Raw genomic sequence first — 53,226 nt, 5'->3', positions numbered from 1 at the left:
CCTGGGCGATGTCGGGGCTCTGCTTGTCGTAGGCCACCAGCACGGCGCAGGTCTTGTAGTCGAAGCCGATGTCGGAATGGTCGTAGCCGATGCGCTTGATGGTGTCGCGCGCGATCTGGATGTAATCAATGTTGGCGGCGGTGGTGATCTCGCCGGCCAGGACCACCAGCCCGGTATTCACCAGTGTTTCCGCGGCGACGCGCGCGTTTTTGTCCTGGGTGAGGATGGCGTCGAGAATGGAGTCGGAAATCTGGTCCGCCACCTTGTCGGGGTGGCCTTCGGATACCGATTCGGAGGTAAAGAGGAATTCTTTCATGGGTAAGGACATTCCTTCGGCGGGTTCTGATTCTGAAGCCCGCATCGTCATGCCACGCGGTTTCTCTACGGGAGGAATGGCGGGAAGCTGACGACGGACAGGCTCTTAGGGGTGTGGGCAGGGGGCAAAGCCGTTAAAATCCGGCTCTTCCCCAGCCCGAATCCATTCAATGCTCGTTGCGCTTTTCAAACCGCTGGCCTGGCTGCCGTTGCCGTTGTTTCATCTGCTCGGCTGTCTGCTGGGCTGGTTGACCTGGCTATGCTCGCCGACCTATCGCCGGCGCATGGCGGATAACCTGCGCCGCTCGGGGCTGGCGGAGCGCGAGGCCGATTATAGCCGATTGATCCGGTCAAGTATTGCCGCCCACGGCATGGGGGCGCTGGAGCTGATTCCCGCCTGGCTGCGCCCGCTACCGCGCGTGGCCGCGCTGGTGGTCGAGCGCGAGGGCTGGCAGGCGGTGGACGATGCGGTGGCACGCGCGGCACCCATCATTTTCGTTTCGCCGCACCTGGGGTCGATCGAGGTCTGCGGCGCCTATATGGCGGCCAGCCAGCCACGCCAGTTGACCGCGCTGTATCGTCCGCCGCGCATTGCGCTGCTGGAGCCGCTGATGCTGGCTTCGCGCACCCGTGGTGGCGCGCAGGCGGCACCCGCCAACGCGCAGGGCGTACGGCAATTGCTGCGCACGCTCAAGCATGGGCAGTCCGTCTACATGCTGCCGGATCAGGCGCCCGGTGGTGGCGATGGGGTGTGGGCGCCGTTCTTCGGTCGTCCCGCCTATACCATGACGTTATTGGCGCGCCTGGCACGCGCCAACGATGCCAGCGTGCTGTTCTGTTTTGCCGAGCGCCTGAGTTGGGGGCGCGGTTTCCGTGTGCATGTGCGGCCGTTGCAGGGCGCCTTCAGCGGTGACGCACAGGCCGACGCGGCGCTGCTCAATGCCAATATCGAGGCGCTGGTGCGGATCGCCCCCGCGCAGTATCTGTGGAGCTACAACCGCTACAAGCGCCCCTCGGGCGCGCCGGAGCCGACGCATGGCTGATGATGCCAATACGGCTCTGACCTGGAACGACCTGCCCTGGCGAGCCAAGCTGCTGGCCGTGCCGTTCTGGCTGCTGCGATTCCTGCCGTTTCCGGTGTTGCGCGTGCTGGGCGCGGCTCTGGGCCAGTTGCTGTACCTGGTGCCCGGCCGCCGCCGGGTAGGGCTGCGCAATCTGGAACTGTGCTTCCCGACGCTGCCGCTGGCTCAGCGCCGCCGTATGTTGCGCGAGCATTACCACACCTTCGGGGCCTGCGCGCTCAGCTACGGCATCCTGTGGTTTTCCAGCCCACGGCGGCTGAAGCGGCTGGTGGTGCGCGAGGGCTATGAACACTATCTGGCGATCAAGGATCGCCCGGTGATTGCGCTGGCGCCGCATTTCCTGGGGCTGGATTTCGGCGCTGTCCGCCATACGCTCGATCATTGGGGCGCCAGTATCTATACGTCCACCCACGATAATTCGTTCGATCTGTTGCTGCGTTTCGGCCGCAGCCGCTTCGGCCCGCCGCTGCTGTTCCGGCGCACCGACGGCATTCGCCAGGTGGTGCGGGCGCTGAAGCGGGGGGCATCGTTGTATTACCTGCCGGATCAGGACCTGGGCGCGTCCGAGTCGATTTTCGTGCCGTTCTTCGGGGTCGAGGCCGCGACGATTCCCGCGCTGTCGCGGCTGGCTCAACTGGGCAACGCCGCCGTGGTGCCGATGGTGACCACGCTGGAAGGCAATCGCTTCGTCACGCGGTTCTACCCCGCCTGGGAGCACTTTCCGTCGGACGACGTGATCGCCGATACCCGGCGTCTGAATGCCTTTATCGAGGCGCGGGTGCTGGAATGCCCGGCGCAGTATTTCTGGCTGCATCGTCGCTTCAAGACGCGCCCGCCGGGTGTGCCGGATCGCTACGGCCGCAAGGGCTGATTCGCGCTGCATGCCCCGATTTTGCTGAGGTTGTGCCCGGGGCCCCCACCCTTGGTAGTGGGGGAGCTTCAGTGCAGTCAATCCGTCTTTGGTGATCGTTTCCCGCCTGCCATAATGCCTGGGTACCACTTTTTCGCTGCGCCGCAACAAAGGAGACCCCATGCCCAAGGCCAAGACCGCGCTCATCATCGGCGGCGGCGCCCCCAACATGCCGCTGATGGCGGGTGCACTGTCGGCGATGATTCGCCAGCGGGTGCGTTTTGACGTGATTTCAACCTCGGGCGCTGGCGCGCTGGTGGGGTTGCTTTACGCCGCGCCCAAGGATGGCGACGCGATTGCTGCGCTGGCGAGCATGGTGCAGATGGGTGTGTCGGACCCGGTCTATCGGCTGATGCCGGTGAACTACAAGGTGTTCAGCAAGCCCGGCGTGCTGGCCGAGCAGTTCCGTGCCGAGCTGGCACGCTCGCCCTTCGCGGCGATGGTCGAGCAGTTGTCGCAGCAAAGCCCCGCCTGGCGCGCCTGGGCAGACTGGGTGCGGCTGATGTGGGCGGTGGCGACGCCCACCGATCTGACGCTGCGCAGCCTGGGCCTGTGCGCGCACGTGCCCTTCATCGAGGAAGTGGTCGATTTTGCAAAGCTGGCGGCATCGACCACGCCGATCTATCTCAATGCCTACAACCTGAATCGGCACGAAATGGTGCAATGGGAAGGCGCCGGGATCACTGTCGAGCGTTTCCGCGCCGCGCTGTCGTTCCCCTTTCTCTACCCGCCCACGGTGCTGCCGAACGAGGCGGGAGTCGGCGAGCACTATATCGAGGGCGCGGCGCTCGATACACTGAACTTCAAGGCACTGGTAGGGCCGGACGGTGTGCATCCGGAGATCGGTACCATGGTGGTGTTCGACGTACTGGGCGCCGATCTGCTGCTGCGCCCGCCGCGCGATCTGTACGACGCCTGGGTGATGTCGATCATCACGCCGCTGGTGGAAATCGCCAAGGATGACCTGAAGCTGTTCGACCTGGTCTACAACCGCAACCCGGATGGCAGCGAAAAGCGCCAGTTGCTGCGGGTGCCGTTGTTGTCGGACGAATTCCCGCCGGAGCGCTGGGCCGAGATGTTCGACTGGTCGTACTCCAACATGCACGACCTGTACCGCACCGGCTTCGACATCGGCCTCGCTTTCTGCAGTGAACACGCCGCCGCGCTGGACATCGTCTACGACGAATCGGTACGGTCGCTGCCGGAGGATTGGGTACTGGCGGATGTTGTGGGGTGAAGGCTTTGAACCCTGGATCTTGAACCACAGAGAACACTGAGGTTTCACAGGGGAAAATCGGGGGAATGGGGCCGCTACCTGGGCAGCTTTGGCGCGTTGTATGGCGACTCCTCGCCTTTCTCCGTCAAACCACTGTGTTCTCTGTGTCGATGCTCATGGCGCCAGGCCGCGCGCAATGCGTACCCGTTCCAGTTCCAGTTGATGTTCCAGGGCCTTGAGCCGGGCCGCGGTGCTTTTCGACAGCCGCACCGGGCTGCCCTGGCTGCGGTTGACGCGTCCGATTACCTCATGCATGCGTTTGTGGTGCGTCAGCGCCTCGCGATAGCGTCCGGTTTCCAGATAGGCCTGCGAGAGCAATTCCTCGGTTTGCAGCATCAGTGGCGAGAGGTTGGCCTGCTGGGCCAGTTGATCGGCTTTCAGCAGGTATTCCAGCGCTTCCTCGGTGCGACCTAACTTGCGGTAGGTGCGACCCAGGTTGAGCAGCACCTGCGTTTCACCCCAGCGGTTGCCATGTGAGCGATAGATTTCGTGCGCCTGGTTCAGATAATGCTCGGCCTGCCGGTATTCGCCACGCTCGAAATACACCAGACCGTAATAGGACACGATCTCCGCCTGCCAGATTTCGGTGTCGGGATCGAGTGCGTCCAGGCATTCGCTGGCGCGGTTCAGCGCTTCCAGCGCCTGGTCGTAGCTGTGCAGCTTGTAGGCGACGCTGGCGAGATTGATTTCGATCTGGCAGATCAGCCGGGAGCTGTTTTCCTTTTCGGCCAGTTGCAGCGCCACGCCGTGGAAGTAACGCGCGGTGGAATAGTCGTTCAGCGCGTCGTAGACCTTGCCGACACCGACATAGGCGCGCGCGCACCACAGCATGGCGTTCTGCTCGCTGGCGTACTCCAGGCATTTGAGCCAGGCATCCAGCGCGCGCAGGTACTCGGCCAGGTCGTAGCAGAACATCGCCTGCCGATCCTGGGCCGAGGGCTTGAGCGTATCCAGGTGATTGTGGGAGATATAGCGCTGTGCTTCGCGGATGGCTTCCAGCCCTTGCTGGCGGGCACCGGTGCGAAACAGTGCGGAGGAGCGCGCGATCATCATCCGGCCGACCAGCATCGGCTGGTTGTTGCTCCGCGCTTCGGCGAGCAGCGCGTTGGCACGCGCCACGACGTCCGGTTCGACCTGCAGATTGAGCAGGCAGAAGGCGTCGATGCGTTGCGCGAGCGACGGTTCGGTGGCGGCGGTGGGATTCATGCTTCCTCGCTTTGCATGAATATGCGGTTGCGGCCGCCCTGCTTGGCCTGGTACAGCGCGGCGTCGGCGCGGCCGACGATGTCCTCCACCTGTTCGTCCGGCCCCAGCAGCGCCATGCCGACGCTGATCGTGACGGACAGGCCGGCGACGATGGTGCTCCAATCATGCCCGGCAACGCGTGCACGCACACGTTCGGCCACGTGCAGCGCGCCGATGGCGTTGGTGTGCGGCAACACCAGGACGAATTCCTCGCCGCCGTAGCGGTACAGCAGGTCGCCTTCGCGCAGGGTTTCCTGAATGCGTGCGACGCCGGTTTGCAGCACTTTGTCGCCGATCAGGTGCGAGAACGTGTCGTTCACGCGCTTGAAGTGGTCGAAGTCGATCACCGCCACCGATAGCGGATAACCCTGTTCGTGTGCCTCCTGCACTTCCAGCGGCAGGCGCTCGTCCAGTGCGCGGCGGTTGAAGATGCCGGTGAGCGCATCGCGGTAGGCGGCGGCCTCCAGTTGCTTCATGCGCGATGCGCGCTCGCTGGTCTGCTGGCGCAACTGGGTCAGTTCGAGTTCGGAGGACAGTAGCTTGAGACGGATTTCGGCGGCGGCGAGGCGACGCGATGCCAGCGAATTCAGCTTGGCCGAAAGATCGCTCTTCATCATCAGCATGTAGTGCTCGTGGTAACCCACGTGGTGCATCATCGCGCGCACGAAATCGCCGCGCGCCTCGTAGAGCTGCGAGAGTTCCAGGTGGATCTGCTGCACCAGGTTGGGCGAATCGAACTTGGCGACCACTTCCGTGGCGCGCAGCAGGTATTGCTCGGCACTGGTATCGTCGTCCTGCCTGCGGGCCAGTTGGCCCAGCCCCAGCAGGTTGATGGTCTGGCCCCAGAGGAAGCCGGCGTCCAGGTTGATGGCGTAGGCGCGTTTCAGGTAATCCTGCGCGGCTGCCACATGGTTCTGGCGCATGTGGATGGCGCCGAGGTAGTTGTAGATTTCCGCCTGCCAGTCGCGCCGTAATGGCAGGATCAGTTCGGCCTCGGCGCAATGCAGTACGTTTTCCGCGAGCGAATAACGCTCCAGCTTGATCAACGCCGATGCGAGGTGGATGTTGCTCTTGGCCCGCAGATCACGGTCGCGCTGGGCCGCGGCGAAGTCGGCGGCGATGGCGAGATAGTGGAAGGCGGTGTGCAGATCCTCGTGCAACATGTAGAGGTTGCCGAGGCCCAGGTAGATCTCGGCGTACAGATCGACGGCGTTGATGTCCAGCGCCAGTTCCAGGCTCTTGAGCCAGTTCTGGATCGCGGAGGCATTGTTGCCGCTGCCGGTGTAACACTGGGCTAGCGACAGGTGGACATCGGCCAGCAGGCGCCGGTTTTCCACTTCCAGTGCCAGGCGCAGTGCCCGGCGCAGGATGGGCAGCGCGGCGGACGCGCCCATCATCACCAGCAGCGAGCGGCCCCACCACAGGCGGGCCTCGGCCTCCGCAGCGGTATTGCCTTGCCGTGCGGCGATTGTGGCCACCTGGGTGGCCAGCGTCAGGCACTCCTCGCATTTGGGGGCGAACATTGCCTTGGCTTCCGCCAGCCGCTGCGCGATATCCTCGTTGATGTCTTGTTCGTGTTCGACGGTCAAGATGACCACCTCACTGTATGGCGCTTCCATGGGAAGCGCAGCCGCGATGGGCGCCCGTTACAGATCCGCCAGCAATGTACGGACCGCATTCGCATCCTCCGCCAGCAACAGCGCCGGCACCGCCTGTTGCAGCCGCTCCAGGTCCGCATCGAGGATGCGGCGCTTCACCTTGAGCAACTGCGCCGGCAACATCGAGAAACGGCGCAGACCCAGCGCCAGCAGCAGCGTGGTTAGTTGCGGATCGCCCGCCATTTCGCCGCACATCGCCACCGGTTTGCCGATCCGGTCGGCGGTGGTGATGACGTGATGCAACAGGTGGATCACGGCGGGATGCAGCGGGTCGTGCAGGTAGGAGACCGCATCGTCGTTGCGATCCACCGCCAGCGTGTACTGGATCAGGTCGTTGGTGCCAATGGACACGAAGTCGAGCTGCTTGAGGAAAGCGCCCACCGTCAGCGCGGCGGCTGGCACTTCGATCATGCCCCCCAGCTCGATCTCAGCATCGAAGGGTAAGCCTTCGGCGGCCAGTTGTTCTTTGATCTCTTCCAGATGGCGTCGTGTTTGCCGCACTTCGTTCAGATTGGACAACATGGGCACCAGTAGTTTGATCTTGCCGTAAGCCGAAGCGCGCAACAGCGCGCGCAACTGCGTGCGGAACAACTGCGTCTCCGCCATGCACAGGCGGATGCCGGTCAGCCCCAATGCGGGGTTGGGCGAATCGCTTTCCTCCTGCCACTTGGGAATCTTGTCCTTGCCCAGGTCGATGGTGCGGATCACCACTGCGTGGCCCTGCATCGATTCGGCCACCTGGCGATAGGCGTCGAACTGCTCGTCTTCGGTGGGCAGGTCATCCTCGTCGCGCAGGAACAGGAATTCGGAGCGGAACAGACCGATGCCGGCCGCGCCTTGGGCCAATGCCAGCGCGGTGTCGTCCGGCAGCTCGATATTGGCCAGCAGTTCGATTTCCACGCCGTCGCGCGTGACCGGGTGCGCATAGCGGATGTCCTGCAAGGCGCGCTGGCTGGCCTGCCAGTCGCTCTGGCGGGCACGGTATTCCACCAGCACCTGCTCATCCGGATCGACGATGACCACGCCGTTGATGCCATCGACGATGATCAGTTCGTCCTCGCGGATCAGCGCCTGGGCATGGCGCAGCGCCAGCACGGCGGGCAGGTCCAGGCTGCGCGCCAGGATGGCGGTGTGCGAAGTGGGGCCGCCGACATCGGTGATGAAGGCGAAGTAATGGGTGTCCTTGAACAGCACCATGTCGGCGGGGGACAGATCGTGGGCCACCAGGATGCTGTCCGGCCGCGAGGGGGCGGGGGGCTGGATGTGATGGCCGGCGAGCGCCTTGAAGATGCGGTCGGTTACCTGGATCACGTCGGAGCGGCGCTCGCGCAGGTATTCCTCTTCGATCTCGTCGAACTGCGCCAGCAGGATATCGAGCTGTTGTTTGAGCGCCCATTCGGCATTGCAGCGCTGGGCTTCGATGATGAGGTGCGGCTCGGCGGTCAGCGTGTGATCGTTCAGCAGCATGATGTGCAGGCTGAGGAATGCGCCCAGCTCGGCGGGCGCGTGCTCGGGAATGCTGCCCCACAGCGTTTCCAGCTCCTGCCGCGCCAGGCGGATGGCGGCGTCGAAGCGGGAGATTTCCTGCGGGACGTCTTCTTCGGCGATGCCGTAGTGCGCGATCTCTATTTCGTTATGCGAGATCACATGGGCATGCCCGATGGCGACGCCTCCGCCGATGCCGATACCGTGCAGCGTGATTCCCATCCGCGTCTCCTCGCCCCGCTGAAAGTTATTCGCCTTCGCCGAAGCGATCCGCCACCAGCGCCACCAGCGCATTCATGGCTTCGTGCTCGTCCGGGCCGTTGTCGGTTTCGATGACGATACTGCTGCCTTTGCCTGCCGCCAGCATCATGACGCCCATGATGGATTTGGCATTGACGCGGCGTTGATTACGGGTGATCCAGACTTCGCACTTGAACTGGCTGGCCAACTGCGTGAATTTGCTCGAGGCCCGTGCATGCAGGCCAAGCTTATTGACGATTTCGACTTCCTGTTGCGTCATGGGTGATTTCCGATTGGCGTTACTCGAGCGGCGGCAGCATGTAGAGCACGCCTTCCAGGCCGCCAGTGATGGCCTTGCTGACCACCACTTCCAGCGATTGATGACTATAGGTCAGGGCGCGCACCAGCATCGGCAGGTTGACGCCGGCCACGGCCTCGATGCGATTGGGTTCGATCAGACGGTTGGCGACATTCGACGGGGTGCCGCCGTAGATGTCGGTCAGCAACAGCACGCCCGAACCATCGTCAAGCGACTGCACCAGTTCGCGCGCACGGCGGACGACGTCGTCCGGGTCGTCGGCCTTGCTGACGGCCAGTTGCGCCAGATTGTCGAGCGGACGACCCATGATGTGCTGGGCACACGAGATCAGCGCTTCGCCGAGGCTGACATGGGTAACGATGACGATTCCGACCATGCGGATGGCTTTCCTGAATGTGCGGTTTTCTGACGTTATAACTGAAAACCCCTCCGCGATGCACTCAGGGATATTGTCCTGGATCGTCCTGACGCATCGGCACGCCCCGGGTGCCTGGATCGGAGTGCGGGCCAGTGCATGCGCTAAGGCGCCGACGGGCCGGTAGGGGATAAATGGGCGTTGTCACCAGCTTAGGGCGTGTCATCAAATATCGCGACAGCGTTCGGCGTAGTTCGGGATGCGGCGCAAGGCGCTGGACGCGTCGCGGTATTTGATGACACGCCCTAACGCAGGCGGTAGAGATGGGGAGGGTTCACCAGCCACTGTAACCGGGGCTGCATGCTGGCGCTGACGAAAACGCTGCCGTCGTTTGCCACGAGCAGCACATCGCCGATGCCGAAGCGCGCCGCATAATCGATCGCATGCTCGCGCCCACCGATGAAGATCGGTTTGGTGGCGGTGTCCGAGATGGCGCCAGCCTCGCGGGAGGGCGGCGCGATGACGGTGGCGGATTGCAGGGAGCGGGCCGGTTCACCGGTACGCGGGTCCAGCAGGTGCGAATAGCGTTTGCCGCCGACTTCGAAATAACGCTGGTAATCCCCCGAGGTGCCGATGGCCTCGCCGTCGCGTAATGCGATCACCGCCATGGCGCGTGGCTGGCGCGGGTGTTGCAGTCCCACCTTCCAGGATTCTTCGCCCTTGCGCCCCAGCGCCAGTACGTTGCCGCCAATGTTGATCAGCGCGTTGTAGACGCGATGGCGGCGCAGGTAACTGGCGCTGCGGTCCAGCGCCCAGCCCTTGGCAAAGCCGCCGAAGTCGAGTTGTACGGCGGGATTGCGGCTGCTGACCGTGCCGCCGACGATGGTGAGGTCTTCCAGCGTCGGCTGCGCGGCTACCAGCGCCGCGCGTTGGTCCGGGTCGGGCAGCCGGGCGGGGTACTGGTCACCATGAAAGCCCCACAGGCCGATCAGGCCACCGATGGCTGGGTTGAACAGTTGATCGGAGCGCCGCGCGTAATCGCGCGCTTCGTCGATGATGCCGATCAGCTCGGTATCGGCGTTGCCGGCCTCGTTTTTTGCCAGGGCGGCGTTCAGTTGCGTCAGCGGCGAAGGCTGCCAGGGATGTAGCCGGGCGTGCAGTCGGTCCAGTTCCGCCAGTACCGCGGCGGCGTGCCGGGCGGCAAGGGGTTCGGGCAGGCCCCAGATGGCGATGTCCACCTTGGTGCCGAAGACGAAGCCGGTTTGCTGATAGAGCGGCGGCTGGCCGCAGCCGGCCAGGGACAGCGCAAGGAAGGGGGCGAACCAGCGCAAGCTGGTGGTGAGAAGGCTGCGGGGGGAAAGAGAGACGGGGGAAGAGGGAAGGGCGGGGCAGTGGCTGCGCCAAGCGTTGTTCATTGTCGAACGGACACGGTGCCACGCGGACCACCAACGTGCGTTGACGCTTCCCCCTTCCCGCTTTCCCCTGCCCAGGGGCTCCCTTCCCGACAGTGCTTTCACTCAACCTTCTTTCCGACGTGAAGCGGCGGTGACCTTGCGCTCCAGCGCATCGATGAACAAGGCCGGCACGTCGATGCCCGATTGCTGGGTGATTTCCTGGAAGCAGGTCGGGCTGGTGACGTTGATCTCGGTGACGTAGTCACCGATCACGTCCAGGCCGACCAGCAGCAGCCCGGCCGCGGCGAGGCGCGGGCCGAGCGATTCGGCGATCTCGCGATCGCGCGGGCTGAGCGGCCGGGCGTAGCCGGTGCCGCCCGCGGCGAGGTTGCCGCGTGTTTCGCCGGCCAGCGGCACGCGCGCCAGGCACCAGTCCACCGGTATGCCGTCGATCAGCAGGATGCGTTTGTCGCCATCGACGATGGCGGGAATGTAGCGCTGTGCCATCACGGTGCGCGTTTCGTTGTGCGTCAGTGTCTCGATGATGGAGCCGATGTTCGGGTCCTGCCGCGTGAGGCGGAAGATACCGGTCCCCCCCATGCCGTCCAGCGGCTTGAGAATGATGTCGCCATGCTCGGCGAGGAAGTCGCGCAAGTCCGCCGCGCGTTGGGTGACGCGGGTGGGTGCGATCACCTCGGGAAAGCGCAGGATGGCGAGTTTTTCGTTGTAGTCGCGCAGTGTCTGGCCGGGGTTGAACACCCTGGCGCCTTGCTGTTCGGCCAACGTGAACAGGTGCGTGGCGTACAGGTATTGCTGGTCGAATGGTGGGTCGGTGCGCATCAGCACCGCGTCGAAATCGCGTAGTGCGCGGGTCTCGGCGCCGCCCAGTTCGAACCAGTGCTGGTATTCCTGGGTATCGGTGAAGGCCAGCGGGCGGGAGCGGGCTTCGACCACGCCTTCGCTCACGCGCAGGTCGGCGGCCTCGCAGAACCATAGCGTCCAGCCGCGCCGCGCCGCTTCGCGCAGCATGACGTAGGTGGAGTCCTTGTGGATCTTGAAGCCCTGGAGGGGATCGGCGACGACGAGTAGGTTCATTTCAGAGCCTGTTTACGATCATTCACGACAGCGTTCGGAGCCCCCGCGGGATCGGGCCGAAGAGGCCCCCCGCGTGGCAATCCCTGAAAACAGGCGCTTACACCGCCAGCGCGACTTCCTGCGCCACCGGTTCCAGTTCGTGGGCCGCGGCGAGCAGGGCCAGGCGGGCGACCACGCCGTAGGCATAGAACCGGTTCGGTTCGCTGTCGGGCGCACCGTCGCAATCCGGCGTGGTACACGGCGTGGCGAAGGCCAGCGGCGCGAAGTGCATGCCGGGCGCATTGAGGTTTTCCTCGGGACCACGCCCGGTATGCACGCGGTAGAAGCCGCCGATGACGAAGCGGTCCAGCATGTAGACCACGGGCTCGGCGACGGCATCGTCGATATGTTCGAAGGTGGGAACGCCTTCCTGCACGATCACATCGTGTACTTCTAGGCCCTCCTTGACCACCGACATCTTGTTGCGCTGCTTGCGGTTCAGGCCGCGCACCTCGTCGGCGGATTTTACGCTCATCACGCCCATGCCGTAGGTGCCGGCGTTAGCTTTCACGATGACGAAGGGCTCGTGGTCGATGCCATGTTCGGCGTACTTGCGGCGGATGCGCGCCAGCATCGCATCCACCGATGCGGCCAGCCGGTCTTCGCCGTCACGCTGGTGGAAGTCCAGGCCGTCCACGTGGTCGAAATACGGGTTGATGACCCACGGGTCGATGCCGATCAGGCGAGCGAACTCGCTGGCGACGTGATCGTAGGCGGCGAAATGATTGGTCTTGCGGCGCGTGGACCAGCCCGCGCGCAACGGCGGCAGTACCTGCTGCTCCAGGTTTTGCAGGATGGGTGGAATGCCGCCGGACAGATCGTTGTTCAACAGCACCACGCACGGGTCGAAGCCGGGCAGCGTCAGGCGGTCGCCATGACGTTCCAGCGGCTCCAGCGTCAGTTTATGGCCGTCGGGCAGGTCGAGCGTGGTGGGTTCGATGATGTCAGGGTTCAGGCTGCCCAGGCGGACGGCGAGGCCCGATTGGCGCAGGATGCGCACCAGGGCGGCGACGTTTTGCAGGTAGAAGGTATTGCGGGTGTGGTTTTCCGGGATCAGCAACAGGCGGCGCGCACTCGGACAGAGGTCTTCCAGGGCGCCCATCGCGGCTTGTACCGCCAACGGATGGAATTCGGGGTTCAGGTTGTTGAAGCCGCCCGGAAACAGGTTCATGTCCACCGGCGCGAGCTTGTAGCCCGCATTGCGCAGATCGACCGAGCCGTAGAACGGCGGCGTCAGTTCCTGCCACTGATTGCGGAACCAGTGTTCGATCTCCGGCTGCGCGGCGAGGATCTTGCGTTCCAGGTCGAGAATCGGGCCCGTAAGGGCGGTGACGAGATGCGGTACGCTCATGGGGAATCCTTTTTTGCCACGGCCGGGATGAATGCCCGTCGGAGCGGCTCCGTACTCCGCGCAGGGCGGATGCGGGCTGGCGCTCTGTTTTTGTTCGCCCTGGCGCGGACGTCAGGGTGATCGGGCACTCTAATATGAGGTTGGCCCATCCAGAATCAAGAAGGTGCCACATCGGCGTGACGACGGCGATGGCTGCGCATGCCGGATATCGGCAGATAGCTCATGGTTTGATCCTGGCACAAGCGAGGTATCGCGCCGCCGGTATCATGGAGGGCTTACCTTTCTGGCTGGACGGATCATGCGCGATCCTTTCAATACCGAGGCGGTTGGCTTCGACGATCCATTGGCGATGCTTCATGCCTGCCACGAGCGGGTGCGTCACTACGCCGGTTTGCTGCCCAGGCTGGCGGCCCATGTGACGGAGCATGGCGTCGATGCCCAGGCAGTCGAGGCCGCTCGCGCCATCCTGCGCTATTTCGATGTGGCCGCCCCTTTGCACCACGCCGACGAGGACGACGATCTGTTCGCCTTGCTGGCCGGACGCCTGCAGGGCGAGCCGCTGCGGGTCCTGCGCGAACTGCAGGTCGAGCACGATGTGCTGGGCGTGCAATGGCAGCACTGGCGGGGTCTGCTCATGTCGCTGATACAGGGGCACGGCGCGGTGCTGAACGAAGTGTCGGCCATGGCGTTCGCCCAGCAGTACATCGCCCATGCGGATCGTGAGGAAACGCATGTCTATCCCTGGGCGGAGACGCTGGTGCGGCCGGACGAACTGGTGAAAATGGGTCGGCGGATGGCGGCGCGGCGCATGCCGGCCACCGATTGATCAGTCGCCGCCCGGGCTGACGCCCCGCATTGGCCGATCCCGACGCTCGCCGATGCCCTGGCGAATGTTAAGTGCGTGGTAGCGTGCCAGGGCCTGGCGTTGTTCGCGCGGCAGCGATTCATCGTGGTACGCGGCCTGGATCAGCTCTTTCTGCACGAAGGCCAGTTGCCGCGCCAGCAGCGCGCAGTCGGGCATCGCCACACCCCGGTTCATGTCGGCCACGATGGCCAGCGCGTCACGCTTGATGCGATACAGCAGCGATTGGCTCAGTGGATGGGTGGCTTTGGCTTCCTGTCTTGCCCGGGTGGCGGGCAATAGTTCCGTTGGCGCCAGCAACGCGTTTTCTTCCTGCACGCGCACCGGGCCGCGCTTCAGGCGTTTCAGCATGTTCCACAACATGGTCGTTCGGTCTCCGGGCAAAAGAAACGGGACGTCGTGCGTCCCGTTCTTCCTGGGCGGCCTTGGAGCAGGCTCTCGGATACTGCGAGGCGCGGCACCGGGCGGTGCCGCCGGGGTGTTGCCTTAGTCTTCGAGCAGGATGCGCAGCATGCGGCGCAGCGGTTCGGCCGCACCCCACAGCAACTGGTCGCCGATGACGAAGGCGGAAACGTATTCCGGCCCCATGTTCAGCTTGCGCACGCGGCCCACGCCGACGTCCAGCCCGCCGGTGATGCTGGCCGGGGTCAGTTCCTTCACCGTGACTTCGCGATCGTTCGGCACCCACTTCACCCACTGGTTGCCCGACTTGATGATCGATTCGATCTCGGCGAGCGGCAGATCCTTCTTCAGCTTCAGCGTCAGTGCCAGGCTGTGGCAGCGCATGGCGCCGATGCGCACGCACAGGCCGTCCACCGGGATCGGCGCGCTGTTGCCCAGGATCTTGTTCACTTCGGCCTGGCCCTTCCATTCTTCCTTGGACTGGCCGTTTTCCAGTTGCTTGTCGATCCAGGGGATCAGGCCACCGGCCAGTGGCGCGCCAAAGTATTCGGTCGGCACGTCGGAGCGGATGGTCTGCGCGACCTTGCGGTCGATGTCGAGGATGGCGGAGGCAGGGGTGGCGAGTTCATCGGCCACCGAGCCATAGACCACGCCCATGCCCTTGAGCAGTTCGCGCATGTGGTTGGCGCCGCCGCCCGATGCCGCCTGGTAGGTCATGGAGCTGACCCATTCGACCAGACCTTCGCGGAACAGCGCGCCCACGCCCATCAGCAGGATGGAGTTGGTGCAGTTGCCGCCGATGTAGTTCTTCACGCCACGGGCCAGCGCGGCGTCGATCACGCCACGGTTCACCGGGTCCAGGATGATGACGGCGTCTTCTTCCATGCGCAGCGTGGAGGCGGCGTCGATCCAGTAGCCGGTCCAGCCGGCGGCGCGCAGCTTGCCGAAGATGTCGGTGGTGTAGTCGCCGCCCTGGCAGGAAATGATGATGTCCATCGCCTTGAGGTCGTCGATGGATTTGGCGTCCTTCAGCGTGCCGGTGGCGCCGCCGATGGCCGGCGCGGGCTGACCGGCCTGCGAGGTTGTGAAGAAGACCGGCTCGATCAGGTCGAAATCCTTTTCTTCCTGCATGCGCTGCATCAGCACTGAGCCGACCATGCCGCGCCAGCCGACGAGGCCAACTTTCTTCATCATCATTTCCTTTGCAATGGGTAATTACGCGTAAGCCCCTGATGTTAGAGAAAAACGCCGTGTCGCGCCAGCCGGCGGTGCAGTGCAGCAAGATGGCCCGGCCAGGGCCCGCCGGGGCGTGATGGCGAGGCAAGCATCTGAATCGAAAATGAAATTGCCATTTGCGCCAGCATGCTTTTAATGCAAATGACATCCATCCGGCGTGGATATCCGTGGGCGATGCCGGCTGTTCGGCGACGCGCTAGCATGGCGTTTTTGCGGGAGGTTGGAGCATGCGGGTGCTGGTGCAGCGGGTCGGCAAGGCGGCGGTGCGGGTCGCGGATGAAACCGTGGGCGAGATCGGGCCGGGATTGTTGTTGCTGGTGGGAGTGGAAGCCAGCGATACCGGGGAGGATCTGGCCTGGATGGTGGGCAAGGTGACACGGCTGCGCATCCTTGCCGATGAGGCCGGTGTGATGAATCGCAGTGTGGTCGAGGCGGGGGGCGAGGTGCTGGCCGTTTCGCAGTTCACGCTGTTCGCCAGTTGCCGCAAGGGCAATCGGCCGTCATGGAGCCGTGCCGCGCCGGGGGCGGTGTCGCAACCGATGTTTGAACAATTCGTCACGCAACTGTCGCAAGCGCTGGGGCGCATGGTACCGACGGGCGTGTTTGGCGCTGACATGCAGGTGGCGCTGGTGAATGACGGGCCGGTCACGCTGATGCTCGATTCGCGCAATCCCGAATAGCGGAAAGGGAAGGCGCCGACGCACCATGCGCTTGACGCCGCCGGTGCGCCAGGCGTAAAAACAGACGGTACAGCGCCGATTTGACTGCCAGCTTGCGGGCGCTTCAATAAATACAGCTAAAGCGTGCCGACCAACCCGCGGCCACGCGGGTTTTTTGTTTTCCGGCCCGGTATTCTTTTTTTGCGCGGCTTGCCCTGCTCGGGATGCCCGGTCGGATTGACGGAGTTTGTTGTTAAAGTCGCCCCAGAGCCTGGCGAAGCTGGTCCTGGCAAGCAGCGGAACGCCGACAGTACAGGTGGTACGGCCAACGCGCCCGATGCCTGCCTGCGTCGCAGCCAGCAGGGGGCGTGAGTGGCTCCCAGTTTTTTTGTTGTAACGCGCCGAGTTAATCGACAACTTGCGGAGCGCGGCCCGATTCCGGGCGAATCCGCTAAAGCGTCGGCCGCCAGGGCGGTCGACTGTTGCCATTGCTCCAGGAGGTCGCCATGTACGATTGCTTCTATCCCGATGACGTCCCCGCACGCCGTGCGTTGCCGTCCCCCCATCGCCGCTGCCTGCGCCTGAGCGCCGCGATCGGGGCCGATTCCTTGCTGCGCGATGCCGAAAGCGCCTTACGCGCGCTGGGTTTTGCGCTGGAACACTGTGCGGATGGCAGTCTGCTGGTCTTCGATCTATCGGTGCATACCGCACTGTCATTGCAACAACGCTGGCCCGCGCTGATCGGGCAGTTCGAGATTCCCCCGTTATGCCCCACACGACGCAATACCGCTTCAAGGACGAACTCGCCAGCATCTGGACACTGAGCTGGCCCATCATGGTCGGCCAGTTGGCCAGCACCGGTACCGCCTTTGTCGATGCGGTGATGGCCGGGCACGTGTCCGCCGGCGACCTGGCGGCGGTATCGGTGGGTGCGTCGATCTGGGTCATGCTGATCGTCACCTTGATCGGCCTCACGCTGGCCGCCAGCCCGCTGATCGCCCATGCGGTGGGCGGCAATCGACGTCACGAGATACCCGGCCTGGCACAACAGGCGCTGTATCAGGGGCTGGTGTGGGGTCTGATCGCCTGGGGCGCGGCCTGGCTGGCGCAGCCCTTGCTCAGCCATCTGGGGCTGGAGCCGGCGGTGGCCGACAAGGCACGTGGTTTTGTCCGTGCCGTGGCCTGGGCGCTACCCGCCTTTGCGTTGTATCGCGTGCTGTACGGCTATAGCGCCAGCCTGAATGCCACCAAGCCGATGATGGTGATCGCGTTGTCCGGCCTGGCGCTGAACGTGCCGCTCAACTGGGTGCTGATCTACGGGCACTTCGGTGCGCCGGCGCTGGGCGCGGTGGGCTGCGGCTGGGCTACCGCGATGTGTACATGGTTCACGCTGCTGCTGATGTGGCTGTGGATCAAGGTATCGCCGCTCTACCGCGATACCGATCCGTTGAAGCACTGGCGCGGCGTGGATTGGGCGCAGCAATGGCAGTTGCTCAAACTGGGCCTGCCGGTGGGCGCGATGTTCTTCGTCGAGGTCAGCGCGTTCTCCGGCGTGGCATTGCTAATGGCGCGGCTGGGCACGATCTCGGTGGCGGCGCATCAGGTGGCGCTGAACATGGCGTCGCTCACCTTCATGATCCCCTCTGCGCTGGGCACGGCGATGACGGTACGGGTGGGGCAGGCGCTGGGCGCGGACGATCCGGCCTACGCGCGCTTCGTCGGCTGGACCGGCATCCGCGTGGGGCTGGCGGTTGCCGGCTGTACCGCGATGCTGATGATCGTCGGCAACCATATCGTCGCCGGCTGGTATACCCGCGATGCGGCGGTGCTGGCGCTGGCCAGCAGCCTGCTGATCTTTGCCGGGGTCTTCCAGTTGGCCGATGCCACCCAGGTGGTCGCGGCCGGCGTGCTGCGCGGCTACAAAGTAACGCGCCAGCCGATGCTGCTGCATCTGACCGCGTTCTGGGTGATCGGCTTGCCGCTGGGGTATCTGCTGGCGTTCGGCGGATTCGGCTGGGCTGGCTGGGGGGCGCGGGGCTACTGGCTGGCGCTGGTGGTGGCGTTGTCGTTCGCGGCCACGGCGCTGGTGTTGTTGTTCCGGCGCGTGGCGCGTACGCGGTTGTCCGCGCCTGCCTGAACCCGCACTGTCCATGTGGGACGTCGTCCGGCGCGTGTCCGCGGCTTGCTCGTCCTACGCGCCCCAGCGGCGTTGCAAGGCATGCGGCACACCGAGCTGGTCGAGAATGCGCGCCACCACGAAATCGACCAGGTCGGCGATGGTCTGCGGCTGGTGATAGAAGCCCGGATTGGGGGGCAGGATCACCACGCCCAGGCGCGCCAGCTTGAGCATGTTTTCCAGATGCAGCGCGGAGAATGGCGCTTCGCGCGGCACGACGATCAGTGTCTTGCGCTCCTTGATCATCACGTCGGCGGCGCGCTCCAGCAGGTTGTCCGAGTTGCCGTGGGCAATGGCGGCCAGCGCCCCCATGGTGCAAGGCACCACCACCATACCGTCGCCGGGATTGGAGCCGGATGCCATCGGTGCGAACCATTCCTGCTGGCCCCAGACCTTGAGCCGGCTGTCGTCCACACCGAACTGTTCGCGCAGCAGATCGCCCAGCGCCTCGGCGCGTCCCGGCCAGGTGACGCCCAGCTCTTCACGCGCGACGATCTGCGCCGCCTGGGTGTACAGCACATGCACGGTGCAACCGGCGGCAAGCAGGCATTCCAGGGTACGGATGCCGTAGGCCAGGCCGGAGGCGCCGGTGAAGGCGAGGGTGATGGTTTTCATCGGGGTTTCTCCAGAAGCATGCGCGCAACGATCAGGCCGTTCACCAGCCCGAACAGCAATGCGGCCCCGGCGAACAGGGGCGCAAGTCGCCACAGGCCTTCGTGTGGAATCAGCCAGAGCCGCGCCAGGAGCAACTGGCCGCTGATGTGTGCGAAGGCCGCCAGGATGGAGAGGCCGACCGGGCCGAACCAGCGGCGGGGCAGATGTTGCACCAGTGCCAGCACGGCCAGGCTGCACAGGCCCCCGGCAAGGCTGAGCGCAAAGCCGGGCGAGAACAGCCCGCCCAGCGCAAGCGCGGCGCCGAAGATGCGCAGCAGCCCGACCCACGCCGCTTCCTGCCAGCCATGTCGCCACAACACCAGCAGCACGACGATATTGGCCAGCCCGGGTTTGACGCCCGGAATCGGCGTGGGAATCGCGGCCTCCATCACTGACAGCGCGATGGCGATGGCGGCGTAGCCGGCGATGCGGCGATCCGCCGCGCTGACGAACGTGGTGGCAGGGGCGCAGCCGGGGAGCGGGTGCTCAGTATCCGAGGGCATCGTAGTGGGCATCCTGGCCGACCAGCGCGACGGTGGTGCGGTTCGGCAGGCAGATGGCGCTTTCGCCGGCCCGGATCAGCCAGCCGGTCTGCACGCAGTACTGGCGCGGGCCGGGGTCGGCCGCGACCCGCGCCCGGCCGCGGTCGATCTCGACGCGGGTGATGCCCAAGGGGCCTGGAACGTCGAGGTGGCGCCGGGCGGCCAGGTCGACTTCCGCGTAGAGCTTGCCTGCGCTGTAGATGCGTACCCGCGTAGCGGGGGCCTGCTGCCAGGCGAACGTGGCCAGCCAGCCGACCAGGATGGCGCCGGCGCTCAGGATCAGCCAGTCGCCGGGCCGAAGCGCCGCAATCATCGGTTGACCGCTAGCTCGGGCCGTTCGCGATGGCGGACCAGTACCTGCCGGTTGACGGCGAAATGCCGCGCCAGTTGTTCGGCCAGATAGACCGAGCGATGCTGGCCGCCAGTGCAACCGATGCCGACCGTGACATAACTGCGGTGATCGCGTTCGAACTCGGGCAGCCAGCGCTCCAGAAAGCCCAGGACATGGGTCTGGTATTTGCCGACCATTTCCTCGCGTTCGAGGAAGTCGATCACCGGCTGGTCACGCCCGGTAAGGGGGCGCAGCGCCGGATCGTAATGCGGATTGGGCAGGCAACGGGCGTCGAAGACGAAATCGGCATCCAGCGGAATGCCTTGTTTGAAGCCGAACGATTCGAAGATCACGGTCAGCCGCGAGCGGTCGAGTGCGACGAAGTCGCGCAGCCAGGAGCGCAGTTGCGCGGCCGAAAGATCGGTGGTGTCGATACGATGCGCCAGCGACGAGAAGTATTCGAGCATTTCGCGTTCCAGCGCGATGGCTTCGAACACCGTGAGGTCGCCCGAGGCCAGCGGGTGGCTGCGGCGGGTTTCCGAGAAGCGCTTGACCAGCGTTTCGGTCTTGGCTTCCAGGAACAGCAGGCGCACGTCGAGATTCAGCTCGAACAGCGCATCCAGGTGTTCCGGGAACGAGACGAAACTGTGCGCGCTGCGCACGTCGATGCCGATGGCGACGCGTGGATAGCCGTCCTCGTCGAGCAGGGCGGCGCTTTGCGGCAGCAACGGCGAGGGCAGGTTGTCAATGCAGAAGTAACCCAGGTCCTCCAGCGCCTTGAGCGCCACGCTCTTGCCGGCGCCGGACAGGCCGGAAAGCAGGATGACCTGCTGGCGTTTGTGCGTCATTCGCCCATTTCCATGAAACGTTGGTGACGTTCGATGAACTCGCGGGTGGAGTCGATGCCGCGTAGTTGCAGGATGTAATTGCGCACGGCGGCTTCGACCAGCACGGCGAGGTTGCGGCCGGCGGCCACGGGGATGACCAGCTTGCGAATCGGCACGCCGAGGATTTCCTGGGTGGCCGCTTGCATCTGGAGCCGGTCGATCGGCGCCAGCGTCTCGCCGCTGGCCTTGGCCAGGTGGATGATCAGCTTGAGGGTCTTTTTGGGGCGGACGGCGGTTTCACCGAAGATGGTGCGGATATTCAGTACGCCGATCCCGCGCACTTCGAGGAAATCCCGCAGCATCGGCGGGCAGCGGCCTTCGAGTGTTTCGGGGTTGGTGCGATAGACCTCGACCACGTCGTCGGCGACGAGGCCATGGCCGCGCGAGATCAGCTCCAGCGCCAGTTCGCTCTTGCCCATCGACGATTCGCCGGTGAGCAGCACGCCCACTTCCAGTACGTCGAGGAATACGCCATGCAGATGGGTGGAGACGGCCAGCGCTTTCGACAGGTAGTAGCGCAGCACGTCCATCAGGTATGGCGACTGCTCGGGAGAGGTGAGCAGCGGTACGTGATAGCGCTCGGCCGCCTCTTTCAGTGCGTCGGGTACGGGCTGGCTGTTGGCGACGATCATCGCCGCCATTTCATTGGCGAACAGACGCTCGACCGATTCCTTCTGCGCTTCGGGCGACAGCCCCTGGAAGTAGTTGACCTCGGCAATGCCCAGCACCTGCACCCGGTTGGGGTGGATGAAGTTCAGGTGGCCGACCAGCGCCAGCTTGGGCTTTTGCTCGCTGGCATCGTTGGTCAACAGGCTGTTGGCCCCCGATTGCCCGGCAACCCAGGTGAGCCGCAGTTTCTCGGCGTTGTCGATGAAAAGCTGGCGTACGGTGATCTGCGGCATCGCGTGCTCTTGGAACCTGTTCGAAGTCTTGCTGCGTGGCCTTGGTGGCCGGTGCTGAACGGTATATCACGCCCGGCCACGCTGTGGCGCGCCTGCGCCATCATCCGGGAAGAAGGCGGGCAGGCTTTACAGGGCCGAGTAGGGCTCCCAACTGGTGATCAGCTTCCAGGTCGCCGACGCATCTTCGTTGCTGGCCAGTTGATCACGTATGGCTTTGTCCGAAAACAGTTGCGCCAGTTCGGACAGGATCTGCAGGTGCAGATCGGTGGCGTTGGCGGGAACCAGCAGCACGAAAATCAGCGAAACCGGCTTGCCGTCCGGTGCGTCGAAGGGAATGGGCGTTTTCAGCCGGACAAAGGCGCCCGTTGCTTCCTTCAGGCCCTTGATCCGGCCGTGAGGGATGGCGACGCTCTGCCCCAGGCCGGTGGAACCCAGCTTCTCGCGGGCGAACAGGCTGTCGAAGATCACGCTGCGCGCAATGCCATGGCTGTTTTCGAACAGGATGCCTACCTGTTCGAAAACACGCTTTTTGCTGCCGACGTCCATCTCCAGGAAAACGTTCGAGGCAGGCAGGATCTTGGATATCAGGCTCATTCTGATAGGGGCCCCTGAAATGACGCGGCTATTGTAGCCCCGTGGGCGAACAAACGAAAAACGGGAACCTGCCGGTTCCCGTTTCTGTGCACAGCTAGCGGGTTATTCCGCGACAGCCTGGTGCTTGATGCTCTCGCCACGGTGATCCATCAGCTTTTCCTTGTGTTTGACGATCTGGCGATCCAGCTTGTCGCTGAGCAGGTCGATGGCGGCGTACATATCCTCGTCGATCGCTTCGACATGGATGTCACGACCGCGTACATGCACGGTAGCCTCAATTTTATGCTGCAGCTTCTCCACCGAGAGGATCACGCCAACGTCGATCACAGAATCGAAGTGGCGGGTAATACGTTCAACCTTGCTGGTGACGTATTCGCGAATTGCCGGGGTTATTTCCAGGTGATGTCCGCTGAGTTTGAGGTTCATATGTCTGCTCCTTCTGCGTTGATCCCCGAGTGGTGTGTGATGCCGCCAAAAGAAGCACGACACCACCCTACAGGGTTTTGCGCTGATTGACGGGGGCGATCTGCATCGCTTCCCGGTACTTGGCAACGGTTCGCCGCGCAACCACGATCCCTTGCCGCGACAGTGTCTCTGCGAGCGCACTGTCTGAAAGTGGCTTGTTCTTGTCCTCGTTCTGGATCAGCTGTTTGATGATGGCCTTGATCGCCGTCGCCGAGCATTCACCGCCGGCCTCGGTTTCGACGTGGCTGCCGAAGAAGTACTTGAATTCGAAGAGCCCCCTTGGACTATGCAGATACTTTTGGCTCGTTACCCGCGAAATCGTCGATTCGTGCAGTTCGAGCTCTTCGGCGATATCCCGCAGCACCATCGGCCGCATCGCCACTTCCCCGTGTTCGAAAAACGCATGCTGTCTTGCCACAATCGCCTCGGCCACCCGCAGGATGGTATCGAAGCGTTGTTGTACGCTCTTCACCAGCCAGCGTGCTTCCTGGAGTTCCCTGGCCAGCACGCCGCCCTCGCTTCGTTGCAGAATGTCCGCATACATCCGGTTCACCCTGAAACGCGGTCGTGCCGCTTCGTTCAACCTTGCCCGCCACTTGCCCCGCGCCTTGTACACGATGACGTCCGGGATCACGTAGCGGGGCGTCAGCGCTGCCCATCTGGCGGCCGGTCGCGGGTTCAGCCCGACGATCAGTGCATTGGCCGACTTGAGCTGCGCGTCGTCGCATTTGAGCGCTTTCTTGAGCCTAGTGTAGTCACGTGCAGCCAGCAAATCGAGATACCCCTCCACCAATTGCAGCGCCAGTTGACGGATGTCATCTGCCGGCATCTGGCGCAGTTGCATTGCCAGTGCCTCGGCCATATCTCGCGCTCCGACACCTATCGGTTCGAACTGCTTGATGCGGGCCAGGGCAACCGACAGATCCTCCAGTTCGAGACCGGTTTCGGCGACGAGTTCCTCGGGAAGCTGTTCGAAGATTTCCTGAAGCGACTGGGTGAGGAAACCATCGTCGTCCAGCGCATCGATCACCAAGCCTAGTACCGCGCGGTCGAGCGCGGGCAGGGGGAGCAGGCCGGCCTGTTCCAGCAGGTGCTCGCGCAGGGTCAGTTCGCGCGCGGTGTTCGAGGCTGGGTCGAAGTCATCGTCGTCCTCGCCTTGCCCGCCACCGCCACCACCCGAACCGCTGCCCCAGTTCCAGTCGTCGCCTTCGGCGCCGTACTCGCTGCCGCTGTCATCGCTGGATGATTCGGCGGGAGCCTCGCCCTCGCCTTCGCCGGGCCCTTCACCGCGATCCTCGCCGGGCTCCAGCAAGGGGTTTTCGATCAGGTACCGTTCTATTTCCTGGCGGAACTCGAGCGTAGACAGTTGCAACAGCTTGATCGATTGCTGCAGTTGCGGGGTGAGGTTGAGCTGCTGCGACAGCTTGAGCTGAAGGGACTGCTTCATTGAGCCGTGGCGTGAAGGAGGAGGTTGGGGTGGGCACGCATCGCGTTACATGCGGAAGTGTTCGCCCAGGTAGACCTTGCGTACCTGTTCGTTGTTGATGATCTCGGACGGATGCCCGGATGCCATGACCGCACCGTCGGAAATGATGTAGGCGCGATCGCAGATGCCCAGGGTTTCCCGGACATTGTGGTCGGTGATCAGGACGCCGATGCCGCGCTGCTTGAGGAAGGCAATGATGCGCTGGATGTCCATCACGGCGATGGGATCGACGCCGGCGAAGGGTTCGTCCAGCAGGATGAAGCGCGGGTCCGCCGCCAGTGCGCGGGCGATTTCCGCCCGCCGCCGTTCGCCGCCGGACAGCGACATCGCGCCACTGTCGCGCAGGTGGGCGATGTGTAGTTCGTGCAGCAGTTCCTCCAGCCGGGCATTGCGGCGCTCCTCGTCCGATTCGTGCAGCTCCAGCACGGCCTGGATGTTCTGTGCCACGGTCATCTTGCGGAAGATCGACGCTTCCTGCGGCAGGTAGCCCAGGCCGAGCCGGGCGCGCTGGTGCATGGGCATCTGGCCGATGTCGCGTTCGTCCAGCGAGATCGCGCCGCCATCCTTGGCCACCAGCCCGACGATCATGTAGAAGCTGGTGGTCTTGCCCGCGCCGTTGGGGCCGAGCAGGCCGACCACTTCGCCGGCCTCGACTTCCAGCGATACGTCGCGCACCACGGTGCGCTTCTTGTAGCGCTTCATCAACCCCGTGGCGGAAAGCCGGCTGGTCTGGCTCATTGGGCTTCCTTCTTCTTCGGCTGGATCGTGATGTTGACGCGGCCCGGCTTGCCGCCGCTGGTGCCGCCCTGCGCTTCGTAGGTTTCGGTGTTCAGGTTGTAGATGATGACGTCGCCGATCACTTCGTCGCCGGTATCGCGCCGCACCCAGGCTTTGTCCATCAGCCGCAGGATGCCGGCCTTGCCGTCGTAGTCGAACCGCAACGACTTGGCCATGACCCATTCGCCGGTGTCCATGCGCTGCTTGAAGTCGACCGGGTTGCCGTTGCCGGTGGAGTACTGGTTGCCGGCTTCGTCCTGCCGTACGGTCAGGTGCGCGGATTTCAGCGTCATCGTGCCCTGGGTGACGATGACGTTGCCGGTATACGTGCCGAGCGATTGCTTCTGGTCGTAGGTGGCACGGTCCGCCTCGATGTTCATCGGCTTTTCGCGGTCGGCCGTCTCGGCCTGTGCGGTTCCGGCGATCAGGCCGAGGACGGTAAGGCTAAGGGCGAGGCGGTTCATACGTGGTGCTCACTTTGGATTTCAACAGGATGGTGCCGGCGTTCATGTCGGCTTCGAAGCCGGTGCCGTTGCCCCGGTACGGGCCCATGGTGGCGGTGACGCGGGCGTCGGACCAGGCGCGCCGGGTGTCGGTGGTCATCCAGACCTCCTTGCCCAGCACGACCAGTTCGGCCTGGTCGCCCACCGGGTCACGCGTGACGGTGACTTCGCGGGGAAACCAGACGCGATTGGAGTTCTGCAAGCCCTGCGCCAGCGTGGTGACCGCACGCATCACGGGCTGGTCCGGCGCGGTATACGTCAGGTGTGGATTATCGAACCAGGTGCTGTTGTCGTTGGGGTAATGGCGGCTGCGGTCGGCCTTTACCTTGAGCAAGGGCTGGCCGGTCTCGCCGAAGCGCATCGCGTCGATGTTTTCCAGCACAAGGTCCGGCTCGCCGTTGCGCAGGTGCGGCGGCAGGTCCGGCAGTCGGGCCGCTTCATTCAGCAACCAGACCAGCATGCCCAGCACGATCAGCAGGGCCAGGGGCAGGAACTTGGAAGACCAGCGCATCCGATTGCCTTACCGCAGGAAAGGGGCAAGCGCGGCATCGTAGGTGCCTTGCGCCTGCATGATGATTTCGCACACTTCGCGGACCGCGCCATGGCCGCCGGCGCGCGTGGGCACATAGTGCGAGTGGTCGAGCACGATCTGTGGCGCTTCCGGCACGCTGGCGGCGAAAGCCACGCGACGCATCACCGGCAGGTCCACCACATCGTCGCCCATATAGCCGCACTCGGCCGCGGTGACCCCCGCCGCCTTGAGCAGTTCGTCGAAGGTGGCCAGCTTGTCGTGCGCGCCCTGGTAGAGGTAATCGATGCCCAGGTTGGCCGCGCGATGCTCGACCAGGCGGGAGGTGCGGCCGGTGATGATCGCCAGTTTGACGCCGGTGCCTTGCAGCATTTTCAGGCCATGGCCATCCAGCGAATGGAAGGCTTTCAGTTCTTCGCCGCTGTCGGTGTAATAGAGGCCGCCGTCGGTCATGACACCGTCCACGTCGAAAATCATCAGGCGTACGGCGCGCGCTTGCTCGGTCATCAGGCTGTTTTCCTTGTCTTGTTTGAGTTCATGGCCGTGCTACGTGTCCGTCGTGGTTGTTGTATTGTCTGTGCCGCATCGCCTAGACGACGCGGGCGCGCAGCAGGTCATGCATGTGAATGGCACCCACCAGCGCACCCTGCTGCGTGACCAGCAGGCCGGTGCAGCGGCGTTTTTCCATCAGCGCCACCGCCTCGACCGCCAGTTGATCGGCTTCGATGGTGGCAGGCGAGTGCGTCATCACGTCGCCCACGCTGGTGGCATGGACATCGATGCCACGATCCAGCGCGCGGCGCAGATCGCCATCGGTGAAGATGCCGGCCAGCGCGCCCTGCGCATCCAGCACCGCCGTCATGCCGAGGCCCTTGTGGCTGATCTCCAGCAATGCATCGCGCAGCGAGACTTCGGCGCGGACCACCGGCACCTGCTCGCCGGCGTGCATCAGGTCGCTTACCCGCACCAGCAGGCGCCGACCCAGGCTGCCTCCCGGATGCGACAGGGCGAAATCCTCGGCCTGGAAGCCACGTGCGTCGAGCAGCGCCACGGCCAGGGCGTCGCCCAGCGCCAGCGAAACCGTGGTGCTGGCTGTCGGCGCCAGGTTCAACGGACAGGCTTCCTGTTCCACGCTGCCATCGAGCCAGACGTCCGCTTCGCGGGCCAGTGTCGAATTGCCATTGCCGGTAATGGCGATCAACGGTACGCCCAACCGCTTGAGGCTGGGCAGCAGGGCGACCAGCTCATCGCTTTCGCCCGAATACGACAGCGCCAGGACCACGTCGTTGGCGGTAATCATGCCAAGGTCGCCATGCGCGGCTTCGGCCGGGTGCACGAACAGCGCCGGGGTGCCGGTGGATGCGAACGTGGCGGCGATCTTGCGCGCCACGTGCCCCGACTTGCCCATGCCCGACACCGCCACGCGACCCTTGGCGGCCAGCATCAATGCGCAGGCGCGGTCGAAGCGCTCGTCCAGCAGCCCTGCCGAGCGGGCGATCGCCCTGGATTCGATGTCGAGCACATGACGCGCCCGCGCCACGGCTTTGGATTGTTCTGCATTCGCCATAGCGGGCAAGTATAAGAGAGCCGTGCGCGCCGCCGCTAGCAAGAAACGATCCTGCGGTAGTAAAGCCAGCGGCGTTTGTTTGCGGGGTGGGCAATGCACTGGTGCCCGACAGGATCAATGTCCGTGTCTTTGGCCCGCCCGCGCCGGAGCGTTCACCTTATAATCGAACCGCCCATTCGTCGCGACGCCCCTGATGACCCACCTTCTTTCCTCGTTGTTGCTCCTGCTTGCCGCGGCGGTCCTGATGGTGGTGCTTTGCCGTAGCGCCAAGCTGCCGGCAATGTTCGGCTACCTGCTGGTCGGCATGCTGGTCGGCCCGCATGCCCTGGCGTTGATTGCCTCGTCGGATGAAGCGACGCACCTCGCGGAGTTCGGCGTGGTGTTCCTGATGTTTACCCTCGGCCTGGAATTCAACCTCGCCAAGCTGAATGCAATGCGCCGCATCGTGTTCGGGTTGGGGGCGAGTCAGGTGGTCACCACCGCGCTGCTGGTCTGTGGCGGGGCGCTGCTCGCCGGCTACGACTGGAAGGTGGGCCTGGCGCTGGGGGGCGCACTGGCGATGTCGTCCACGGCCATGGTGTCCAAGCTGCTGACCGAGCGTGCCGAGCTGAACGCGCCGCACGGCCAGAACGCCATCGGTATCCTGTTGTTCCAGGATCTGGCGGTGGTGCCGCTGCTGATCATGCTGCCGGTGCTGGGCCGGCCCGGTGAGGAAATGCTGTGGGCGCTCGGGCTGGCCGCGCTCAAGATCGTCTGCGTGCTGGTGTTGTTGCTCAACCTGGGGCAGCGCCTGATGCGGCCCTGGTTCAACCTGGTGGCCAAGCAGCGTTCCAGCGAGCTGTTCATGCTGAACGTGTTGCTGGTGACACTGGGCATCGCCTGGCTGACCGAACTCGCCGGATTGTCGCTGGCCCTGGGGGCCTTCCTGGCAGGCATGCTGATCGCCGAAACCGAATACCGTTATCAGGTGGAAGACGATATCCGCCCGTTCCGCGATCTGCTGCTGGGGTTGTTCTTCGTCACCGTCGGCATGAACCTGAACTTCTCCACGCTGGCCCAGCACTGGTGGATGGTGCTGCTGACGTTGACGTTCCTGGTGCCGGGCAAGGTCATGCTGATCACCCTGCTGGCGCGGTGGTTCGGCAACGCTCCCGGCCCGGCGCTGCGGACCGGTTTCGCGCTGGGGCAGGGGGGCGAGTTCGCCTTCGTGCTGCTGGCGCTGGCCACGGCGGGGGGGCTGATGCCGGTGGAACTGAACCAGGTGATGATCGCCAGTGTGGTGCTGTCGATGCTGGCCACCCCCTTCGTCCTGCAATACTCCGACAAACTGGTGTTGCGCTTCGTCGCGTCGGAATGGATGAGCATGGCCGCCAGCCTGCACCAGATCGCGGTGCGTACGATGGAAAGCCAGGGGCACGTGGTGGTGTGCGGTTACGGCCGCAGTGGCCAGAGCCTGGCCCGTTTGCTCAACGAGGAAAACATTCCGTTCTTCGCGCTGGACCTGGACCCGGAGAAAGTGCGCGAGGCCGGCGCGGCCGGAGAATCGGTGGTGTTTGGCGATGCCGCCAAGCGCGAGGTGCTGATGGCTGCGGGGCTGATGCGCGCCAGGGCGCTGGTGGTTACCTATGCGGATACGCACTCCGCGCTGAAAATCCTGGAAATGGCGCACAAGCTGCGGCCGGAAATGCCCGTGATCGTGCGAACCTACGACGATACCGACATCAATACGCTGAAGGCCGCTGGCGCGGCGGAAGTCGTGGCGGAAATCCTGGAAGGCAGCCTGATGCTGGCGTCGCACACGCTGATGATGCTGGGTGTGCCGCTCAATCGCGTGCTCAAGCGCATCCGCAGCGTGCGGGAGGCACGCTACCAGATGTTCCGCGGCTTCTTTCGTGGCACGGTGGAGGACCAGGACGACAGCGATCGCCCGTTGCCGCGCCTGCATACTGTGTTGCTGGTGAGCGGCTCGGCGGCGATCGGCAAGAGTATCGAGATGTTTGACCTGGCCGGGCTGCACGTGGAGGTCAAGAGCCTGCGCCGCAAGAGCATGCGGCCGATGCAGCCGGCTGCCGATTTCGTGCTGAACGAGGGGGACGTGCTGGTGCTGCTGGGCGAGCCGGAAGGATTGGCCGCGGCGGAGATGCTGCTGTTGCAGGGCAACTAGCGGCACGGTGGCGCGCGGTGAAAAGCCCCGAGGCCGGGGCTTTTCCATTCATATCGATCTACCTGATCTGCGTCTTGCCATCCAAGGTGATGTTCAAGGCTGCCGGAAGGCCGGCCGCTTGCCGATCTTCACCGGTACGGTGATTTCCCTGCCGTCGCGGAACAGGCGCACGTCCACCTGTTGATCCGGCTGCAAGGCGGCGATCAGATTCAGCATCGTCAAGGTGTTGCCGACATCCTGCCCGCCGATGGCCAGCACGATGTCGCCGGGCTTGAGCCCGCCCTTGTCGGCCGGGCTGCCGCGTACCACGCCGGCAACCAGCGCGCCGCGCGCTTCCTTCAGCTTGAAGGAGCTGGCGAGTTCGGCGGTGACGTCCTGCGGTTCGACGCCCAGCCAGCCGCGTACCACGCTGCCATCCTTGATGATGGCGTCCATGACCTGTTTGACCGAACTGGCTGGAATGGCGAAGCCGATGCCGAGCGAGCCGCCGGTGCGCGAATAGATGGCCGTGTTGATGCCCAGCAGGTTGCCACGGGTATCGATCAGCGCGCCGCCGGAGTTCCCCGGGTTGATCGCCGCGTCGGTCTGGATGAAGTTCTCGAAGGTGTTGATGCCGAGCTGGGTACGCTTGGTGGCGGAGACGATACCCATGGTCACGGTCTGGCCGACGCCGAACGGATTGCCGATGGCCAGCACCACGTCGCCGATTTCGGTGCGCGTATCGTCGGCGAAGGTCACGGTCGGCAGGTTGGGCAGCTCCACGCGGATCACCGCGAGGTCGGTTTCCGGATCGGTGCCGATCAGCCTGGCTTCGGCGGTGCGCCCGTCCGCCAGCGCCACCTCGATCTCGTCGGCCGACTCCACCACGTGGTTATTGGTGACGATGTAACCCTCGGCGGACACGATCACACCGGAGCCCAGGCTGGAAGTACGTTGTGCTTCGTCACCATCCAGGCGGTCGTCGAAGAAGCGGCGGAACGCCGGATCGTTCAGCAACGGATGGGTGAACTTGGTTTCCTTGGCGGTATAGATATTCACCACGGCGGGCATGGCGCGGCGCGCGGCATCGCGATACGACGGCACGCCACTGGCCGGGCTCGCCTTCGGCTCGCTCGATTGCACCACCACCACCTCGGGCGGCTCGGTACGCTTCGGCAGCCAGTCAGGATGAAGCAAAGCGATCAGAAACCACACGGCAAGCCCGACCGTGGTGGTTTGTGCGAAAATCAACCAGAGTTTTTTCATGTGGTCGAAAGGCAATGGCCGTAGCCAGAGAGCAACTGACCGATTATATCGGACAACTTCTACAGATAGACCGCTTCAAGGATTACTGCCCCAATGGCTTGCAGGTGGAAGGGCGCGGACAGGTTTCGCGCCTGGCCACCGCCGTGACCGCCAGCCTGGCGGCGGTGGAGGGCGCGGCCGCCGCCGGTGCCGATGCGCTGCTGGTGCATCACGGTTATTTCTGGAAAAGCGAAAGTGCGCCCGTGGTCGGTATCAAGAAGGCGCGCATTGCGCGCCTGCTGGCGGAAGACATCAATCTGCTGGCCTATCATCTGCCGCTGGACGCGCACGAGACGCTGGGCAACAACGCCCAGTTGGGTCTGCGTCTGGGCCTGGTGGCGGATGGACGCTGCGGCGAACAGGACATGGTCTGGCTGGGGGCGCCATCGCTGCCGGTCAGCCTGGGCGAATTCGCCGCGCTGGCTGCCCGCGTGCTGGGCCGTGAACCGCTGGTGATCGGTGACACTGGGCGGATGCTGCGTCGTGTGGCATGGTGCACCGGTGGCGCGCAGGGATATTTCCACGAACTGGCAACCCGGGACATCGATTGTTTCGTCACCGGCGAAGCCTCGGAGTTCGTTACACATCTTGCCCGTGAATCCGGCGTGGCCTTCATCGCCGCCGGCCACCATGCCACCGAACGCTATGGCGTGCAGGCATTAGGCACGCACCTCGCCGAGCGTTTTTCGCTCGATCTCGTTCACCTGGACCTCGACAACCCCGTATGACGAAAGCCTTCAAGCTCATGTCGGCCATGCTGGCCGGCATTCTGCTATCCGCCTGCGGCTCGATGCCGCCTTCGACCACCCAGCCGGGGCAGCCGGCAGGCCAGGCCGGCGTGCCCGCCACACCGGCCGAGCCCACCGAGCCGCCACTGGCCGAAACCGAGATCCAGCAGCTCAAGACCGCGCCGACGGTATTGATCGAAGGCCGCAGCGCCGAATCCATCCTCAACGACATCGAGCAATACCGCACCTCACGGGGCATGACGGTGGCGGCGCGCAGCAAGACCCGCATCGAATTCGTCGCCGGCATCGTCAAGGCCAAGCGTCCGACGCAGGCGCGCATCCGCTACGTGCTGCTGCCGGTCAAGAATGGCTTCAACCTTTCGGCTCGCGTGTTCCAGGTAAGTTATCCGGGCACTGGCCGCGAAAAGGTGGCGGACATCACGGCGGAAGTGGCGGATCGCCTGAATACGGAGCTGGTGCGCTACAGCCAATCGGGCGGGAGTTGGCGCTGATCAGCTTTTCCGGAGGGCCGCCCAACGCGGCCCTTTCTGTTTGGGCGCGCGTCCAGGCGAAGCAAATTTGACGAAACGGCTACTCGCCGCCCTGTGCACGTGTTACGTGCCGGCTACGCAGGACATAGCGTTCAGCTTTCAGTTCCCCGCGTGCTCGGTTAGAATTCGCCAGTTTTAGCCAGAACTTCCATCTTCAGGGATTGGATAAATGAGTGACCAGCAGGTTGACAACAGCAAACGGCGATTCTTGCTCGTCGCGGCGAGCGGCGCGGGCGCCGTGGCCGTGGCCGGCGTCGCGACGCCGTTTATCGCGAGCTTCTTCCCCTCCGAGCGCGCCAAAGCCGCCGGTGCGCCGGCCGAAGTAAACATTAGCAAGCTCGAACCCGGCCAGAAAATCGACGTCGAATGGCGTGGCAAGCCGGTTTGGGTGGTGAAGCGCACCCCCGAGATGGTCGCCAACCTTCCCAAGAACGACCCCAAGCTGGTCGATCCGAAATCCGAGTCCAGCGACCAGCCCAGCTATTGCCAGAACGAAGGCCGTTCGCGCAAGCCGGATATCTGGGTCGCCGTCGGCGTCTGTACCCACTTGGGCTGTTCGCCGACCTTCCGCCCCGAACTGGCCCCGGCCGACCTGGGCCCGGAATGGCTGGGCGGCTTCTACTGCCCCTGTCATGGCTCCAAGTTCGACCTGGCTGGACGCGTGTTCTCCGGCGTCCCCGCGCCGACCAACCTCGTCATCCCGCCGCACAAGTTCTTCGGCGACGCGGATTCCATGCTGCTGATCGGCGAAGACCAGTAAGAGGCTGAACCATGAGCAAACTACAAAATGTCGGCCAACAGGTCCTCGACTGGGTCGATGATCGTTTCCCGCTGACCGCCACCTGGAAAGCGCACGTTTCCGAGTACTACGCGCCGAAGAACTTCAACTTCTGGTACTTCTTCGGATCGCTGGCCCTGCTGGTGCTGGTGATCCAGATCGTCACCGGCATCTTCCTGACGATGAACTACAAGCCGGACGGCTCGCTGATCCCCGGCACCAACGTCTCGGTCGCGTTCGCCTCGGTCGAATACATCATGCGCGATGTGGCGGGTGGCTGGATCATCCGCTACATGCACTCCACCGGTGCCTCGATGTTCTTCGTCGTGGTCTACCTGCACATGTTCCGCGGCCTGATCTACGGCTCGTATCAAAAGCCGCGTGAACTGGTGTGGGTGTTCGGTACGCTGGTGTTCCTGATCCTGATGGCCGAAGCGTTCCTGGGTTACCTGCTGCCGTGGGGCCAGATGTCGTTCTGGGGGGCGCAGGTGATCGTGAACCTGTTCGCGTCGATCCCGGTGATCGGTCCGGATCTGTCGGTATTCATCCGTGGCGACTTCGTCGTGTCGGACGCCACGTTGAACCGCTTCTTCGCGCTGCACGTGATCGCCGTGCCGCTGGTGCTGCTGGCCCTGGTGGTCGCCCACCTGGTGGCGTTGCACGAAGTGGGCTCCAACAACCCCGACGGCGTCGAGATCAAGAAGCTGAAGGACCCGAAGACCGGCATTCCGCTCGACGGTATTCCGTTCCACCCGTACTACACGGTGAAGGATATCCTCGGCGTCGCGGTGTTCCTGGTGGTGTTCTCGCTGGTGGTGTTCTTCTTCCCCAACGTGTTCGGCTACTTCCTCGAAGACAACAACTTCATTCCGGCCGATCCGCTGAAGACGCCGCCGCATATTGCGCCGGTGTGGTACTTCACGCCGTTCTACGCCATCCTGCGCGCGGTGCCGTCGTTCCTCGGTACCCAGGTCTGGGGTGTGCTGGCGATGGGCGCCGCCGTGGTGGTGATCGCCTTCCTGCCGTGGCTGGATCGCAGCCCGGTCAAGTCGATCCGCTATCGTGGCCCGATCTACAAGTCCGCACTGGTGCTGTTCATCATCGCCTTCATCGGCCTGGGCATCCTGGGCGCGCTGCCGCCGACAGATATCCGTACCGTCGTGTCGCAGATCCTGTCGGTGGTCTACTTTGCGTTCTTCTTCGGCATGCCCTGGTACAGCAAGCTGGACAAGACGCTGCCGGTGCCCGAACGCGTCACCGATTCCACGCTGGGGCGCCAGATGCGCTTCCTCGCCCTGTTCGCGCTGACCCTGGTGCTGTCGGCCGTGTTCGCCTGGGTGATCTGAGAGGGAATGGCATGAAATCTAATATCAAGAAATGGCTGGCCGCCGCTTCGCTAGCACTGGTGCCGCTGGTTGTCGTGGCATCCGAGGGCGGCGTGCACCTGGATCGCGCGCCGAACAAGCTGCGTGATCCCGAAGCACTGCAACGTGGCGCGCAGACCTTCGCCAACTACTGCCTGTCCTGTCACGGTGCGGTGTCGATGCGTTATAACCGCCTGCAGGACCTGGGCCTGTCGGAGGCGCAAATCAAGTCCAACCTGATGTTCGCCTCGGAAAAGGTGGGCGAGCCGATGCGCGTGGCCATGGCCGCCGCCGATGGCAAGGCCTGGTTCGGCGCCACGCCGCCCGACCTGTCGGTCATCGCCCGTGCCCGTGGCGCGGACTGGCTCTACACCTACCTGCGCACCTTCTACCGCGATGATTCCCGCCCGACCGGCTGGAACAACCTCGTGTTCGACAAGGTGGGCATGCCGCACGTGCTGTGGGAACTGCAAGGCCAGCAGGTTCCGGTCTACGAGACGGTGAAGAACCACGAGACCGGCAAGGAAGAGCAGCACCTGGTGTCGCTCAAGCTGGAAAAGCCAGGCCTGCTCACGCGCGTGGCCGAGGATGGCGGATTCGACCAGACCGACTACGACACTCGCGTGGCCGACCTGGTCAACTATCTGGTCTACATGGGTGAACCGGCCAAGGTGAAACGCGAACAGATCGGTTATGCCGTGTTGCTGTTCCTGTTGTTCATCCTGGTGCCGATCAGCTACTTCCTGAAGAAGGAATACTGGCGCGATATCCATTGAGGAACATCGGGCAGGACAAAAAGGGCGCGGCAAGCGCCCTTTTTGTTTATCGGGCTGTTTGCCTTTTTGCTATTAAAATCAGTGGCTTGTGGCTGATTTCTGGCTTTTTGCACCCCCAGGCTGGTAAAATCGCCGCCATCGCATTCCCCGCGTTTGACAACGGAGACCGTACCCCATGATGAAACTGTATTCCGGCACTTCCTGCCCGTTCAGCCATCGCTGCCGCATCGTGCTGTTCGAAAAGGGCATGGATTTCGAAATCATCGACGTCGACGTGCACAGCAAGCCCGAAGACCTGGCGGTGATGAACCCGTACAACGAGGTGCCGGTACTGGTCGAACGCGATCTGCAACTGTACGAGTCGAATATCATCAACGAGTACATCGATGAGCGCTTCCCGCACCCGCAACTGATGCCGGCCGATCCGGTGATGCGCGCCCGTGCCCGCCTGATGCTGTTCAATTTCGAGCGCGAGCTGTTTGTCCACCTGCGCACGCTGGAAGACGGCTCCGCCACCAAGAAGGCGCTGGAAGCCGCCCGGACCACCATCCGCGACAACCTCACCCAGCTTGCGCCGCTGTTTGCCAAGCAGAAATACATGCTGGGCGAAGAGTTCTCGATGCTGGACGTCGCGATCGCTCCGCTGCTGTGGCGCTTCGACCACTACGGTATCGAAGTCACCAAGGCGCTGGCACCGGTGATGAAGTACGGCGAGCGCCTGTTCAGCCGTCAGGCCTTCATCGATTCGCTGACCCCGAACGAAAAGGCCATGCGCAAATAATTGGCCGGGGATGGGATGGCGGGATGGATGTCCCGCTATCCCTGTTCCGCATTGCTTTCGGAGGAACCCATGCAATCCGTCTCGACCAAGCCTTATCTGATCCGGGCCATCCACGAATGGTGCTCCGATCACGGCTTCACGCCTTATCTGGTGGTGGCCGTGCGCGGCAAGATGCAGGTACCGATGGAGTACGTGAAGAACGGCGAGATCGTTCTCAACATCAGCTACAACGCCACGCGCAGCCTGACGCTGGGCAACGACTACGTTACGTTTTCTGCCCGCTTCAATGGCGTCTCGCGCGAGATCGTCATTCCCGTTGGCGCCGTGGTGTCGATTTTCTCCCGCGAGAATGGCGAGGGAATGGGCTTCGAGTACGAGGGCGTGCCCGACGACATGGTCGACAATGCCCCGGTGATCCCGGATGACGTACCGGTATCACCCAGCAACGGTCCCGATGACGAACCACCGCGTCCCACGGGGCGTCCGCAGTTGCGCGTGGTGAAATAACGCCGTGCAGACAACAAAAAGCCCGCGAATTCGCGGGCCTTTTGTTGTCTGGCACCGCTGTATCAGGCCGCGCGACGCTTCATCACCGCGGCAAAGAAGCCGTCGGTGTTATGCCGCGCCGGATCCAGTTGCAGATACGGACCATCGAGCGGCAGCTCAATCTTCTCGCCCGCCAGCAGCTCGCGGACATCCAGCAATTCGAACTCGGGATGTGCCGCCAGGAAGGCATCGACGATGACCTGGTTCTCGCTCGCCAGGACGCTGCACGTGGCATAGACCAGACGGCCACCGGCTTTGGTCAACCGCGCCGCCGAGGCCAGGATGCTGGCCTGCTTGGCGTTGAGTTCGGCCACGCTGGCGGCGCTCTGGCGGTATTTCAGATCGGGGTTGCGGCGCAGCGTGCCGAGGCCGGAGCAGGGTGCATCGACCAGGACCGCGTCCATCTTGCCCGCCAGGCGCTTGATCTTCTGATCGTGCTCGCTGGCGATCAGTTGCGGCTGTACATTCGACAGGCCCGAGCGCGCAAGGCGCGGCTTCAGGTTGGCGAGGCGCTTTTCCGAAATATCGAAGGCGTACAGCCGGCCGGTGGAATTCATCATTGCGCCCAGCGCCAGTGTCTTGCCGCCAGCCCCGGCGCAGAAATCCGCCACCATCTGGCCGCGTCGCGCACCGGTGAGCAGTGCCAGCAACTGGCTGCCTTCATCCTGTACTTCGAACGCCCCCGACAGGAACAGTGGATGCCGATTGAGCGCTGGCTTGCCGGCCACACGCACGCCCCACGGCGAATACGGCGTCGCCGTGACGGGGAATTCGCCACCCGCCAGCGCCTCGACCAGCGCTTCCCGCTTGAGTTTGAGGCTGTTGGCGCGCAGGTCCAGCGGTGCGGCGCCCAGCATCGAGGTACCCAGCGCGATGATTGCATCGTCGCTGCGTCCCTCGGCGGCCAGCGCGGTACCGATCCATTCGGGCAGGCCGGCGCGCACGTGCGTCGGTGCGGTGGACCAGTCGGTGGCCTTCCACTTGCGCACCAGTTCGAGTTGTTCCTCGTTGAACAAGGCCGCCAGTTCCTTGAGATTGCGCTTCTCGATGGCCGCCAGATAGCCGATCAGCCACAGGCGCGCGCCGGCGTACGGCCCGGCTAGCCATTCCAAGCGTGGCAGGTGTCGCAGCAGGCCGAATACCGTTTCGGCGATCACGGCGCGATCGCGCGCGCCGAGCTTCTTCTCCTCGCGGAACAGACGCGACAGACAGACATCGGCCGGGGCGGTGAAGGGCAGGATCTGCTCGAGCGCGTCGAGAATGCCTTGGTACTGGGTGGAGGTGATCATATTGGTTACCGGTTGGTTGCGTGCGCCGGCATGGCCGGGCGCGATCGCGGAAAGATCATGAACGGGCTAGCGGGTGCCACGTTCCTGGTTGGTGAGCGTGGGTTGCAGCACGGTCTGGCCTTCCAGGCGCATGCTGCTGGCCCAGATATCGTAGCTCGCGCCATCGTTACCCAGCTTGGCCTGCATGCGGACGGGCATGTTGTGCCACTTGGGCGCCAGCCAGAAATCGAACACGCGATCCTGGAACGTGCCGCGCAGCAGCAGCACCTCCACTTGCTCGGTGCCGATGCGCAAAGTGCTTTCGCCACGGATGGTGAACTGCACGTCCGGATAGAACTTGCGGCCACTGAACAGGGTGAACTTGGGATCCTGCATCTTCGCGCCCTGCATCGCCAACTGGAACGCGGCGGAGAACAAGTCCTGATCGCCCGGTTTGAGCGGCGCATCCTTCGATTCGCCTTTGTCGTTGAGCGTGGCGCTGAGGCGGTCCCAGTCGAAGGTGGATTCGCTGCGCACTTTGCCGTCGCGCAATTCGGTATAGCGATCCGGACGCAGGCCGTCACGCGTCACGCGGCCGACGCTGCGCAGTTCGCGCGTGCGTCCCAGCAACGATCCTTTCAGGCTGACTTCGTACCGGCCGTGATCCACCTGCCAGGTCAGCTTGGCCGGAATCGGGCCGTACATGTAGACGATCTCCGCATTGCGCGGGAAGCCCTTGGCCAGCCTGGCGACTTCCTGTGGCGCGGATGCGGCATGGGTGGCGGGCGTCGGAGTCGGTGCCTGGGCCATGGCCGGCGCCGAGGCCTGCAAAGTGGGTGCGGACGCAATCTGCGTCACAGGCATCGACGCGGCCGGGGTGGTCGGTGCGGGCGTGATCGGCGCCGGTTGCGGCGTCGCGGCTGGGGTGGGGATCGGCGCGGCGGCGGGCGTCGGTGCCGTGGCCTGCATGACCGGCGTGGATTGCGGTGTTGGCACAGGGAGGGCTGGCGTTGCGGTAGGTCGCTTGCGCGGCGGCGGCAGGCCGAGCGTCACGACCAACTGTTCGGCCGGCTTCACGCCTTCCAGTTCGGGCGGCAACAGCAGATCGTCGAAACTGGTATCGGCCAGCTTTTGCGTCGGCTTGCGCAACGGCGTCGCTTCACCGCGCGTTGTATTGCTGTCGGCCAGCATGTAGAGGGTGTCGCCGAGAATGCCGAACAGGTGCAACAGCACCGACAGGACGAACGCGACCCACAGCCAGCGGCGGACGGTGAGACGGGCGCGCCAGTCGGCCATCGGGGTGGATCAGGCCTTGGCCACGCGGACGCGGCCCTGGTCGATGGCGAGGCGCCCCTGCGCGAACAGGCGCACGGCCTCCGGATACAGCCGATGTTCTTCCTTGAGGATACGTGCCGCCAGCGTGTCGGCGGTGTCGTCTTCCAGTACCGGTACCACGGCCTGCGCGATGATCGGGCCGTGGTCCAGCTCGGCCGTCACGAAATGCACGGTGCAGCCGGCGAACTTCACGCCTTCGGCCAGTGCGCGCTCGTGCGTATGCAGCCCGGTGAAGGCTGGCAGCAGCGAGGGATGGATGTTCACCAGCCGTCCGGCATAGTGATTGACGAAACCCGGCGTGAGGATACGCATGAAGCCGGCCAGCACCACCAGATCGGGCGCGTGACTGTCGATCAGTTCGGCCAGCGCGGCGTCGAACGCATCGCGGCCGTCGAAAGCCTTGTGGTCGAGCACCGCCGTGGCGATGCCGCGCTGTGCGGCCCAGGCCAGCCCGCTGGCGTCGGCGCGATTGGCGATCACGGCCGCGATGCGTGCCTCGGGAATGGCGGCTTCGACGATGGCCTGCATATTGCTGCCGCGGCCGGAAATCAGGATGACGATGTTGGTCATTGGAAAGTGAGGTGTGAGGTGTGAGGCGTGAGGTGTGGCGAAGGTGGGCGGTGGCGCGGTGGATGATCGTCCACTGCACGCCTGGGGTTACTCCTCACACCTCCCTCCTCACACCTCACCGCCTGAAGCGCTGGCGCTTCAGGCAATCTGCGTCTGGTGTTCGTCGCCGTTGCGTTCGCGCACCGCGCCCAGGCGGTAGACGGTTTCACCCTCGGCGCTCAGCAGTGCGATGGCGCGTTCGGCATCGTCGGCGGCAACGATCACCACCATGCCCACGCCGCAGTTGAAGGTGCGATGCATCTCGGCGGTGGCGACGTTGCCTTCCTTCTGCAGCCACTGGAACAGCTTGGGGAAGGTCCAGCTCGTGCCATCCAACTGCGCAACCACGTTGTACGGCAGTACGCGCGGCACGTTTTCGGTGATGCCGCCGCCGGTGATGTGCGCCATGCCCTTGACCGGCAATTCGGCCATCAGTTTCAGCAACGGCTTCACATAAATGCGGGTGGGTGCCATCACCACGTCGGCCAGCGAACGGCCGCCGTCGAATTCGGCGGAGTAATCGGCGTCGGTCAGATGCAGGATCTTGCGCACCAGGCTGTAGCCGTTGGAGTGCGCGCCATTGGATGCCAGGCCCAGCACCACGTCGCCCGGACGGATGGTGGTGCCGGTGATCACCTGGCTCTTTTCCACCACGCCGACGGCGAAGCCGGCCAGATCGTATTCGCCCTGCGGGTACATGCCCGGCATTTCGGCGGTTTCGCCGCCGATCAGTGCGCAGCCCGCCAGCTCACAGCCATGGGCGATGCCACGGATCACTTCGGTGGCGGTATCCACGTCCAGCTTGCCGCAAGCGAAATAGTCCAGGAAGAACAGCGGCTCGGCGCCCTGAACGAGGATGTCGTTCACGCTCATTGCCACCAGATCCTGGCCCACCGTATCGTGGCGGTTCAGCTCGAATGCCAGCTTGAGCTTGGTGCCAACGCCATCGGTGCCGGAGACGAGGACTGGCTCCTTGAACTTCTTCGAGATTTCGATCAGGCCGCCGAAGCCGCCGATGCCCGACAGCACTTCCGGCCGCATGGTGCGCTTGGCGAACGGCTTGATGTTTTCGACGAGTTGGTCGCCCGCGTCGATGTCGACGCCGGCATCGCGGTAGCTCAGGCTGGTGGGGGTCATGAAGGCCTCGTGGAGATGATGCGTGGTCCGGCGTGGCCGCCGTTGCATGGCGTCGGCAAGTGCTTTGCCGCTAGAATGGCCGCCGGAATTCACTGAAAGCGCAGTAGTTTACCCGATCCCTCCATGAAACGCCTGATCGCCCGTCGCGCGCGCGCGCGCCGCCTTGCCCGACCGGCCCCGCCATGCCTCCACTGATGCAGCAACTTGTCCTCGATTTGCAGTTGCCGGCCCCGCCGAGCTTCGAGGGTTTCGTGCGCGGCGACAACGCCGAGCCGCTGTTCATGCTCGGCGAATGGGTATCGGGCGCCGAGGACGTGCGCTTCCTCTACCTGTGGGGCGAAGCGGGGGTGGGCAAATCGTACCTGCTGGCCGCCGCTGCCGCGCGCTGCGGCGTCACCGTCATCCTGCCACCGGGCGAGTTGCCCGTGGCGCTGACGGGCGATGAACTGCTGATCGTCGATGGTGTGGATGGTTTGTCGCCCGAGCAGCAGATTCGCCTGTTCGACCACTACAACACCCTGCGCGAAGGTAGCGGCCGCCTGCTGGCCGCCGGTACCCTGCCGCCGATGTTGCTGCCGTTGCGCGACGACCTCACCACGCGGCTGGGCTGGGGGCTGGTCTACCAGCTCAAGGCCTTGTCCGACGCGGACAAGGTGGCGGCGTTGAAACAGCGTGCGGCTGGTCTGGGGTTCGAGTTGTCGGACGATGCGGCCGATTACCTGCTGCGCCACGCCTCGCGCGATCTGCCCGCGCTCAATGCCCTGCTGGAGCGCGCCAACATCCATGCCCTCTCGCTACGCCGACCGGTGACGGTGCCGCTGTTGCGCGAGGTACTGGGCGCGGGTCGGGAAGAAGGAAGAGGGAAAAGGGAAGGGTAACGTCAATAACCACGGCATCCGGAACTGCCTGTGTTGTAGTTTTTGCTCTTTCCCCTTCCCAGCGACGCCGTGCGTCCCGTCTCTCACGGCAGTAGCCATTGCGCGGTTGTCATGGCGGGTCTTGCCCGGAAAGCGCGAGGCTCAGCCGGACCAGCGTGCAGCGGGCCAGGAAGACGTCGCTCGCATCCGACCTGGTCAGTTCGCAGCTTCGCACCAGCGGCCGGCCGCGCAGGCGCTGCACGGCAGCCAGCACCTGGATGAGTTCCTGTTCGTGTCGCGGCTGGAATTCGATCTCGAACGGCAAGGCCTGGCCCCGCGGGTTGTCGGGTTCGAGCGGCGTCATGGCGTCCAGCCGATAACCGAACATGATGGCCGGGTGGGCTCGCCCGAATGCATCCAGCAGGGCATCGAGTGCGGATTCATCCGGGGGCTCGAGCAGCCCCATGGCGCGCAGTTCCGCCAGCCGGGGCGCATGGCGCGTGGCTTTGGCGAGCTGCTGCGCCTGAAGACGCAGTTGCACCGAGCCTTGCCGGGCCTGGTCATTGGCGTGGTGGGCGCTTGTCAGCGTCGTTTGGGCATCCAGTGCCAGCATGGCAGCGCCGAGCAGGAGCACACCCGCGCAACATCCGTTGCGCCATACGGGTCGGATGATCATGGCCGTGCTCCAAGGGGGAGGTCGAGCCGCAGACGGATCGACGCATGCCTGCCCGTGAGGGATTCCAGATGCACAGTCGTACCCAATGCCGCCTCGAGCGATGTGGCGAGGCGACCGGGTGTGGTGGCGTCATTGTCGGTCATCCAGCCGGCCAGTTCGATCGCTGTCGCCGCGCGATCCGGCCGGTAGTCCCAGCGATACCGCGACAGCATCAACTGTGGGTGGGCCAGCAGTGCCAGGCCGACGCGCTGCATGTCGGACAACGGGTCCGGCCAGGCCGCGAGGTGACGCTTATCCAGTTGGCGGATGGCGGCCAGACCGGGTTCCGCCAGGGCGGCTCGCGTCGCTGCGGTAGGGTGCTGCCGCGCTAGCCAGCGCTGGGTTTGTTTGTTGTCCTCCAGTTGGTACGCGGTATCGATATCCAGTCGCTCTGCCGCGTACTGGGCATGGCTGGCGTAGGCGAGGGCGGCGAGCAACAGGCCCACCCCCAGCACGCAGGCCAGCCAGGCAAGGCGCCGGAGCCTGCCATGACGCAATTGCCGGGGTGTGCCGTAGTGGCTGGGTGGTGCGTCGTGATGCAGCCGCATGGCGAGGTAGCTGGCGAGCGTGTGGCCGGAGGGGAGCGGCAGCGCGATTGCGTTGACCCCGTCGATGGCCTGGGCTTGCAGCTTGGCGACGACGCCCTGCGCTACGTGCTGCGGCGCAAGCACCTGGACTTCCAGCGGAGCGGTTGCGCCGCCTGGTCCGGTGAGCTGCCGCGTCGTCAGCAAGGCCTCTTGCCCAATGTGCCGGGCCAGTTCGGGCGCGGTGTCTGGCGAGCCAGCGGCCGATGGCGTGAGCCGGCACCGTTGTAGCCGCCCACCGGTAAAGAGCCCGTGTCGCAAATGGCCTTCCGCGCCGGGCCAGACCAGCAGCCGGTATGCCTGGCCGGCAGGGGAAAGATCGAGCGCCAGCCGCGACAACGACCATGCGCCCAGCACGGTGGCGCCCGCGGCGGCCAGCGCGTCCAGCACGCGGTCCAGCACGAGCGGGTCTGGCAACGCGCTGTAGAGGGCATGCGCGGTGCCATTGTCGCGCGTCATGCTGGCATGGCGGTGTGGCGTGTCGGGCCAGGCCTGGGCCAATCGTCGAGCCATCAATGCGCGGCGGTCGCGGGGGCCTAATGGGGGCAGTGCCTCGGCCATCAGCACTTCGTCGTCCATGTCGATCAGGATGCGGAGCGGTTTGCCGGCCCGCGCCAGCCGCTGCGTCAGTTCGTCGAGTGCTGGCGCGTTGGCGATGCCGATGCGGCGCCAGGGGCGATCGCAGGTGGCGAGTTGGCGGTTGCTCAGCAACAGGGTGCGGGCGAGCATCATCGCATCGCTCCCGTGGCCGCGAGCACGGGGCCTGGAATGGCCGGCATCATCCGGCACAGCCGGCTGCCGGGCGTCACGGTCGATCGCTGCGCGCTCATCGCCCGCATTCGGCCGACCGATTCGCGTAGCCGCTGTCGATACCATTCGCCGGCATGCGTCAGTGCCTGGTCGGGCCGGCTGGCCTGTCCGCCGATCCACGGCATGTGCACCACCAGCGGCGGGGGCAGCCGTTCGCCATCGAAACTGGCGGCGGTTTCCGGTCCGGGTGGAGCGTCAAGGCGAGGAGTGGTTCGCGTGATGGCAGTGTCTGTCGCACAGGCAGGCGATGAATGCGGACGCGGATCGGCGTGACGCCCCGCCGTGTCAGGTGCCATTCCGGGTCGCTGGGATGCCTGGTGGGCAGCAGGCCGTTGCGGAGCCGGCCGGCGCTGTCCAGCGCGCAACGGGAGAAGGCCTGCATTGGCAGTACCTCGAGGCAACCGGTCGTTGGCTGCGACCAGCGAGACGGCGGGGGCTTCCACGTAGCTGCCGGTGGGCGTGATGCGGGCGTTTCGGTGGCGGCCGGGATTTGGATGGTCGCGCTGATGGTTGTGCGGAAACAGCGTGTCAGGCTGGATGGTCGGCGTGCTATTTCGCAGTTGCCATCGCCATGGAATTTGCGAGGCAATTCTTTCAACCAGCTGAGGCGTGGCCTGGTCGATGGTGTTCAGAGTGACATTGCCGGATACCTCCGGGTGCGGGTCTAATTGCATTCCGGCATCGCCAGCCAGCGTGAACCGCTGCGTGGCGACAGGATGCCGTTGCGCCAGCAACGTCGAGCGCTGTGGCGGCCCGCTCGGGGTAGGCCGGGGCAGGGCTGGTGCCACGAGATGCCTCATCGGCATTGATGCAACGATGGGTGGGGCTATGCAGGCGGTGGGGGACGGCTCCGGCAGGAGGAGGGCGAGGACAGTGCCTGGGGGTTTTTGATGGAAAAGAATTTTGCTCATCCTGTTCGTGCTTATTTATGCACTCTTTTGGTAAGTTTTTTTTGCAAGTAAGAAAAACAAGTCTGTCTGATATGGAACGCTTGTTTGAAATTGGGCAGGAAAAAGCCGACGAACGGTAATGATTGCCAAGTGTTGTCGGATTGCGTCGAGTGCTGCATTGCACTGGCCCTGCATCCGACAAACCCATAAAATGCCGGTTTGTACAGACCAGTCTAAACATGCCCAATCCTGTGGTCCGCTTCGATGGAGTCCGTTTCGCCTATGGCGAGACCGACATCCTGCGCGACGTCTCGCTGAGCGTGGTGCCGGGCCAGGTGGTCGCCATCATGGGCGGCTCGGGCTCTGGCAAGACCACGCTGCTGCGGTTGATCGGCGGTCAGCTTCGCGCCAATGCGGGGCGGGTGGAGGTCGATGGCGAGGACATGGCAACGCTGTCCGAATCCGCCTTGTATGAACGGCGTAAGAAGCTGGGCATGTTGTTCCAGTTCGGCGCGCTGTTCACCGATCTGTCGGTCTTCGATAACGTGGCGTTCCCGTTGCGCGAGCGGACCGATCTGCCCGAATCCATGGTGCGCGACCTGGTGCTCATGAAGCTCCAGGCTGTCGGTCTGCGCGGCGCGGCAAAGCTGATGCCGGCCGAACTGTCCGGCGGCATGGCGCGGCGGGTGGCGCTGGCGCGCGCCATTGCGCTCGATCCGCGCGTGATGCTGTACGACGAGCCATTCACCGGGCTGGATCCGATCTCGCTGTCCACCATCGGCTCGCTGATCCGCGAGTTGAACGATGCGCTGGGTGCGGCATCCATCGTGGTCACGCACGATGTCGCCGAATCGCTGGCCATTGTCGACTACGTTTACTTCCTGGCCGAAGGTCGGGTGATCGCCGAGGGCACGCCCGATTCGGTGCGCGAGTCCGCGCACCCCTTCGTGCGTCAGTTCGTTGGCGGTGAAAAGGACGGCCCGTTGCCATTCCACAAGCCGGCGGGGCCGTATGCCACCGATCTGGGGCTGGAGGACGGACGGCATGACTAACGTACTGGTGCGCTTTTTTGCGCGGCTGGGTGCGCCGTTGACCGGCGCCATCATCAAGCTGGGATTCGCCTGCCGCTTTTTCCTGGCCATCCTGCGTCATTCGCCCACATCGCTGCTGCGGTTCCAGTTGACGATGCGCGAGATCTGGTTTGCCGGCGTGTTGTCAGTCCTGATCATTGCCGTGTCCGGGCTGTTCGTCGGCATGGTGCTGGCCTTGCAGGGCTACGAAACGCTGGTGAGGTTCGGTTCGTCCAGCGCGCTGGGCATCCTGGTATCGCTTTCGCTGGTGCGTGAGCTGGGCCCGGTGGTCGGCGCCTTGCTGTTCGCCAGCCGGGCGGGGAGCGCCATCACCGCCGAGATCGGCCTGATGAAGGCCACGGAGCAACTGGCGGCGATGGAAATGATGGCGGTCAACCCGATTGCCCGCGTGGTCGCCCCCAAGTTCTGGGGCGGCGTGTTGTCGATGCCCTTGCTCGCGGCGATGTTCAGCGCCATGGGTATTTTCGGCGGCTACCTGATCGGCGTGCAGATGCTGGGGCTGGACCCGGGCAGCTTCTGGTCGCAGATGCAGGCGTCGGTGGATTTTCGCGGGGACGTGCTCAACGGTGTCATCAAGAGCGTGTTCTTTGGCGTGGCGATCAGCCTGATCGCGGTATTCGAAGGCTACGACGCCCCGCCGACGGCGGAAGGCGTCTCTCGGGCCACCACCAGGACGGTGGTCACCAGCGCGCTGGTCATCCTGGCGCTGGATTTTGTCCTGACCGCCTTCATGTTCACGGGAATGTGAGCAATTGACCTCGCCCCGTGGCAGACGGCGGTCTACCACGAAAGGGCGTTTCCGCAACGGGCGGCGGGTGATTGTCGGGGATGCAATGCCCCTGTGAAACGAATGGCTGTTGAGATGTGCGCTTACTTGGGATAATGAGAATGAAACGTGGAATGATCGACTTCTGGGTCGGCCTGTTTGCGGTGGCCGGTGCGGCCGCGCTGCTGTTCCTGGCGATCAAGGTGAGCAGCCAGAGCACGCTGCCGGCAACCAGCACCTACGCCGTGACGGCGAACTTCGAGAATATCGGTGGCCTGAAGGTCCGCGCGCCAGTGAAAAGCGCCGGCGTGGTGGTCGGCCGTGTGACTGGCATCGAACTCGATCCCAACCTGTATGTCGCACGCGTCACGCTCGCCCTGGATGCACGCTATCACTTCAGCCGCGACAGCAGCGCACAGATTCTGACCTCCGGCCTGCTCGGCGAACAATACATCGGCCTGGAGCCCGGCGCGGATGACAAGAACCTGGAAGCGGGCGGGCGGATCACCATCACTTCGTCGGCGGTGGTGCTCGAACAACTGATCAGCCGCTTCCTGTTTTCGAAGGCGGAAACGGCTGGAGAACAAACCCCTACGGAGCATGCTCAATGAAGCGATGGATAGCCAGCCTGGTGATTGGATTGATACCGTTGTTCGCGCTGGCCGCAAACGACTCCCCCGAGCAGATCACCCGCAAGGTGAGCGACGATGTGCTCGCCATCATCAAGTCCAATGAAAAAGATCCGACCAAGGTGCGCGATCTGGTCGACGCCCGCGTTGCGCCGCTGGCCGACTACACCCGCATGACCGCGCTGGCCGTCGGCCGTTACTGGCGTACCGCCACGCCCGAGCAGCAGCAGGCGCTGACCCGCGAGTTCCGCACCATGCTGGTCCGCACCTATCTGTCCGCGCTGACCGTCTACAAGAACGCCGAGGTGGAGGTGAAGGGCTCGCGCCCGGGCGCTGGCGATGATGAGCAGAGCGTGCGTACCGAGGTGTCGTTGCCCGGGCAGAAGCCGATTCCCGTCGATTTCAGTTTCGAGCGCACCCGCCAGGGATGGAAGGTGTTCGATATCTCGGTGGATGGCATCAGCTTCATCGTCAACAACCGCAACCAGTTTTCCGCCGTGATCCGCAAGGATGGCGTGGATGGCCTGATCAAGTTGCTGGCCGATCGCAACAATGCCTTGAAGAACGGAGCAGCCGCCAAGTGACGATCTGTGCGCTGAGCGGCGTGCTGACGCTGGCAACCGCCGCGCGCAGGCTCGATGAGCCGGTGATCGCCGGCGAATCCGTTACGCTCGATCTATCTGGCGTGGAACATGCGGATTCCGCCGCGCTGGGCCTGCTGCTTGCCTGGCAGCGCCGCGCGCAGGCTGCTGGTACGGCCTTGCAGATCGTCGGTGCTCCCGAAGGATTGCTGCAACTGGCACGAGTCTATGGCGTGGCCGAACTGCTGCCGTTTTCCGGAGCCTCGGCATGAGGCGTCTGCTGCTGACGACGCTGGCCGTCGCGCTGCTGGCAGGCTGTGCCACGCCGCGTAACAACTACGATCCGCTGGAGCCGGTGAATCGCGAAACCTACGCGTTCAATCGCGCGCTGGATCGCGCCATCCTCAAGCCCACCGCGACGGCCTACGTGGAACACGTGCCGCAGCCGGTGCAGAAGGGGGTGCGCAATTTCTTCGGTAACATCGACGATTTCTTCTCCACCTTTGCCGCGCTGCTGCAATTCAAAGGCACCGCCGCCGTACATAGCGGCAGCCGGGTACTGGTGAACACCACCGCGGGCATTGGTGGGCTGATCGACTGGGGGACCGGCCTCGGCATGCGTAAAGGGGAAGAGGATTTCGGCCAGGTGCTGGGGTTCTATGGCGTGCCCAGCGGCCCTTACCTCATGTTGCCGCTGTACGGCCCGCTGACCCTGCGGGATACGGTCGAGCCCATCGGCCGCTATTTCATGGGGCCGCTCGACTTCATCGACAGCGATGCCTGGGATGTCGGCTACTACTCTCTTTATCTGGTGGACAGCCGCAGCAAGATCCTTTCGCTCGACACGCTGCTCGAAGGCCAGCCCGACGAATACGCCTATATCCGCGACGCTTATCTGCAACGCCGCTGGGCCTCGATCCACGATGGGCATCCGCCCTATGCGCTGCCGTTGGGCGACGTGGATGATGACGGAGACGAGGACAACGATTTCGACCCCGGTCCCACCGATCCGCCACTTGCCGAGGCTGCATCCGACGTTGCGGCGGCGCCTGTCGACGAAGCGGCCAGCCAGCCCGTTACCGAAGCCGCCAGCGTACCCGTTGCTGCCACGGCCAGCGAGGTCGCGCCGTGAGCGCCATCTCCTTTGAGGAGGTGGTCAAGAACTACGGTGATTTCACCGCGTTGGCCGGAGTGAGCTTCCAGGTGGAGCAGGGCGATTTCTTCGCGCTGCTTGGCCCCAATGGCGCGGGCAAGACCACGCTGATTTCCATCCTGGGCGGCCTGGCGCAGGCCACGTCCGGCCGGGTGTCGGTGATGGGCCACGATGTCGAGCGCGATTACCGCGCCGCCCGCCGCGCGGTGGGCATCGTGCCGCAGGAGCTGGTGTTCGATCCGTTCTTTACCGTGCGCGAAACGCTGGTATTCCAGTCCGGCTATTTCGGCCTGAAGCGCAACGATGCCTGGATCGACGAAGTCCTCGCCAGCCTGGGGCTGACCGACAAGGCCGACAGCAATATGCGTGCGCTGTCGGGCGGCATGAAGCGCCGGGTGATGGTGGCGCAGGCGCTGGTGCATCGCCCTCCCGTGATCGTGCTGGACGAGCCGACCGCCGGCGTCGATGTCGAATTGCGCCAGACGCTGTGGTCATTCATCCGCCGGTTGAACACCGATGGCCACACCATCGTGCTGACCACGCACTACCTCGAAGAAGCCGAAGAACTCTGCAATCGCATCGCCATGCTCAAGCAGGGAAGACTGATCGCGCTGGAAGACAAGCACACGCTGATGAAGCGGGACAAGGCACGCAGTCTGTTCCTGCGCCTGTCGCCCTCGCGCCTGCCCGACGCGTTGCGTCCGCTGCTGACCGCGGAGCGCGACGATGGCTTCGCGCTGAAGCTGCCGGATGCTTCCGCGCTGGCAGGCGTGCTGGCCGCCTTGCAGGCGGAGCAGATCAGCGTGCGCGATATCGATGTCGAGAAGCCCGACCTGGAAGACATCTTCGTCGATATGATGCACAACGCGCGAGCTGGCTGACATGCCCCTGATCCGCCCCGCCACCCAGGAAGACGCCGTGCAGATCGCTGCGCTGCTGGCGCAACTGGGTTACCCCAGCACGCCGGAAGCGGTACAGGTGCGGCTTGCCAACCTGGAGCGCGCGTGTGGCTACGCCTGTTTCGTCGCCGACTGGCAGGGCCGCATCGCCGGCCTGATTGCGCTGGCGCGCGATTGGTATATCGAAAAGGATGGCGCTTGCGTGCGCATCGTCACCCTGGTGGTGGACGAGGCCGTGCGGGGGCAGGGGCTGGGCAAGTCGTTACTGGCGCAGGCGGAACAATGGGCCGCCGAATGCGGCGCCAAGGCCATGGTGCTCACCAGCGGCGATCATCGCCACGAGGCGCACGACTTCTACCGTCATCACGGCTACCGGAGCACTGGACTGCGCTTCGTCAAGCAGATTTCCCCGGCGCCGGGCGCCGCCTGATCGACGCCTTCCGCCAGATACCGAACTAGGCTCCCCATGACCGGCTTCTACACGCTTTTCTACAAAGAACTGCTGCGCTTCTGGAAAGTGGCGTTCCAGACCGTCGCCGCACCGGTGCTCACCGGCCTGCTGTACCTGCTGATCTTCGCGCATGTGCTCGATGCGCACGTGCAGCCGTATCCGGGCGTGCGCTACACCGCCTTCCTGATTCCCGGCCTGGTGATGATGAGCATGCTGCAAAATGCGTTTTCCAACACCAGTTCCAGCCTGATCCAGTCCAAGATCACCGGCAACCTGGTATTCATCCTGCTACCACCGCTGTCGCACTTCGAGTTCTTCGCCGCCTACATCCTTGCCGCCGTGGTGCGCGGGCTGCTGGTGGGGGCCGGCGTGCTGGCGGTCACCGTCTGGTTCGCCATGCCCGCGGTCACCCACCCGGGCTGGATCCTGGTGTTCGCACTGCTGGGGTGTGGCGTGATGGCGGTCCTGGGGCTGGTCGCCGGCATCTGGGCGGAGAAGTTCGATCAGCTCGCCGCGTTCCAGAACTTCCTGATCATGCCGCTCACCTTCCTGTCGGGCGTGTTCTATTCCATTCATAGCCTGCCGCCGTTCTGGCAATCGGTCTCGCACTGGAACCCCGTGTTCTACATGATCGATGGCTTTCGCTACGGGTTCTTCGGCATGGGTGACGTTTCGCCCTGGTATTCGCTGGCCGTCGTCTCGGCGTTCTTCCTGTTACTGGCCGGCTGGGCCTACTGGCTGATAAGATCCGGCTTCAAGATAAGGCACTGATTTTCCTATGCATCCCAATGAAGTCAAAGCGCTGATCGAAGCGGCGTTGCCCTGTACCCAGGTAGACGTGGAAGGCGATGGCCACCATTTCTACGCCACCATCGTTTCCACCGCGTTCGAAGGGCTAAAATTGCTGGATCGTCACCGGCTGGTGAAGGATCGCCTCAAGGCCAAGCTCGATTCCGGCGAGTTGCACGCGCTGTCGTTGCGCGCCACGCGCACCCCGGCGGAAGCCGCGCAATGAACGAGCGGTTCGGACTGGGTGCGGTCGAGGCCGAGCGTGCCAAACTGGCGGCAGCCAAGGCCGCCGCCCGCACGCCGGAGAACCGTCGCAGCGTGGCCCGCCTGACCGCCCTGACCAATCTGCCCTGGGTAATTGCGCTGGTGGTCTGGCTGATCGCCAAGTACCTGTGACATCCCGCAACACGAAACGCCGAACACGCGCCATAATTGCGCGCTAGGCATCCCGCCCGCGCCGGCACCCGACGCGGGCCTTTTCGTTTTCAAGAAAGAATCCCGATGGACAAGCTCAAGATCAATGGCGGTGGCCCGCTGGACGGCGAAATCACCATTTCCGGCGCCAAGAACGCGGCGCTGCCCATTCTCTGCGCCGGCTTGCTGACAGCGGACACGCTGCGGCTGACCAACGTGCCGCAACTGCGCGACGTGCTCACCACGCAAAAGCTGTTGCAGGGCATGGGCGTGCGGGTGATGACCGACAACGTGCACGAGTTCGAGCTGACCGCCAGCCAGATCACCAGTCTGGAAGCGCCGTACGAGCTGGTGAAGACCATGCGCGCGTCGATCCTGGTGCTTGGCCCCACACTGGCGCGCTTCGGCGAAGCCAGGGTGTCGCTGCCGGGTGGCTGCGCCATCGGTGCACGCCCGGTGGACCAGCACATCAAGGGCTTGCAGGCGATGGGCGCCGAGATCGTGATCGAACACGGCTATGTAAAGGCCAGCGGCAAGCTGCGTGGCGCGCGCATCGTGACCGATATGGTGACCGTGACCGGCACCGAGAACCTGATGATGGCCGCCGTGCTGGCCGATGGCGTTACCACCATCGAAAACGCCGCCCGCGAACCCGAGGTGGTCGATCTGGCCGAATGCCTGATCAAGATGGGCGCGCGCATCACCGGCCACGGTACCGACACCATCGTGATCGAAGGCGTGAAAGCGTTGCATGGCGCCACGCATGCCATCGTTCCCGACCGCATCGAGACCGGCACCTTCCTGTGTGCCGCCACGGCGGCCCAGGGACGTGTGGTCTTGCGCAACACCCGCGCCGGCATCATGGAGGCTGTGCTCGACAAGCTGCGCGAAGCCGGCGCCTACATCGAGGCTGGCGACGACTGGATCTCGCTGGACATGAAGCGCCGCCCCAAGGCCGTCAACCTGCGCACGCTGCCGTACCCGGCGTTTCCCACCGACATGCAGGCGCAGTTCATGACGGTGAATGCGGTGGCCGAAGGCACCAGCGTCATCACCGAAACCATTTTCGAGAACCGCTTCATGCACGCGCCTGAACTGGTGCGCATGGGCGCGGATATCGCCACCGAAGGCAACACCGCCGTGGTGCGCGGCGTGGAGAAGCTTTCCGGCGCCACCGTGATGGCCACCGACCTGCGTGCCTCGGCATCGCTGGTGATCGCCGGCCTCGTGGCCGAAGGCGAAACGGTCATCGACCGTATCTACCATCTGGATCGCGGCTACGAGCACATCGAGCGCAAGCTGTCCGGCATCGGTGCCCGCATCGAACGCATTTCCTGAGGAAGCCGCCGTGCTGACGTTCAATCCCAAGCCCGCTGGTGAAGACCACGACGGCAAGCCCCGTCCGCCCACCCAGATGGAAAAGGGCTTCGCCGCGATGGCGCATCTGGCCGGCATCCTGTGGATACCTTACGTGCCCATTCCCGGGCTGGCGCTGGTGGTGCCGTTCCTGGTGCTGCAATTCGCGCGGGTGCAATCCGAGTTCGTCGAGCAGCACGCGGTGCAGGCCTGCAACTTCCAGTTGCTGATGGGGTGCTTCTACGTGCTGGCCCTGGTCATTGCCGGTGCCGTCCAGTCGGCCCTGCCGATCTGGTGGGTGGTGCTGGGCTCGTCGATGTTCGGCCTGTGGGAAGGCGCCAAGGCCATCAATGGCTGGCCGTCGAAATACCCTGTTTCCTTGAAACTCTTCAAATAACGCCATGATCACGATCGCGCTGTCCAAGGGACGCATCTTCGAGGAAACCCTGCCATTGCTGGCCGCCGCTGGCGTGGTGCCGTCCGAGGCGCCCGAATCCTCGCGCAAGCTCATCATCGGTACCAATCGCGATGATGTGCGCCTGATCATCGTCCGCGCCTCCGACGTTCCCACCTATGTCCAGTAT

General features: G+C 64.3%; 62 protein-coding genes (2 of these 62 only partly in view). 30 read left to right on the top strand and 32 right to left on the bottom strand.

The annotated features are described in order from the left end of the window. Window positions 1-316: the beginning of a methionine adenosyltransferase gene (gene metK, locus FAZ21_RS02420; protein ID WP_136771674.1), read on the bottom strand. The gene continues 851 nt to the left of window position 1, outside the view; only the first 316 of its 1,167 coding nucleotides appear in the window; it begins with the start codon at window positions 314-316; its stop codon lies beyond the left edge, outside the window. A gap of 169 nt (window positions 317-485) precedes the next feature. Here metK and FAZ21_RS02415 point away from each other — a divergent pair, with 169 nt between their 5' ends. The 3 genes from FAZ21_RS02415 to FAZ21_RS02405 all read left to right on the top strand — a co-directional run bounded on the left by FAZ21_RS02415 (window position 486) and on the right by FAZ21_RS02405 (window position 3,544). Continuing rightward, a complete protein-coding gene (locus FAZ21_RS02415) occupies window positions 486-1,358 on the top strand; it encodes a lysophospholipid acyltransferase family protein (protein WP_136771673.1) in 873 nt (290 codons plus the stop codon). Beyond that, complete coding sequence (locus tag FAZ21_RS02410) at window positions 1,351-2,268, top strand: lysophospholipid acyltransferase family protein (RefSeq protein ID WP_136771672.1); 918 nt, start codon at window positions 1,351-1,353, stop codon at window positions 2,266-2,268. Before FAZ21_RS02415 ends, FAZ21_RS02410 begins: the two co-directional genes overlap by 8 nt. Before the next feature lie 160 nt (window positions 2,269-2,428). Continuing rightward, on the top strand, window positions 2,429-3,544 hold the full coding sequence (locus FAZ21_RS02405; protein ID WP_136771671.1) for a patatin-like phospholipase family protein: 1,116 nt from the start codon (window positions 2,429-2,431) through the stop codon (window positions 3,542-3,544). Window positions 3,545-3,697: 153 nt separating this feature from the next. Here the strand turns inward: FAZ21_RS02405 and FAZ21_RS02400 are convergent, their stop codons facing one another. The 8 genes from FAZ21_RS02400 to gshA all read right to left on the bottom strand — a co-directional run bounded on the left by FAZ21_RS02400 (window position 3,698) and on the right by gshA (window position 12,764). Beyond that, window positions 3,698-4,789: a tetratricopeptide repeat protein gene (locus FAZ21_RS02400; RefSeq protein WP_136771670.1), complete on the bottom strand. Its 1,092-nt coding sequence runs from the start codon at window positions 4,787-4,789 to the stop codon at window positions 3,698-3,700. Further along, window positions 4,786-6,417: a GGDEF domain-containing protein gene (locus FAZ21_RS02395; protein WP_169307214.1), complete on the bottom strand. Its 1,632-nt coding sequence runs from the start codon at window positions 6,415-6,417 to the stop codon at window positions 4,786-4,788. The genes FAZ21_RS02400 and FAZ21_RS02395 overlap by 4 nt, the downstream gene beginning before the upstream one ends. Before the next feature lie 57 nt (window positions 6,418-6,474). After that, the gene (gene ptsP, locus FAZ21_RS02390) at window positions 6,475-8,193 is read right to left on the bottom strand and encodes a phosphoenolpyruvate--protein phosphotransferase (protein WP_136771668.1); all 1,719 of its coding nucleotides are present in this window, start codon (window positions 8,191-8,193) and stop codon (window positions 6,475-6,477) included. Between the two features lie 25 nt (window positions 8,194-8,218). Further along, on the bottom strand, window positions 8,219-8,491 hold the full coding sequence (locus tag FAZ21_RS02385) for an HPr family phosphocarrier protein (RefSeq protein ID WP_136771667.1): 273 nt from the start codon (window positions 8,489-8,491) through the stop codon (window positions 8,219-8,221). Window positions 8,492-8,510: 19 nt separating this feature from the next. Then, window positions 8,511-8,906 (bottom strand): PTS sugar transporter subunit IIA, encoded by a 396-nt coding sequence (locus FAZ21_RS02380; protein ID WP_136771666.1) that lies wholly within the window; start codon window positions 8,904-8,906, stop codon window positions 8,511-8,513. Between the two features lie 284 nt (window positions 8,907-9,190). Further along, complete coding sequence (locus FAZ21_RS02375) at window positions 9,191-10,216, bottom strand: FAD:protein FMN transferase (RefSeq protein ID WP_246038450.1); 1,026 nt, start codon at window positions 10,214-10,216, stop codon at window positions 9,191-9,193. 186 nt (window positions 10,217-10,402) lie between these two features. After that, window positions 10,403-11,374 (bottom strand): glutathione synthase, encoded by a 972-nt coding sequence (gshB, locus tag FAZ21_RS02370; protein WP_136771664.1) that lies wholly within the window; start codon window positions 11,372-11,374, stop codon window positions 10,403-10,405. Window positions 11,375-11,471: 97 nt separating this feature from the next. Further along, complete coding sequence (gene gshA / locus FAZ21_RS02365) at window positions 11,472-12,764, bottom strand: glutamate--cysteine ligase (RefSeq protein WP_136771663.1); 1,293 nt, start codon at window positions 12,762-12,764, stop codon at window positions 11,472-11,474. Window positions 12,765-13,062: 298 nt separating this feature from the next. On the opposite strand from gshA, the gene FAZ21_RS02360 reads away from it, so the two are divergent. After that, window positions 13,063-13,590: a hemerythrin domain-containing protein gene (locus tag FAZ21_RS02360; RefSeq protein ID WP_136771662.1), complete on the top strand. Its 528-nt coding sequence runs from the start codon at window positions 13,063-13,065 to the stop codon at window positions 13,588-13,590. Here FAZ21_RS02360 and FAZ21_RS02355 read toward each other — a convergent pair whose 3' ends face one another. Both FAZ21_RS02355 and asd read right to left on the bottom strand, forming a co-directional pair. Further along, a complete protein-coding gene (locus FAZ21_RS02355; RefSeq protein ID WP_136771661.1) occupies window positions 13,591-13,989 on the bottom strand; it encodes a hypothetical protein in 399 nt (132 codons plus the stop codon). It lies immediately after the preceding gene. A gap of 123 nt (window positions 13,990-14,112) precedes the next feature. Continuing rightward, a complete protein-coding gene (asd, locus tag FAZ21_RS02350) occupies window positions 14,113-15,219 on the bottom strand; it encodes an aspartate-semialdehyde dehydrogenase (protein ID WP_211243337.1) in 1,107 nt (368 codons plus the stop codon). A gap of 272 nt (window positions 15,220-15,491) precedes the next feature. Here asd and dtd point away from each other — a divergent pair, with 272 nt between their 5' ends. The 3 genes from dtd to FAZ21_RS02335 all read left to right on the top strand — a co-directional run bounded on the left by dtd (window position 15,492) and on the right by FAZ21_RS02335 (window position 18,060). After that, window positions 15,492-15,944 (top strand): D-aminoacyl-tRNA deacylase, encoded by a 453-nt coding sequence (gene dtd / locus FAZ21_RS02345; protein WP_136771659.1) that lies wholly within the window; start codon window positions 15,492-15,494, stop codon window positions 15,942-15,944. Between the two features lie 485 nt (window positions 15,945-16,429). Then, window positions 16,430-16,747 carry a hypothetical protein gene (locus FAZ21_RS02340; protein ID WP_136771658.1) on the top strand — a complete coding sequence of 106 codons (318 nt, stop codon included), beginning with the start codon at window positions 16,430-16,432 and terminating at the stop codon, window positions 16,745-16,747. Continuing rightward, window positions 16,690-18,060 (top strand): MATE family efflux transporter, encoded by a 1,371-nt coding sequence (locus FAZ21_RS02335; protein ID WP_136771657.1) that lies wholly within the window; start codon window positions 16,690-16,692, stop codon window positions 18,058-18,060. Before FAZ21_RS02340 ends, FAZ21_RS02335 begins: the two co-directional genes overlap by 58 nt. Window positions 18,061-18,114: 54 nt before the next feature. Here FAZ21_RS02335 and FAZ21_RS02330 read toward each other — a convergent pair whose 3' ends face one another. The 13 genes from FAZ21_RS02330 to FAZ21_RS02270 form a co-directional block, all read right to left on the bottom strand. Continuing rightward, the gene (locus FAZ21_RS02330) at window positions 18,115-18,714 is read right to left on the bottom strand and encodes a flavin prenyltransferase UbiX (RefSeq protein ID WP_136771656.1); all 600 of its coding nucleotides are present in this window, start codon (window positions 18,712-18,714) and stop codon (window positions 18,115-18,117) included. After that, window positions 18,711-19,256: a Gx transporter family protein gene (locus FAZ21_RS02325; RefSeq protein ID WP_136771655.1), complete on the bottom strand. Its 546-nt coding sequence runs from the start codon at window positions 19,254-19,256 to the stop codon at window positions 18,711-18,713. Before FAZ21_RS02325 ends, FAZ21_RS02330 begins: the two co-directional genes overlap by 4 nt. Continuing rightward, window positions 19,240-19,608, bottom strand: coding sequence for a NusG domain II-containing protein (locus FAZ21_RS02320; protein ID WP_136771654.1), 369 nt, complete (start codon window positions 19,606-19,608; stop codon window positions 19,240-19,242). The genes FAZ21_RS02325 and FAZ21_RS02320 overlap by 17 nt, the downstream gene beginning before the upstream one ends. After that, window positions 19,605-20,474 carry an RNase adapter RapZ gene (gene rapZ / locus FAZ21_RS02315; protein ID WP_136771653.1) on the bottom strand — a complete coding sequence of 290 codons (870 nt, stop codon included), beginning with the start codon at window positions 20,472-20,474 and terminating at the stop codon, window positions 19,605-19,607. Before rapZ ends, FAZ21_RS02320 begins: the two co-directional genes overlap by 4 nt. After that, window positions 20,471-21,415 carry an HPr(Ser) kinase/phosphatase gene (hprK, locus tag FAZ21_RS02310; RefSeq protein ID WP_136771652.1) on the bottom strand — a complete coding sequence of 315 codons (945 nt, stop codon included), beginning with the start codon at window positions 21,413-21,415 and terminating at the stop codon, window positions 20,471-20,473. Before hprK ends, rapZ begins: the two co-directional genes overlap by 4 nt. A 126-nt stretch (window positions 21,416-21,541) precedes the next feature. After that, complete coding sequence (ptsN, locus tag FAZ21_RS02305) at window positions 21,542-22,009, bottom strand: PTS IIA-like nitrogen regulatory protein PtsN (RefSeq protein WP_136771651.1); 468 nt, start codon at window positions 22,007-22,009, stop codon at window positions 21,542-21,544. Window positions 22,010-22,111: 102 nt separating this feature from the next. After that, a complete protein-coding gene (hpf, locus tag FAZ21_RS02300; protein ID WP_136771650.1) occupies window positions 22,112-22,435 on the bottom strand; it encodes a ribosome hibernation-promoting factor, HPF/YfiA family in 324 nt (107 codons plus the stop codon). A 67-nt stretch (window positions 22,436-22,502) separates the two neighbouring features. Further along, complete coding sequence (locus tag FAZ21_RS02295) at window positions 22,503-23,921, bottom strand: RNA polymerase factor sigma-54 (protein WP_136771649.1); 1,419 nt, start codon at window positions 23,919-23,921, stop codon at window positions 22,503-22,505. A gap of 45 nt (window positions 23,922-23,966) precedes the next feature. Continuing rightward, window positions 23,967-24,698 (bottom strand): LPS export ABC transporter ATP-binding protein, encoded by a 732-nt coding sequence (gene lptB, locus FAZ21_RS02290; RefSeq protein WP_136771648.1) that lies wholly within the window; start codon window positions 24,696-24,698, stop codon window positions 23,967-23,969. Continuing rightward, entirely contained in the window at window positions 24,695-25,201 is a 507-nt protein-coding gene (gene lptA / locus FAZ21_RS02285; protein ID WP_136771647.1) for a lipopolysaccharide transport periplasmic protein LptA, read from the bottom strand. The genes lptB and lptA overlap by 4 nt, the downstream gene beginning before the upstream one ends. Further along, the gene (gene lptC, locus FAZ21_RS02280) at window positions 25,182-25,751 is read right to left on the bottom strand and encodes an LPS export ABC transporter periplasmic protein LptC (RefSeq protein WP_136771646.1); all 570 of its coding nucleotides are present in this window, start codon (window positions 25,749-25,751) and stop codon (window positions 25,182-25,184) included. Before lptC ends, lptA begins: the two co-directional genes overlap by 20 nt. Before the next feature lie 9 nt (window positions 25,752-25,760). Continuing rightward, complete coding sequence (locus FAZ21_RS02275; protein WP_136771645.1) at window positions 25,761-26,276, bottom strand: KdsC family phosphatase; 516 nt, start codon at window positions 26,274-26,276, stop codon at window positions 25,761-25,763. Window positions 26,277-26,358: 82 nt separating this feature from the next. Beyond that, entirely contained in the window at window positions 26,359-27,336 is a 978-nt protein-coding gene (locus tag FAZ21_RS02270; RefSeq protein WP_169307213.1) for a KpsF/GutQ family sugar-phosphate isomerase, read from the bottom strand. Window positions 27,337-27,529: 193 nt separating this feature from the next. On the opposite strand from FAZ21_RS02270, the gene FAZ21_RS02265 reads away from it, so the two are divergent. After that, window positions 27,530-29,500 (top strand): monovalent cation:proton antiporter family protein, encoded by a 1,971-nt coding sequence (locus tag FAZ21_RS02265; protein ID WP_136771644.1) that lies wholly within the window; start codon window positions 27,530-27,532, stop codon window positions 29,498-29,500. A 93-nt stretch (window positions 29,501-29,593) separates the two neighbouring features. On the opposite strand, the gene FAZ21_RS02260 is transcribed toward FAZ21_RS02265, so the two are convergent. Beyond that, a complete protein-coding gene (locus FAZ21_RS02260; RefSeq protein ID WP_136771643.1) occupies window positions 29,594-30,745 on the bottom strand; it encodes a Do family serine endopeptidase in 1,152 nt (383 codons plus the stop codon). A gap of 14 nt (window positions 30,746-30,759) precedes the next feature. On the opposite strand from FAZ21_RS02260, the gene FAZ21_RS02255 reads away from it, so the two are divergent. The 7 genes from FAZ21_RS02255 (at window position 30,760) to FAZ21_RS02225 (ending at window position 36,269) form a co-directional block, all read left to right on the top strand. Further along, a complete protein-coding gene (locus FAZ21_RS02255) occupies window positions 30,760-31,512 on the top strand; it encodes a Nif3-like dinuclear metal center hexameric protein (RefSeq protein WP_136771642.1) in 753 nt (250 codons plus the stop codon). Beyond that, window positions 31,509-32,024, top strand: a complete 516-nt coding sequence (locus FAZ21_RS02250; RefSeq protein ID WP_136771641.1) for a hypothetical protein — start codon at window positions 31,509-31,511, stop codon at window positions 32,022-32,024. The genes FAZ21_RS02255 and FAZ21_RS02250 overlap by 4 nt, the downstream gene beginning before the upstream one ends. Before the next feature lie 208 nt (window positions 32,025-32,232). Then, entirely contained in the window at window positions 32,233-32,823 is a 591-nt protein-coding gene (petA, locus tag FAZ21_RS02245) for a ubiquinol-cytochrome c reductase iron-sulfur subunit (protein ID WP_136771640.1), read from the top strand. 11 nt (window positions 32,824-32,834) lie between these two features. After that, on the top strand, window positions 32,835-34,187 hold the full coding sequence (locus FAZ21_RS02240) for a cytochrome b (protein ID WP_136771639.1): 1,353 nt from the start codon (window positions 32,835-32,837) through the stop codon (window positions 34,185-34,187). A gap of 11 nt (window positions 34,188-34,198) precedes the next feature. Next, the gene (locus FAZ21_RS02235; protein ID WP_211243336.1) at window positions 34,199-34,981 is read left to right on the top strand and encodes a cytochrome c1; all 783 of its coding nucleotides are present in this window, start codon (window positions 34,199-34,201) and stop codon (window positions 34,979-34,981) included. A 175-nt stretch (window positions 34,982-35,156) separates the two neighbouring features. Then, window positions 35,157-35,762 (top strand): glutathione S-transferase N-terminal domain-containing protein, encoded by a 606-nt coding sequence (locus FAZ21_RS02230; RefSeq protein ID WP_136771638.1) that lies wholly within the window; start codon window positions 35,157-35,159, stop codon window positions 35,760-35,762. A gap of 69 nt (window positions 35,763-35,831) precedes the next feature. Then, window positions 35,832-36,269 (top strand): ClpXP protease specificity-enhancing factor, encoded by a 438-nt coding sequence (locus tag FAZ21_RS02225; RefSeq protein ID WP_136771637.1) that lies wholly within the window; start codon window positions 35,832-35,834, stop codon window positions 36,267-36,269. A 62-nt stretch (window positions 36,270-36,331) separates the two neighbouring features. Here FAZ21_RS02225 and FAZ21_RS02220 read toward each other — a convergent pair whose 3' ends face one another. From FAZ21_RS02220 to purM, 4 genes are all read right to left on the bottom strand, one after another. After that, on the bottom strand, window positions 36,332-37,594 hold the full coding sequence (locus tag FAZ21_RS02220; RefSeq protein ID WP_373279516.1) for an RsmB/NOP family class I SAM-dependent RNA methyltransferase: 1,263 nt from the start codon (window positions 37,592-37,594) through the stop codon (window positions 36,332-36,334). Window positions 37,595-37,663: 69 nt separating this feature from the next. Beyond that, window positions 37,664-38,872, bottom strand: coding sequence for a DUF3108 domain-containing protein (locus FAZ21_RS02215; RefSeq protein ID WP_136771635.1), 1,209 nt, complete (start codon window positions 38,870-38,872; stop codon window positions 37,664-37,666). 9 nt (window positions 38,873-38,881) lie between these two features. After that, the gene (purN, locus tag FAZ21_RS02210) at window positions 38,882-39,481 is read right to left on the bottom strand and encodes a phosphoribosylglycinamide formyltransferase (RefSeq protein ID WP_136771634.1); all 600 of its coding nucleotides are present in this window, start codon (window positions 39,479-39,481) and stop codon (window positions 38,882-38,884) included. Between the two features lie 138 nt (window positions 39,482-39,619). Then, entirely contained in the window at window positions 39,620-40,657 is a 1,038-nt protein-coding gene (purM, locus tag FAZ21_RS02205) for a phosphoribosylformylglycinamidine cyclo-ligase (RefSeq protein ID WP_136771633.1), read from the bottom strand. Window positions 40,658-40,851: 194 nt separating this feature from the next. Between purM and hda the strand changes: the two genes are divergently transcribed. Continuing rightward, the gene (gene hda / locus FAZ21_RS02200) at window positions 40,852-41,535 is read left to right on the top strand and encodes a DnaA regulatory inactivator Hda (protein WP_136771632.1); all 684 of its coding nucleotides are present in this window, start codon (window positions 40,852-40,854) and stop codon (window positions 41,533-41,535) included. A gap of 109 nt (window positions 41,536-41,644) precedes the next feature. On the opposite strand, the gene FAZ21_RS02195 is transcribed toward hda, so the two are convergent. From FAZ21_RS02195 to FAZ21_RS02185, 3 genes are read right to left on the bottom strand one after another with little or no spacing between them, the layout of a single operon-like run. Next, complete coding sequence (locus FAZ21_RS02195; RefSeq protein WP_136771631.1) at window positions 41,645-42,190, bottom strand: hypothetical protein; 546 nt, start codon at window positions 42,188-42,190, stop codon at window positions 41,645-41,647. Continuing rightward, window positions 42,187-43,545 carry a hypothetical protein gene (locus FAZ21_RS20135; protein ID WP_169307212.1) on the bottom strand — a complete coding sequence of 453 codons (1,359 nt, stop codon included), beginning with the start codon at window positions 43,543-43,545 and terminating at the stop codon, window positions 42,187-42,189. Before FAZ21_RS20135 ends, FAZ21_RS02195 begins: the two co-directional genes overlap by 4 nt. After that, complete coding sequence (locus tag FAZ21_RS02185) at window positions 43,542-44,411, bottom strand: polyadenylate binding domain-containing protein (RefSeq protein WP_169307211.1); 870 nt, start codon at window positions 44,409-44,411, stop codon at window positions 43,542-43,544. The genes FAZ21_RS20135 and FAZ21_RS02185 overlap by 4 nt, the downstream gene beginning before the upstream one ends. Before the next feature lie 341 nt (window positions 44,412-44,752). Here FAZ21_RS02185 and FAZ21_RS02180 point away from each other — a divergent pair, with 341 nt between their 5' ends. The 14 genes from FAZ21_RS02180 to hisG all read left to right on the top strand — a co-directional run. Continuing rightward, window positions 44,753-45,565: an ABC transporter ATP-binding protein gene (locus FAZ21_RS02180; RefSeq protein WP_136771629.1), complete on the top strand. Its 813-nt coding sequence runs from the start codon at window positions 44,753-44,755 to the stop codon at window positions 45,563-45,565. Further along, window positions 45,558-46,352 carry a lipid asymmetry maintenance ABC transporter permease subunit MlaE gene (mlaE, locus tag FAZ21_RS02175; RefSeq protein WP_136771628.1) on the top strand — a complete coding sequence of 265 codons (795 nt, stop codon included), beginning with the start codon at window positions 45,558-45,560 and terminating at the stop codon, window positions 46,350-46,352. The genes FAZ21_RS02180 and mlaE overlap by 8 nt, the downstream gene beginning before the upstream one ends. 140 nt (window positions 46,353-46,492) lie before the next feature. Next, window positions 46,493-46,981 (top strand): outer membrane lipid asymmetry maintenance protein MlaD, encoded by a 489-nt coding sequence (gene mlaD, locus FAZ21_RS02170; RefSeq protein WP_211243335.1) that lies wholly within the window; start codon window positions 46,493-46,495, stop codon window positions 46,979-46,981. Continuing rightward, window positions 46,978-47,583, top strand: a complete 606-nt coding sequence (locus FAZ21_RS02165; RefSeq protein ID WP_136771627.1) for an MlaC/ttg2D family ABC transporter substrate-binding protein — start codon at window positions 46,978-46,980, stop codon at window positions 47,581-47,583. Before mlaD ends, FAZ21_RS02165 begins: the two co-directional genes overlap by 4 nt. After that, complete coding sequence (locus FAZ21_RS02160) at window positions 47,580-47,852, top strand: STAS domain-containing protein (RefSeq protein ID WP_136771626.1); 273 nt, start codon at window positions 47,580-47,582, stop codon at window positions 47,850-47,852. The genes FAZ21_RS02165 and FAZ21_RS02160 overlap by 4 nt, the downstream gene beginning before the upstream one ends. Then, a complete protein-coding gene (locus FAZ21_RS02155; RefSeq protein ID WP_136771625.1) occupies window positions 47,849-48,712 on the top strand; it encodes an MlaA family lipoprotein in 864 nt (287 codons plus the stop codon). The genes FAZ21_RS02160 and FAZ21_RS02155 overlap by 4 nt, the downstream gene beginning before the upstream one ends. Further along, window positions 48,709-49,614, top strand: a complete 906-nt coding sequence (locus tag FAZ21_RS02150) for an ABC transporter ATP-binding protein (protein WP_136771624.1) — start codon at window positions 48,709-48,711, stop codon at window positions 49,612-49,614. Before FAZ21_RS02155 ends, FAZ21_RS02150 begins: the two co-directional genes overlap by 4 nt. Window position 49,615: 1 nt before the next feature. Further along, window positions 49,616-50,062, top strand: a complete 447-nt coding sequence (locus tag FAZ21_RS02145) for a GNAT family N-acetyltransferase (protein ID WP_136771623.1) — start codon at window positions 49,616-49,618, stop codon at window positions 50,060-50,062. Between the two features lie 36 nt (window positions 50,063-50,098). Beyond that, complete coding sequence (locus FAZ21_RS02140; protein WP_136771622.1) at window positions 50,099-50,854, top strand: ABC transporter permease; 756 nt, start codon at window positions 50,099-50,101, stop codon at window positions 50,852-50,854. Between the two features lie 7 nt (window positions 50,855-50,861). Then, the gene (locus FAZ21_RS02135; RefSeq protein WP_136771621.1) at window positions 50,862-51,098 is read left to right on the top strand and encodes a BolA family protein; all 237 of its coding nucleotides are present in this window, start codon (window positions 50,862-50,864) and stop codon (window positions 51,096-51,098) included. Next, the gene (locus FAZ21_RS20130; RefSeq protein WP_169307210.1) at window positions 51,095-51,268 is read left to right on the top strand and encodes a hypothetical protein; all 174 of its coding nucleotides are present in this window, start codon (window positions 51,095-51,097) and stop codon (window positions 51,266-51,268) included. The genes FAZ21_RS02135 and FAZ21_RS20130 overlap by 4 nt, the downstream gene beginning before the upstream one ends. 105 nt (window positions 51,269-51,373) lie before the next feature. Continuing rightward, window positions 51,374-52,624 (top strand): UDP-N-acetylglucosamine 1-carboxyvinyltransferase, encoded by a 1,251-nt coding sequence (murA, locus tag FAZ21_RS02130; RefSeq protein ID WP_136771620.1) that lies wholly within the window; start codon window positions 51,374-51,376, stop codon window positions 52,622-52,624. Window positions 52,625-52,634: 10 nt separating this feature from the next. After that, the gene (locus FAZ21_RS02125; RefSeq protein ID WP_136771619.1) at window positions 52,635-53,039 is read left to right on the top strand and encodes a DUF4870 domain-containing protein; all 405 of its coding nucleotides are present in this window, start codon (window positions 52,635-52,637) and stop codon (window positions 53,037-53,039) included. A gap of 4 nt (window positions 53,040-53,043) precedes the next feature. Further along, on the top strand, window positions 53,044-53,226 hold the 5' end (the start) of the coding sequence (gene hisG, locus FAZ21_RS02120; protein ID WP_136771618.1) for an ATP phosphoribosyltransferase. It continues 456 nt past the right edge of the window; only the first 183 of its 639 coding nucleotides appear in the window; the start codon lies at window positions 53,044-53,046; its stop codon lies off the right edge, out of view.

Source organism: Chitiniphilus eburneus (assembly GCF_005048205.1).
Lineage (GTDB): Bacteria > Pseudomonadota > Gammaproteobacteria > Burkholderiales > Chitinibacteraceae > Chitiniphilus > Chitiniphilus eburneus.
The sequence above is the reverse complement of the archived record's forward strand: the minus strand, read 5'-3'. Positions and strand labels throughout refer to the sequence as shown.

Excerpts from the sequence above, each read along its gene's own strand:
- FAZ21_RS02415 (WP_136771673.1), top strand. The coding sequence starts at position 486 with ATGCTCGTTGCGCTTTTCAAACCGCTGGCCTGGCTGCCGTTGCCGTTG.
- FAZ21_RS02410 (WP_136771672.1), top strand. The coding sequence starts at position 1,351 with ATGGCTGATGATGCCAATACGGCTCTGACCTGGAACGACCTGCCCTGG.
- FAZ21_RS02405 (WP_136771671.1), top strand. The coding sequence starts at position 2,429 with ATGCCCAAGGCCAAGACCGCGCTCATCATCGGCGGCGGCGCCCCCAAC.
- FAZ21_RS02400 (WP_136771670.1), bottom strand. The coding sequence starts at position 4,789 with ATGAATCCCACCGCCGCCACCGAACCGTCGCTCGCGCAACGCATCGAC.
- ptsP (WP_136771668.1), bottom strand. The coding sequence starts at position 8,193 with ATGGGAATCACGCTGCACGGTATCGGCATCGGCGGAGGCGTCGCCATC.
- FAZ21_RS02385 (WP_136771667.1), bottom strand. The coding sequence starts at position 8,491 with ATGACGCAACAGGAAGTCGAAATCGTCAATAAGCTTGGCCTGCATGCA.
- FAZ21_RS02380 (WP_136771666.1), bottom strand. The coding sequence starts at position 8,906 with ATGGTCGGAATCGTCATCGTTACCCATGTCAGCCTCGGCGAAGCGCTG.
- gshB (WP_136771664.1), bottom strand. The coding sequence starts at position 11,374 with ATGAACCTACTCGTCGTCGCCGATCCCCTCCAGGGCTTCAAGATCCAC.
- gshA (WP_136771663.1), bottom strand. The coding sequence starts at position 12,764 with ATGAGCGTACCGCATCTCGTCACCGCCCTTACGGGCCCGATTCTCGAC.
- FAZ21_RS02360 (WP_136771662.1), top strand. The coding sequence starts at position 13,063 with ATGCGCGATCCTTTCAATACCGAGGCGGTTGGCTTCGACGATCCATTG.
- FAZ21_RS02355 (WP_136771661.1), bottom strand. The coding sequence starts at position 13,989 with ATGTTGTGGAACATGCTGAAACGCCTGAAGCGCGGCCCGGTGCGCGTG.
- asd (WP_211243337.1), bottom strand. The coding sequence starts at position 15,219 with ATGAAGAAAGTTGGCCTCGTCGGCTGGCGCGGCATGGTCGGCTCAGTG.
- dtd (WP_136771659.1), top strand. The coding sequence starts at position 15,492 with ATGCGGGTGCTGGTGCAGCGGGTCGGCAAGGCGGCGGTGCGGGTCGCG.
- FAZ21_RS02340 (WP_136771658.1), top strand. The coding sequence starts at position 16,430 with ATGTACGATTGCTTCTATCCCGATGACGTCCCCGCACGCCGTGCGTTG.
- FAZ21_RS02335 (WP_136771657.1), top strand. The coding sequence starts at position 16,690 with ATGCCCCACACGACGCAATACCGCTTCAAGGACGAACTCGCCAGCATC.
- FAZ21_RS02330 (WP_136771656.1), bottom strand. The coding sequence starts at position 18,714 with ATGAAAACCATCACCCTCGCCTTCACCGGCGCCTCCGGCCTGGCCTAC.
- FAZ21_RS02325 (WP_136771655.1), bottom strand. The coding sequence starts at position 19,256 with ATGCCCTCGGATACTGAGCACCCGCTCCCCGGCTGCGCCCCTGCCACC.
- FAZ21_RS02320 (WP_136771654.1), bottom strand. The coding sequence starts at position 19,608 with ATGATTGCGGCGCTTCGGCCCGGCGACTGGCTGATCCTGAGCGCCGGC.
- rapZ (WP_136771653.1), bottom strand. The coding sequence starts at position 20,474 with ATGACGCACAAACGCCAGCAGGTCATCCTGCTTTCCGGCCTGTCCGGC.
- hprK (WP_136771652.1), bottom strand. The coding sequence starts at position 21,415 with ATGCCGCAGATCACCGTACGCCAGCTTTTCATCGACAACGCCGAGAAA.
- ptsN (WP_136771651.1), bottom strand. The coding sequence starts at position 22,009 with ATGAGCCTGATATCCAAGATCCTGCCTGCCTCGAACGTTTTCCTGGAG.
- hpf (WP_136771650.1), bottom strand. The coding sequence starts at position 22,435 with ATGAACCTCAAACTCAGCGGACATCACCTGGAAATAACCCCGGCAATT.
- FAZ21_RS02295 (WP_136771649.1), bottom strand. The coding sequence starts at position 23,921 with ATGAAGCAGTCCCTTCAGCTCAAGCTGTCGCAGCAGCTCAACCTCACC.
- lptB (WP_136771648.1), bottom strand. The coding sequence starts at position 24,698 with ATGAGCCAGACCAGCCGGCTTTCCGCCACGGGGTTGATGAAGCGCTAC.
- lptA (WP_136771647.1), bottom strand. The coding sequence starts at position 25,201 with ATGAACCGCCTCGCCCTTAGCCTTACCGTCCTCGGCCTGATCGCCGGA.
- lptC (WP_136771646.1), bottom strand. The coding sequence starts at position 25,751 with ATGCGCTGGTCTTCCAAGTTCCTGCCCCTGGCCCTGCTGATCGTGCTG.
- FAZ21_RS02275 (WP_136771645.1), bottom strand. The coding sequence starts at position 26,276 with ATGACCGAGCAAGCGCGCGCCGTACGCCTGATGATTTTCGACGTGGAC.
- FAZ21_RS02270 (WP_169307213.1), bottom strand. The coding sequence starts at position 27,336 with ATGGCGAATGCAGAACAATCCAAAGCCGTGGCGCGGGCGCGTCATGTG.
- FAZ21_RS02265 (WP_136771644.1), top strand. The coding sequence starts at position 27,530 with ATGACCCACCTTCTTTCCTCGTTGTTGCTCCTGCTTGCCGCGGCGGTC.
- FAZ21_RS02260 (WP_136771643.1), bottom strand. The coding sequence starts at position 30,745 with ATGAAAAAACTCTGGTTGATTTTCGCACAAACCACCACGGTCGGGCTT.
- FAZ21_RS02255 (WP_136771642.1), top strand. The coding sequence starts at position 30,760 with ATGGCCGTAGCCAGAGAGCAACTGACCGATTATATCGGACAACTTCTA.
- FAZ21_RS02250 (WP_136771641.1), top strand. The coding sequence starts at position 31,509 with ATGACGAAAGCCTTCAAGCTCATGTCGGCCATGCTGGCCGGCATTCTG.
- petA (WP_136771640.1), top strand. The coding sequence starts at position 32,233 with ATGAGTGACCAGCAGGTTGACAACAGCAAACGGCGATTCTTGCTCGTC.
- FAZ21_RS02240 (WP_136771639.1), top strand. The coding sequence starts at position 32,835 with ATGAGCAAACTACAAAATGTCGGCCAACAGGTCCTCGACTGGGTCGAT.
- FAZ21_RS02235 (WP_211243336.1), top strand. The coding sequence starts at position 34,199 with ATGAAATCTAATATCAAGAAATGGCTGGCCGCCGCTTCGCTAGCACTG.
- FAZ21_RS02230 (WP_136771638.1), top strand. The coding sequence starts at position 35,157 with ATGATGAAACTGTATTCCGGCACTTCCTGCCCGTTCAGCCATCGCTGC.
- FAZ21_RS02225 (WP_136771637.1), top strand. The coding sequence starts at position 35,832 with ATGCAATCCGTCTCGACCAAGCCTTATCTGATCCGGGCCATCCACGAA.
- FAZ21_RS02215 (WP_136771635.1), bottom strand. The coding sequence starts at position 38,872 with ATGGCCGACTGGCGCGCCCGTCTCACCGTCCGCCGCTGGCTGTGGGTC.
- purN (WP_136771634.1), bottom strand. The coding sequence starts at position 39,481 with ATGACCAACATCGTCATCCTGATTTCCGGCCGCGGCAGCAATATGCAG.
- purM (WP_136771633.1), bottom strand. The coding sequence starts at position 40,657 with ATGACCCCCACCAGCCTGAGCTACCGCGATGCCGGCGTCGACATCGAC.
- hda (WP_136771632.1), top strand. The coding sequence starts at position 40,852 with ATGCAGCAACTTGTCCTCGATTTGCAGTTGCCGGCCCCGCCGAGCTTC.
- FAZ21_RS02195 (WP_136771631.1), bottom strand. The coding sequence starts at position 42,190 with ATGATCATCCGACCCGTATGGCGCAACGGATGTTGCGCGGGTGTGCTC.
- FAZ21_RS20135 (WP_169307212.1), bottom strand. The coding sequence starts at position 43,545 with ATGATGCTCGCCCGCACCCTGTTGCTGAGCAACCGCCAACTCGCCACC.
- FAZ21_RS02180 (WP_136771629.1), top strand. The coding sequence starts at position 44,753 with ATGCCCAATCCTGTGGTCCGCTTCGATGGAGTCCGTTTCGCCTATGGC.
- mlaE (WP_136771628.1), top strand. The coding sequence starts at position 45,558 with ATGACTAACGTACTGGTGCGCTTTTTTGCGCGGCTGGGTGCGCCGTTG.
- mlaD (WP_211243335.1), top strand. The coding sequence starts at position 46,493 with ATGAAACGTGGAATGATCGACTTCTGGGTCGGCCTGTTTGCGGTGGCC.
- FAZ21_RS02165 (WP_136771627.1), top strand. The coding sequence starts at position 46,978 with ATGAAGCGATGGATAGCCAGCCTGGTGATTGGATTGATACCGTTGTTC.
- FAZ21_RS02155 (WP_136771625.1), top strand. The coding sequence starts at position 47,849 with ATGAGGCGTCTGCTGCTGACGACGCTGGCCGTCGCGCTGCTGGCAGGC.
- FAZ21_RS02145 (WP_136771623.1), top strand. The coding sequence starts at position 49,616 with ATGCCCCTGATCCGCCCCGCCACCCAGGAAGACGCCGTGCAGATCGCT.
- FAZ21_RS02140 (WP_136771622.1), top strand. The coding sequence starts at position 50,099 with ATGACCGGCTTCTACACGCTTTTCTACAAAGAACTGCTGCGCTTCTGG.
- FAZ21_RS02135 (WP_136771621.1), top strand. The coding sequence starts at position 50,862 with ATGCATCCCAATGAAGTCAAAGCGCTGATCGAAGCGGCGTTGCCCTGT.
- FAZ21_RS20130 (WP_169307210.1), top strand. The coding sequence starts at position 51,095 with ATGAACGAGCGGTTCGGACTGGGTGCGGTCGAGGCCGAGCGTGCCAAA.
- murA (WP_136771620.1), top strand. The coding sequence starts at position 51,374 with ATGGACAAGCTCAAGATCAATGGCGGTGGCCCGCTGGACGGCGAAATC.